Source organism: Acinetobacter pecorum (assembly GCF_014837015.1).
GTDB classification, from domain to species: Bacteria; Pseudomonadota; Gammaproteobacteria; order Pseudomonadales; family Moraxellaceae; genus Acinetobacter; species Acinetobacter pecorum.
Map to the genome: position 1 here is coordinate 1 of NZ_JACSPT010000016.1, position 57671 is coordinate 57671.

Sequence of the window (57671 nt, forward strand, 5' to 3'; positions counted from 1 at the left end):
GTTTTAGGTGCAGGCTTCTTCATCTGGAAATTATATTGCTAAAGAAGCCCTCAAGAATAGCTTTGTGCAACAAAGCCGGTTGAAATCGGGATGGTCAATAAAATGGGATGAAGGCCGCCCATTGAGCAGAGCACCCTTGAAACCTAATTCTTTGACCGTTCGCTCCAGCTCTTTTTCGGCCTCATCCGGCTGAGCCCAAGGGAGCGTTGCGAATGCCGCAAACCGGTCGGGATGAGCATTCACTGCTCGAGCAAGGCGGTCATTCGCGGCGTGGCTTAAATTTACCGCTTCAGCAGCAGGTGCCAAATGAGGAAATCCGCCAACAGAAAGAACCTGCATTGTAATCCCAGCTTGATCCATATCCGCCAGACGTCCGCTACCTAGGTCTGAACCTTTTAAATTTATTAGATCATTTTTCTCAATTTGAGGACGGCTTCGATCCGGAGAATTACCATCTGTAACCGTCTTTGCCCAGTCAAGCAGAAATGGAGCCTGTGCAAGCGCGACAGCCATGGACGCTTTAGCAAATGCCTTATCGAGATAGTGTTCTTCCAGACAAATTATTTTCATTTTTTTCTCGCAAGTGATACAGATGACGCCAACTTGTTTCTGCTGATGTCTTTCATACAAAGGGCCAACACAACCATCAACTGAATATGGTTAAAAGTCTACTCAAAGGGACCTCTTTGCTGGCATCAGACCTGTTAAATCATCGGTTTTTCCCAGGCACCTCGGGTATCCACGCCTGTTGCTTTAGCCAACTCCTCCAGAGTGACCATTTCGTCAGCGCTAAGCTGAATCTCTGCTGCTCTGGCAGCATCTGTAACATGATCAACTTTGGTTACGCCGATGATGGGGAGCGTTCCCTTTGCAATTGCCCAGGCAATGGCAATCTGGGCCACGCTGGCATTTCTTTTATCTCCCATTTCCTTCATTGCAGCAGTGAGTTTTTCCAGCTGCGGTAAAACATTGTTATAGGTTTCAGCGCGGTCACTACCTGCAGGCATAGGATGTTGCGAGTCATAACGACCACTGAGAGCACCTTGCTCGAGCACCATATAGGCAAAAAAGGTCATATTGTTTTGATGGCAATATTCGAGAATCCCGGCTTCTTCCGAGGAACGATAGAGCATACTGTAGTGATTCTGAACTGCACTGACCGAAAAACCGGCTGGCTTTAAAATCTCGTTTACACGACTTATTTGTTTCAAGCTGTGATTTGAAACACCGACCTGCTTTACCTTGCCACTCTGTAAAAGTGGAATCAGACCTGGCGTCCATCGCTCTACATCGGCAGGATTGTGTATCCAATAAATATCAATATCTTGCACACCCAGACGCTCAAGGCTGGCATTGAGCATCGCACTTACGGGTTCAGCTGACTGTTCATCTGCAATTTGCGGCGTAAACTTGGTTGATATAATGATATCTTCGCGCGGATATTGAGGAATCAGCCTACCCAGCGCCGTTTCGGAACTTCCCATCCCGTAAACGGAGGCCGTGTCCCATAAATTCAGCCCTTGCTGCATAGCCTTGCTGAAGATCTCGGCCATCTGGCTATCAGAAAGGTGATTGCCAAATACGGTATCTCCTCCTGCAAATCCTGTTCCCCAGGACCAGGTGCCCAATGCTACTTTCGGTAATTTTTTCATTTTCTACTCCTAAAACAGCCGGTGAAGTCATTCAGTATCCAGCCAAATGAGAGTCAATAAAGAAAAGAATCTGTTGAAGAATTAGATGTTTTTTACAAGATAAATGCCGTTGCAATATACTTAGTAAAGTACTCTCTCATAAAAAAGAAACTTACGATCCTGAACTTGCTCTCTCTTCTTTTTATAGATACATTTCACCTCTTTCCGACAAAAAATTATGCCCGGCCACATCCAGAGATTATGCGGATTTCAAGGCTATATGACTTCCCGAATCAGGCTAACTGCATATTTTTTCGGGTAATGTCTGAGTCCAAATAATCCAGATGCAAAATTGCCCTTTATCTTTTGAGGCTATAAGTCAAAAAAACCCGTCATGAACAGCAGACATAATCACATTAAACGCTTATAGGGCATGGATCTTAAGGCTAGAGTTGTTAATAATCTTGAGTTTTTGTAAAGCAAAAATAAGGGGAAATTAGATCAAATATATTTAACTATTTTTAATAAAGAATTAGACACGAAAGCTATATTGCAGAAGCTATAAGAAAGATTTTCGATTATTATTAATTATACGAGATCATGCTAATTTATACTGTGAATGTTTCCTTATCTGAGCAACCAAAAAGATGATTAAAAAAATGTTATGAAATATTCAAGTCTCAGTTATTTGGTAAGTTTTGCAGTTAAAAGGGATTCATAATAATTGTTATTATTCTGACTATATTCCAATTAGTACCACCCAGCATTTTATTAATAGAACTACAATTTAAAAAAGATAATATCATTTATCCAAAATTAAGAGACATTTCAAAAATGCATGCTGATTATATTTTAATTTTCGAGTTTTAAACCTTAGCTATAGAATAATGATTAAATATTGAGTTAAGCTCTAATTGCTAGAGATAAACCCAATATTTTAAATCTATCCCTGATATTTAGTTATACGTCGAAGTTGCTCTAATTCTTCGATTAAATCCAGCATCATGGCCACAGCAGTAAAACTTGCATCAAAATCACGCTGTAAACGATACGCTTTTTGTGCACGTGACACATCATCTACTAAAAAATATAAATCTGATGCATTTAAGCGATGTGGCAAAATATCGTATTCAATCAGTTGTAGAACCCATTCAGGACTTTGACCACAGACTTGAGCAAAACTATTTAAATCATAATGTTGTTGTTCATCTAAAACTTCTACCTGCTGGATATCTTCTAAGACCACCTCATAATATTTAACTGTTGTCATAATTTTACTCCTTATGATGATCTCGGCTTAAAGTTTGAAAATGCTGCTGCAAATGCTTCATAAGCCTGTTTTTGTTGCTCAGTTTGCGCATCTGGTTGCACAATATCGAGGATCAGGAATAAATGCCCTGGATCTTTCGCAGGAATACCCTGATTTTTTAAACGTAATTGTTGACCTGTTTTTGCATTTTTAGGAATCTGAATATTGAGTTGTTTGCCATTGGGTAAACTTGCCATAATGGATTGTCCAAGTGCTGCTTCCCATGGACTAATCTTCAGATGATGATAGACATCCGCGTTTTCAACATAAGTTGAATCTGTAGCTTTATATTGGATTTCAATATACAGATCGCCATTTTCACCACCATGAATACCCGGTTGTCCTTGTCCTGTTAAACGGATTTTTTGGCCTGCTTTCATGCCTTTTGGAATTTTAACTTTTAAGACTTTACGCTGTACTTCTGCTTGCCCATATGCATTGATAGTGGGAATCTGTAATGTGACATTTTGAGTTGCGCCATGGAATGCAACATCCAGATCTACTTCTAGAGTCGCATGTTGATCATCCCCTTTATAGGATGCTCGACCTTGATAACGCTGTTCATTAAAACCACCAAAACCACCGCCAAAGCGACCAAACAAGTCCTCAAACCCTGAAAAATCCTGCCCGCCCATATTGGAATAATATTGATGACTATTCCCACCTTGGCTACGGCTACTCTGTGGATGGTCTAATTCAAAATCATATTCTGCTTTTTTTTCTTCATTACTTAACACATCGTAGGCAACATTTACTTCTTGCATACGCTCTTGAGCATCAGCTTCTTTACTGACATCTGGATGATATTTTCTTGCAAGTTTACGATAAGCTTTTTTAATTTGCTCATCAGTTGCATCTCGAGATACACCTAATATTTCATAATAATTCTTGGCCATATCTACTCTATTTTATTGTTTATGTTTTAATCATTATTCAAATTTTTTAAAGATAAAAAAACCTTTTAAGGATTTTTCTTGTTATAAATTATTTCGTTGCACACAAAAAATAACACATTAAAATTATAGCATAATATAGTTTTTCTGATGACAGCTGCTATAGCTGATTACTTAATGGATTATCATAATAAAAAATATTATAAAATAGCCTCTTACCCATAGGTATATCTGTACTCATGATTTTAAAATCATGCTAGATTTCTGCACAAGTGGAAACAATACCCGATAAAAAAACTTCTGCAGCCGCTTCTTTAACCTGTTGGGCAGATCTGGTTACTCGCTAAGGCTTATTAAAATCGTGGAACATTCGATACAAAGTATCGTCCTCAGTCACGATCTATCCTATCCCGATAGATCGTTATATCTACTTTATACTTAAATGTAGATCTACCATCCGATTTCGTTGATACACAGACATATAGATCAGCTTAAGCCTGGATATATAAACTTCAATAAATTTTTGGCAGAGAAACTTATAGAATAAATACAGAACCTTATCTTTATAAAGCAGGATCTCCAAATAACTACCCATAAAAAAGAGTCCATATAAGACTCTTTTTTAATTCAGAAACAGATTTTAAATATTGATATGAATTTCGTAAGCGTCCGCTGAATCCCATGCCTATTTTTTAATTTTGGTCGGATTTCCAGCGGTGTGGCAGTAATTCTTCTATTTGGGTGACTTTATGCGTCGGCAGCCTTTTCAGCACATCACTTAAATAGGCATACGGATCCAGTCCATTCAGCTTTGCTGACTGGATTAAAGTCATAATATTGGCAGCTCGTTGGCCGCTGCGCAGCGAGCCAGCAAATAGCCAGTTCTTACGTCCCAACGCCCAGGGGCGCATCTGATTTTCAATCCCTTGCGCAGCAATGCTGCTCATATCTATAGGCAAATTGCCATCATCCAGATAGCGGCAGAGTGCCTGCCAACGTTTTAGGCTGTAATTGATCGCCTTGGCAGTTGGAGAACTCGATGGCACCGCCAGATAATGTTGGTTGAGCCATTCATACAGTTGTTGCATCACCGGTTGGCTATGCTGTTGCCGGTATTCGCGGCGATGTTCTGCTGTACCATCGGTCTTTTTCCTGAGTTCTGCTTCTATGGCATACAGTTTCTGAATCAGCACTAATGCCTGTTCAGCGATCTGACTTTTCCCGGTCACATGCAGTTCATGGAATTTACGACGTGCATGTGCCATGCAGCCCACCTCAATGACCTGGCCTGATTTAAAGCGTGCTTTATAACCACTGTAATCATCACAGACCAGATGACCCTGCCAGCCATTCAGGAACGCTTCAGCATGCTGACCTGAACGACTATCCTGAAAGTCATAGATCACTGCCTGAACTGGATTGTACTGTGTAGTGGCATAGGCCCAGACATAACCTTTCTTCGGTTTTTTCTCATCATCACCCATCCGCATGATGGTGACCGGCGTTTCATCGGCATGGATCACCCGCTGTTGCAGCACCACCTGTTTTAAGGCATTGGCCAGAGGTTCCAGTTCCACACCGCAGCGACCAATCCAGTCAGATAAAGTAGATCTGGACAGATCAATGCCCGCCCGCTGATAGATCAGGCGCTGACGGTACAGCGGCAAATGATCGGCATACTTCGATACCAGCACATGGCTGAGCAATTCAGGTGAAGCAATGCCTTTATCAATCACATAGGCAGGCATCGCTTGCTGAGTCAGAGTGTCGCACTGATCACAGACCCATTTGCCACGGACATGCTGTTCCTTGTAGAACTGTGCCGGTCTGAAATGCAGTTTTTCACTGATATCTTCGCCGATACGACGTAACTGGCAGCCACAACTGCATTGGGTTGATGCAGGTTCATGCTCAATACGGATGGTGTGTAGATGATCTGGCAGCAGTCGACGTTTAGGTTTGTTGACTGTGGCTTTCTGTGTCGCTGCATCAGTTTTATCTGCATTTAATCGTTCTAATTCTAGATCAACGGCTGCGATATCCTCTTCGACCGCTTCGTCCCATAGATGGATTTGTTTTGCGTTGAGATGTTCGTTTTTACTGCCGAATTTATGCTTTTTAAACAGCGCCAGTTCATGCTCGTATTTTTGATTGAGAATAGAAAGATGCTGAACTTTGGCATCCAATTGCTGGTTTAATTTTTCTAATTCTTGATTTGATTGTGCCAGAGACTGATGCTGCGTCGCCAACTGCCGGGTAAATTCCAGCAGTTGTTCATGGGTCAGTTGGCTTAAATCAGGCAGCATTTTCATGACCGCAGTATGCCTGAGGTCATGACGCAGAGGAAATAGAACGTTTGGAGAATAGCACAATGTAGCAGCCTAGTTTAGAGCATTGTTACCACTTGCTGTCGTCCAATGCGCTGCCAGGGCAAACCCTGAATGAGTGCCTGTAACTGTTCTGGACTGAGAGCTACGTTTTCACCCTGGTGAACTTTGGCCCAGTGGAATTTTCCCTGTTCCAGCCGCCTGGCACACAGCCAGATGCCCAGTCCATCATGTACCAGCACTTTCATACGATGGCCACGTTTATTACAGAACAGGTAGGCGCAATGCGGTTTGATTGAGCCAAAGGCTTTTATAATCTGCGCCATGGCCGTATCCATACCCGCACGCATGTCCATGGGCTGGGTAGACAACCAGATTTCATCGATACGGATCATTTGATCAAGCCCTGAAGTAAAAGCAGTAATTCAGTTGCAGACTCCACCGGCCATTCGATTTCGATCATCTGATCCCTTACGGAACCTTGTTCATCATGTAATGGAATCCTGATATGAGCGGTAGCTTTCTTCTCTGGCACAGGTGGCGGAGGTGCTTCTTGTTTGACTGGCGTCGGGTGAAGAATGACGGGAAGGAAGTCGGTCTGTGGAATGGATGAGATTGTTAATGATGGAACCATTGATCTGGACTGACGAATCCATTTATGCAACAGATTGGCATTGATCTGATGTTGCATTGCGACCTTAGCCACCGATGTATCTGGCTGCTGGCATTGCTGAATAAGTTGATGTTTAAATTCAGCCGTGAAGGTTCGACGGGGCTTTTTTAGCGTTGGTGCAGTGTCTATAACTGTCTTTAAATCCATAAATAGGTGTCCACTTAAATTTTAGTGGACACTATCGCGGTATTAATGAGTTAGAAAAAGTGGGGCTCAGCGGACGCTTACTGAATTTCTACAGATCGTGTTGAATAAACTCCAATTCAAACGAATATTCAAAATTAAGACTTATGCATAACTCCAGAATTAAGAAATGGCTTATAGGGCGTATCGAAGTCATTGCATCTGCTCAATAGTGCAGAAGTTATAAAGGTCAAAAAGAAAGTAGAGTCTAAGCAGCATCAGTTGAATCAACTGTATAACATACTAATTTTTAATATATTAAGAAAATTTTTACCTATTTTTACCTATACAAAGCAAAAATGGGGTCACACAGCGTAGGACAGAGTCGGACAATACAGCCAATAAAAAAGCCTTTAAACATTGAGTTTAAAGGCTTTTTTAGATTCCGATGGATTACTTCGGAAAGAATTTTGGTGGAGGTGGCGTCAATTGAACTCAAACACTAACTACTTAATTTCAAATATATTTTAATGAATAAAAAAATTCATTGACCCAATTTTGACCCAAATTAGATTTAGTGTATTGATTCACCTTCAAATCTTGTTCAAATCCAAATTCAGGATTTGAAATGGCACACTGAATTATACTAACATTGAGCGCACTATAAAATACTATGTTATAACATATTGTTTTTTTGATGTATTATTCTTTTAGACATATACAGGGACAAGGCAATGTTTGAAATCATTGATGATTTAAAAAATAAATTAAATCAATATCATTCAGTTTATTAAAAGGGTAATACAATTTAATGACGAGTAGAGTCCGTAGTATGAAGGGCTTTTTAAGTGGTATCTGTGCATCTCTATATGCTCTCACAATAAGCCAACCATTCAGATTAAGAAATCATTGGCTTAAATGGGTTTAGGGTTATATATCCTAGATACCGTTATTTTAGGCTGTTTATTACCAATATACGATGCATTAAAAATATTTTCTGTTACTTCCAATTTTTAAGCTTAGATGTCTGTCCAATACCGACATTAAAACTGTTGGTTGGATCAAGTTTTTCATAATGATTTTTCAGCGCAGGCTTAGCCACATATAAATGTCCAACGTTATGCTCTGCTGGATACTCAGCGCCACGGCTATCTAACAAACGCCACATTGCATGTTCCATAGCTAAAGGATCAACATCTTTTTTAACAATGTAATCTTGGTGGAATACATGACATAAAAAATGTCCATAATACAGTTTATGTAAAATCTGCTCATCCATTTCTTTAGGTAAAGTTTCTACCCATTCACGATCATTACGGCGAAGTGCAATATCCAATGCAACAATATCTTCAACTTCTGATCGGTGCGTATCTCGATAACGAATTGCAGCACCTGCGACCGCAAAACGATGTAAAAATGCTTTCCGCCCTTCATCTTCATCACAAAGGAAATAATCACCAGTTTCGTGATGATCAAAGTAGCTTTCTAAAAATGCCTCTACCGCAGCAACATCTTGATCTTCAATACGTAGTACCAAATGATGCTCATATAAATTTCGAAATGCATTCATACGCTTCGGCAAGTGTGACGGTAGAAATTTTGTCAGCAATTGCAGAAATTTATCAGAAAGACCTCGCATTTTCATTTTTTCAAGATAACCATCTATTTTATCTTTCATCGCAAACGCAGCAGGCACTTTGGCTGTACCGAACTTCTCGATAAACATAAAAGTATCCTTACCATATTCAGCACCAATGTCATAAGCAACACGATGAATATACTCACCAGCAATAGGAATACGCGGCAAATCTTTCAGTAAAAAACGACGGATTTTGGTTAAATCTTCTTGGTGATTACTCCCCACATAAAACACTTGGCTTGAAATTCTCTCAAACGTATCTAAACGCACTGCAAACACACAGACTTTACCCGCTGAGCCCGATGCTTCGAATAAACGGGATGGATCAGCATTAAAACGTGCCGGCGTGTTTTCATCAATTTTCGCCACATCTTTAATATAACCATGGTCTGATGCACAGCACTGACTCTCATTTTCGATGTCGGCAATTTGATATTTTTGTTGTTCCAAATTCGATAAGATTTCCTCAGAAGAATGACCCAAATTCACACCTAAATGATTGACTAATTCAAGCGAGCCTTGATCATTCACTCTCGCATATAATGCAAGTTCTGTGTACGCAGGCCCACGACGCACCAATGCTCCACCGGAATTATTACATACGCCGCCTAAAACTGAAGCACCGATACAAGATGAACCAATGACTGAATGAGGTTCACGATTAAAAACTGCTAATTCTTTTTCTAAACGATCCAAAGTCGCACCTGGTAAACAAATGACTTGCTTACCTTCATTGATTACTTGAATTCCCCTTAGACGACGGGTACTCATTAATAATACTGGACGATCATAATCATCGCCAAATGGAGTTGAGCCACCTGTGAGTCCTGTATTAGCGGCTTGCATGATTACGATACAACCAGCATCTACCGCTATTTCAAGCACTTTCCATTGTTCGACCAATGTCCCAGGAACAACGACAGCTAAGACGTTTCCTGTACCGTAACGGCGGCCTTGGCGATACAAACGAGTATCTTTCTCATGAGTCAGCACATTGTTTTTACCAACAATATCAATTAGTTTTTGAATAGTCTGTTGAGAAGAGGATTGAGTGTTTATCATTTTTAAGTCTTCTATTTTATAAATGCCCAAATAATATAATTTTCTCTCCCAGGTATCTTTTAAAACACGGCTTTAAAATTCAGCACAAGTGAAGATTAGAAGAGATTCTTTATAATCCATCGAAGCCCCTTTTTCAAAAGGAAGCTTTGTTTACCTGAATTATTCGGATAAGAATCTCTTTCTTTAAAGGAACGTTGGTAAAGATTTACTAATGTGAGTAATTAAATGGCTTATTCTTTCTCTAACTTGACCAAGCAATCCGATGTAATATCTGCAATGGTTCTTGCGCCAGTCAATGTCATTGCTACACGCATTTCTTTCTCAATCAAATCTAGTAAATTACTTACCCCAGCACCGCCGGCAGCACCAAGTGCGTATACAAATGCACGACCAAGCATGCAAATATCTGCACCCATAGCCAACATACGTACCACATCAAGACCGTTACGAATCCCTGAATCTGCTAAAATTTTGATATCACCTTTGACCGCACTTGCAATTGAAGGAAGCGCACGAGCAGAAGACAAAACACCATCAAGCTGGCGACCACCGTGATTGGAGACCACAATTCCATCTGCGCCAAAACGTACTGCATCCTTGGCATCTTCAGGGTCTAAAATCCCCTTAATAACCATGGGACCCTCCCAATAATCACGAATCCACTCAAGATCTTTCCACGAAATTGAAGGGTCAAAGTTATTGCCCAGCCAACCGATATAATCTTCCAGACCTGTCGGCTTACCTAAATATTTCGAAATGTTACCTAAATCATGCGGACGACCCAATAAACCGACATTCCAAGCCCAGTGTGGGTGCATACACGATTGCATATAACGACGCATTGCAGCATTTTTACCACTCATTCCTGAATGTGCATCACGGTAACGCGCACCTGGAACGGGCATATCGACTGTGAATACTAAGGTAGAACAGCCTGCGGCTTTAGCACGTTCCAAGGCATTTTTCATAAATCCACGGTCACGTAGTACATACAGTTGAAACCACATTGGACGTTGAATCGCAGGTGCCACTTCTTCAATCGGACAAACTGAAACTGTTGATAAGGTAAATGGAATGCCCTTTTTATCTGCGGCAACCGCGGCTTGAACTTCACCACGACACGCATACATACCCGTTAGACCTACAGGTGACAATGCAACTGGCAACGCCAAATTTTCACCAAACAATTGCGTTTCTAAGCTCAGCTCAGACATGTCATTTAACACACGTTGACGTAAAGCGATTTTTGATAAATCTTCTACATTACGCTTTAAGGTATATTCCGCATAGGCGCCACCATCAATGTATTCAAATAAAAATGGCGGTAAACGACGTTTCGCAGCTTCACGATAGTCATTTGCAGAAGAAATAATCATAACTTATGTCCTATTTAATCGACTCGAACGTTGACGACGAGCTTCTTCTTCATCGATCATACGTACGCGTTGAACAACAAATTCAATATGCCCACAAGCTGCCTTACGTGCAGTCTCTGAGTCTTGACGTTCAATTGCGTCCATCACCTCAAAGTGCTGGTCATGCAATTGTTCAAAATGTTGTGGTGTAGTGTAGACTTTACGTCGCCCTAACATCACGTTGTCTTGCAATAAATCAAACAAACTACGCATCATTTGGATCAGCACTAGATTGTGGGATGCTTCTGCAATCGCCAGATGAAACTTCGCATCCGCTATTGCTGCGTGGGCATCATCACCTAAAGCCTGAAAATGGCTAATCTGCTCAAAACATTGACGAATATTAATCAAATCACTGGGTGTGGCACGTTGTGCGGCATACCATGCTGTACCACCTTCAAGCACCATACGAGCTTCTTGTACATCAAAACGATATTCAGGATCTTGATCCATCAAACCGGATAATGGCTCAACGATTTGATGCTGTGACCAATGTGCAGGCAACTGCTTTAAATAGGTGCCTGCACCCGCTTTGCTCTGAATAATCCCTGCGGTAATCAGCTGTTGAATCGCCTCACGTAAAGAGCTACGAGACACACCCAACTGCTCACAGAGTTGGCGTTCAGCAGGCAATCGCTCTCCGACTTGCACATTATTTTTTTCAATCAATAGACGTAAACGCTGTACCACTTTGTCGGAGACTTTCATTTTTTTCCTTGACCCGTTTACGGAATCATCCACGGGAAAACATAAGCTTGTAAGGTCACAATAATACCAATCATCACCGTAAAGATAATGCTGTGTTTTACTGTAAATCTAAATAAATCAGATTCTTTACCAACTAAACCCACTGCCGCACAAGCAATCGCAATTGATTGAGGGGAAATCATCTTACCTGTTACCCCACCACTGGTATTGGCAGCAACTAACAAGACTTCAGGCACACCGATTTGCTGTGCTGTAGTTGCTTGTAACGCTGAAAACAATGCGTTAGCTGAAGTATCTGAACCTGTAAGAAACACCCCAACCCAACCCAAGAATGGTGAGAAGAAGGTGAAAGCCTGACCCGTATGTGCCAGTGCTAAAGCAAGCGTTGCTGACAGACCTGAATAGTTTGCAATGAAGGCAAAAGCCAGCACCATACCAATCGAATAAATTGGTGTTTTTAGTTCATTCACGGTTTCAAAGAATGTCGAAACTGCCTCTTTAGGTTTCATTTTTAAATAAATAATCGTGATCAATGCCGCCAACATAATCGCCGTACCCGTTGCTGATAACCAATCAAACTTATAAATCGCATCATAATCTTTAATTTCAGGCACGACAGGCGGTAGCTTTTGAATCAATTGATGCAAATACGGCACTTTAATTGAAACTACTAAATCACTTAGTGCGCCGTCCTTAACAAATAAATCTTTAAAAGGTTTGATGCTCCAGACCGTCACCATTGCTGTAAGTATCAAAAATGGAGACCAGGCTTTGGCTATCTGCCCCACACTGTATTGCTTACGAACTTGCTCAACAATGGTTTCATCTACTTGTAAATCCTTATCCTGAAAACGAAAAATATGTTTTGGCTTCCAGTACTTAAGTAAGATTGTCAAACTAACCAATGCTGCAATTGCAGCAGTAATATCGGGTAACTCAGGACCAACAAAATTTGATGTCAAATATTGCGCTAAAGAAAAAGATAAGCTGGCAACTAAAATAGCAGGCCAAGTTTCTTTAACCCCACGCCAGCCATCCATGATTGCCATGATCCAGATCAATACAATTGGCACCATAAAGGGTAACTGACGACCCACCATTTGACTGATTTCCATGGTGTCAACACCTGAAACCTGCCCAGCGACAATGATCGGAATTCCCATTGCACCAAAAGCAACAGGTGCAGTGTTAACTATCAGGCATAGCCCAGCCGCATATAAAGGCTTAAAACCGAGTCCCACCAACAGTGCCGCAGTAATTGCGACGGGTGCACCAAAACCTGCCGCACCTTCTAAAAACGTACCAAAAGCAAACCCAACTAATAGCATTTGCAGACGTTGATCTTCTGTGATTGAAAGAATAGAGGAACGAATAACATCAAACTGCCCTGTTTTTACTGAAATCTTATATATAAAAACTGCACCGATAATAATCCATGCAATTGGCCACAGTCCGTAGAAGAATCCATAGACCATTGATGCCAATGCCATTCCGATTGGCATTTTGTATAAAAATAATGAGACCAGAAAGGCTAAAAAAACGGTAATTGTCGCGGCTACACTACCCTTCATACGAAAAATAGCCAATGCCAAAAAAAAGAAAACAATTGGAACTAGCGCTATTGCACTCGAAATCCAGATATTGCCCATGGGATCATAAATTTGTTGCCACTGTTGAAGCATTGTCTACTCCTTGAAATGCTTAACTACTAGATTGAACAGTTTATTATACTTATACACCAAACTGGTATGACCAATTTAGTAATTAAGAGATAAAATGTATATTTTATATTAGAAATATTAGCCTAAAAACGCAATAGACAAGCTTTAATTTATTTTTTGGTATGACCAATTTTACAATCTATTAAAATCTTATACATTATTAAAAACTTAAGCAATACATGGTTTTGTTGCACAAACCTATTCTTGAAAGCTTATTCAGCAATATAATTCCCAAATGAATAAGCCTATACCTAAAATCTACCGGACAACGAAAGGCTAACCTACTACTTTTACAGTCAATACAAAATGTAATGTTATATCACTACATTTCTGATATTTCTTTTTTCATGTATTATCGACTAAGACAAATTCAGGGATAAGGTTATGTTTGAAAATATTGATGATTTAAAGAAAAAATTAGATCAACATCGCCCTCTTTCTCCATCAATTGTCAAAAATTTACAAGAAGATCTTATTGTCCGTTGGACCTATCATTCGAATGCAATTGAAGGCAATACACTCACCCTGCTAGAAACTAAAGTAGTACTCGAAGGTATTACTGTTGGTGGAAAGGCATTAAGAGAACACTTCGAAGCGATCAACCATAGAAATGCAATTTACTATGTTGAAGATATCATTCGGAAAGAGGAGCCTTTTTCTGAATGGCAAATTCGTAATATCCATCAGCTTATCTTAAAGAATATTGATGATGATAATGCTGGCCGCTATCGTCAACAAAATGTCCTAATCTCTGGTGCTACATCTACCCCACCTGATTACACATTATTAAATGAAAAGATGGCTCAGTTAGTTGATTGGTATAATTCAGAGGCACATAAGCTTCACCCCATTGAACGTGGAGCTAAAGTACATGCTGATTTTGTAGGTATCCATCCATTCATTGATGGCAATGGCCGTACATCACGTCTATTGATGAATCTCGAATTGCTTAAAGCTGGTTATCCACCTTGCGTCATCACAGTTGAAAACCGACTGGCCTACTATGAAGCCCTAGATCAATGGATGGCTTATGGAAAGACTGAAGCTTTTATCCAATTAGTTTCCGATGCTGTACTAGAAGGATTTAAACCATATCAAGTAGTTTTAGGAATTTAAAATTATATAATCGATTAATCATTCAAGTTGGTCCAACTGCTCACAAGCGATCAAATTAAGATGTACAAATTGTTCCCAAGAAATTTTTTGTTTAAAGTGTTGCTCATAATAGGTATCAACTCGACATACTTCCGGACGATTTTCATAGATTGTACATAAATGAGATGTTAGATCGTGGTAACGGCAAATGCCGTCACCACGATCTAAAAAATCAGTTTGGTTTGATAAATTAACATGCCTGCAACAGGCTCCGCACTGAGTGCATGGAAAAGCAATCAATTTTTAGCCAACCCTAATAACCAGCTTCGAGTACTTTCTGAATTTCCCATTTCAAATGGTAATTTAATTTCTTGCTTTTCTATTTCTTTCTTTAGAACTATATTGCGCTCTAATTCAGAATTAGCACTGTTTAGTTGTTCTGTAAATACAGAAATCTCATCAATATTTAAGCCAAATTCTAATTGCGTCAATTGTAGAATATATTGGTCTAACTCTTTATTGATCTCTCTAAAGTTATCTAGTATTTTTTCATATTTTGTTTTTACCTGATCTAAATATGACCAGAATTTTTGCATTATTTCACTTTGCTCAATGAAATAATTTAAAGCCAAAATTACAATACCACTTGTCAAAGCGCTAGCGAAGTCAACAACTAAATTTCCTAAAGGCATTGAGTTAAGAGCAGCTAAACCTTCATGCATAAGCATACCTACGATTATGCCAATACTTGCTGAAAGAATTTTAAAAGTGGCTTTAGTTAACTCACCAGTCGATAAGTTCTCTGGATTAAAGAATGCCATCTTCATGACTTTGATCAAATTTAACCAGGTCTCTCTTATAATTTTCCCCCAAAACTTTGTTGTTGTAAGAAAAATATTTAATACCGTTGTAGAAAGACTTGCAAAAACACCTGAAATTGTTGCATCCCGAAAACTAGAAACTACATCCTTAAACCGCTGCTTTACACGTTCAATAATATTTAAAACCGTATCTTTTAAATCATCTAAAAAGTTTTTAATTCTAAATTCAACTATTTTATACTTCACGTATATAGAAGGAATTACCGCTTTTATTTCAAACCAAATTTCAGCAAGTATAAGTCCTAATGTCTCCCTTAAACCCATTTTTAAACCAGCAATCCCTGCTGATGTTAAGCTTGCCTTAAAAAACTTAGTACTTTGATAATAACTATTTATCTGCTTCTCAGTTTCAGCTCTTGCCTTTTCATCAACTTTTTTCATGGATTCACTATCAACTTGTTTAAGCTCATCCAATGATTGCTGTTTTTTTCTAATTTTATCTTGAACTTGCTGAAACTCATGCCGTTCTTGAGGTGTAGATTGTGGCATTCCATGAAGCTTCTGATTTAACTTACTTAATTCAATTTCACGATTATTAATTGTTTCGGGTAAATTATTTAAAAATTTATCAACAGAATGCTGTTTTTTAGTTCTATTTATACTGCTAGCCGTTGACGATAAATTTGAGTCTTGATTAGCTAATGCTACTCCATCCAGTCCAGCTAGCATTCTTCCAGCATCATTATGAATCTCATGCGCCGATATAATATGATCCAAATCACGGTTTTGGCCTTTTGATAGATTTTTATCTTTACGATATTTATCTTTCAAAGTCCCATTTTCTTGCGCTTGTTTATCATTCCGCCCTTTCTGAATATAATTATGATGTTGATGATAAGCAGCCGAATCATATTTTTCACGATTTTCATACTTTATCTTTTCCGCTTCTGTTGCCCATATGTCTTGTCTGACATTTTGAATCGTATCAACATCTCCACCTTTTTTATCTTCAAATAATAAAAAATCAAGACCAAAGGTAGTCACTAAACTTTTAGTGACAACTTGGTTAATTTCATCTGACCAATCAAATGTTTTTGATGACATATCTGTTCCTAATATAAGAACTCCTCCTGTGTTGACAGGAGGAGTCCTTAATACTTTAAAATTATGTTATTAACGCTTAAAACCTTCATGGGTTTCTTTTAAAACTTTCTCAAGACCTTGATGATCAAGTACTTGCATACCATGCTCGTCTACAAGAATTTCTGCATTACCATCTTTGTCTAAAATAGGCTTACCTTTATTATCTTGTTTTACCTTGAATAGCGGCGTAGAAATCATTTTTGCCATAATTGCAGCTAAACTTGTACCATTTTCAATGCATGTAATCGTCTCTTCCGAAATGCTATGTATTTTTTCCTGATTACCCTCTTTTAGTATTTGATTAATCTCTTTTAGCTTTTCAAAATACAAATTGAAGACGCTATATATTTTAGTTAATTCATTATAAATTCGGTCTGCATAAGATTGGACTCGCAATAACTGCTCTTGTGCAATCTCCATTTTTGTAACAGCTTGGTCAACTTCGTAACGGATATCTCTTGCTTTATCTAGCGCTTTAGAACCATGAATCGCATAAGCAATACCAGCTACAGCTAATACAGGAGCAACAACTGCGCCTCCTAGCACCATAGCACCACCAGCCATTCCCCAACCGCCAGCAGCTAATGAACCACCACCAATAGCCGCCATAGTAGCATTATATGCAGCGACACCAGATAAAGATGCTATAGATGTCCCTGTAGATGCGGCTCCAAGAGCCATAACGCCACCGTATACAGCAAATCCCGCTGCTGCTCCCGAAACACCACCACCAACAACAGTTTTCAAATAGTCAGTTGCTGTAATAGCAACTTCCTTTATTTGATTTAATTTATGCTGGGGAATTTGAATTTTTGTATCGCTATATTTTTGAAAATTATTATTTTTTAAAATTTCTTCTACTAAACGATCAAACTTATCAAAATCTGAACCTATTTTGAGCTCTAACTCGCCTAAGCTTTCTAATGACTGACTGGTTTTATTATTTACTTCGTCAAGAGCTTCCTTATGCTTTTTATAAATATTTTTTGAGCGTTCAATAATATCATCTGCAAGACTTTTGTCTTGATGACCATCATAAGCTTTTTTAGCTCCAACCGCTGTCGCTGCAACGGCAGCCCCAATTAAAATTAATGGTAATGGCATGGTTTCCTCTCAATTACTACTAAGTAATTATTTTTAATAATGACTAAAAATATGAATTTATTTTAGAGCAGGATGATGCAACTTAATTAACTTTTAAATTCTCATAAATGAGTTCAAATTAATAAATGATTACCTACTCTAAAAAAGATAAAAATCTCAAACAAATTTAAATACTTTTAATATCTTCCATAGTTTCATAACCTCTATTTCTTAACTCTTTTCGAGCTGCTACCGCTTTAATAGGTGAACGCTGAGCTTCTGTAAGGCAAATTTTAGCTAGTTGACGATCACTGAGATCAGGCATTTCTTCCGCATATTGAGCAGATCTTTCTTTTGCTCCTTCATACTGAGTTTTAGCTTCTTTAGCTGCATATTCTCCTGCTACTTTTGCTACTTGTCCCACTTTATTCCAAAAACTCATTTTATACCCTCGCTTTTTTACACATTAAATTTGATAAAAATTACATTAATTTTTCTTGTCAAGAAAATGAATTCCCCACATTACAACTATTGCAAGCCACCCTAAAGGACCAAGAAACAATAAAATTATTGTAGCTACAATGCGTCCAACCGGATTACCAGATTTCCATAAAGCTGCAGCTTGACCAGCTGCCTTATCCCTATCTCTATTATTCATTAACCTACCCCCTCATTTACTTTTAAGTTAAAGTTCAAAAATCTTATTACCCATCATAAAGTCATCAAATTCATTTTCATTTTTAAATGGCAATTCATGTCCCAAATATTGGTATAACTCTTGATAAGCGATAACGATTTTATTTATTTCCACAGAATTCAAAGATGCTTTGATCTGAACAAAAGACTTATTAAAAATTTCTTTCCGTTCTTTATCTTCCTGCTCAATTAAACTATCTAGCTGAGCAACTTTTTCTTCAATAAGCGGCAATACTTCTTCACAAATCCGTTCAACTTCCTGACGACGGATTCGAGCAACATCTCGTGTGTAAAATACAGAACCCGTAATCTGTGCAGCTTTTTCAATTAAACGGAAAATTGTTACAGTTACTAAAGCTGAAACAAATGAAGTAATCACAACAGAAAATACTTCTGGAATACCAATGCTAATTAAATATTGATATAACCCCACAATGAAAGTAGTTACTGCTAAAGCAGCGATTGCTTTAGAAATATTCAAAATTGTTTGGAATAAGGATTTATTCTCACCTGTAATAAACAACCATATTTCATCGCAAACAACTTTGAAATACTTACCCCCTTTCTGAATCGCTTGGTAGATATTTTTATAAAAGCCTGAAATTAATCCAACCACATAATCAATTGCAGATTTTGATAGGTTTTTCAAAAGGCCTTCTTCAAATATTTCTTTAAATTTTTGCTTAGTGTCATTGATCACATTTTGAAATCGTGCAGAAAAATCTATATTCTGATCTTTCCATGCTTGGCGAATTTCAGCGACACAACGCCCAACCATATAGGCAATCGCTTGTTTTATACTAATATTAGTGTGTTGAATTACTTCATGAGTAACGAAATGACCCTTCTGATGAAGTTCTGATTCAGCAATCAAAAAATAATCTGCTAAGTTCTGTAAATTCTCTTTAGCTTTTTCTTCATCAGAAAAAGTTATAATCACACTCTCAGCCCAAGTTCCCTGTAAAGAAACTGAACGTCTAGAAATTTGTCCTGCTACTAGCTTTTCTAATACCGCTTGAGCAATTACATCGCCCAATTCTGCACGATCTAACCAATATGCTTTAGCTTTTTCAAAATCTTCTAAAGGTACAACCAATTTGTCAGTGTTTTCTAAATATCTCTCTGCTGCTAAATGAGTGAAGTTTTTTATAGATTTATATTGTGCCTTTTCACCATTTAGTATTTTACCTTTAGCAAATGCTACAACATCTGTCGCACTATCATTATAATTTTCTGCGCTTAAAATCGAGTCTGAAAGCTTTACACCTTGCTTTTTTAAGTTATAAAGATAATCAGCTGTTGCATACTTTTTGTCAGAGTTAGTAATAGCTTCATTTAAATTATTAATAAAAACATCCCGAACCTCAAACAAGTTTCCCTGTCTATTGGGATTTTGATTATGCTCACCTGATTTAGTTGTTAATATGCCTTGTAGCTCATCTCGATATTGTAAAGAAGCATCTAACAACTTTTCACTGCGTTGCTCCAAGGTCCAAGATAAATCTACATTTAGCTTTGTTGATATATCATCAACAAAGCTATGCAATACCTCTTCAAGATAAATCATAATCAAGTCCTGTAATAGCATTAAAGTCTAAAAGTCATCCGACGCATCTAACCCTGCAAACAGCTCCTCATTTAATTGTTTTTTACGTACTTCAAGGTCAGAAATTTGCTGTTTAAGATCTTGAATTTCTTGTGACTTTATACGATCAAATTCTACTGCTTTAAAATATATGGCATTTTGTCTATCATTAAAATCATCAAAAGATTCAAACATCTTTTTCTTAACAGAACTTTCCTCATCCCACTTTTCTTGGATTAAATCCTCAACTCTTTCAATACGCACTTCAATTTTAGAAATTTTATTTTCAATTTCTAGCAACTCTGCTGAAGCATCCTGACTCATGTCATTTCCCCCTTAAATACTATTTAAACGATCAACCAAGTCTTTAGCTTGGTCACGCACATCACGAATTGCCACATCCAAAGCACCATTTTCTTTAATTAATGGAGCTTTAACTAATGCAGAAATCCCCCCCATGCACAAAAAAGCATTTGCGAATATTGCTTTCTCTGCTTGAGTAAATGTTTGATAATCATCTTTATATTTACGTATTGTTTCTATCTCTGCGATTAACTCATCTGCAACTTCACTCAATTGCTCAATTAAACCTGCAATCGCATGAGCAGCATTGCCGATAGCACGTGTTGTTTTAGCTGCAATCATTTTTTCATTGTAAATTGCATGTGCTTTAGCTAAATTTCTTTTTGCATCATCCACAGCTGTTTCGGCACTTGCAGCTAACATTGCCCCTCCAACCGCTAAAATTGGACCAGCAACAACTCCCCCTAAAACAGCCATCCCTCCTGCCATCCCAAAACCACCAGCAGCCAAACTTCCACCACCTAACCACGCTAATGTGGCATTTGTTGCGGCTGCACCACTAAGTGTACTAATCGCTGTTCCAGTTGAAGCAGCAGCCAACATTTGTGTACCGCCATAGGCAGCTAAAGCTGTTAATGCCCCACTTGCTCCTGCGGCACCTACTCCGGACACTATTTCAGGTAATGAAACAGATAGTCTATCTAACTCTAATAACCTACTTTCTACATCAACACCTTGTAATTCAGATATTTGACTAATTTCAATATTTTTAATTCCCTCTAAAGCTTTCTTAAAAGGGATATAGCATTGCTCAATCACGGCAATACGTGTTGCCCCCAAAATAGTTAAGCGCTCATTAGTTCTCACTCTCATTTCTTCAAGAGTTTCATCAGCTTCATCTAATTTATTTTCAGCCTGACGAAAAATTCTTTTAGCTGTATCAAATCCAGCTTTAGCATCCGTTCCTTTTTTAACACCATAAGCCCCTGCTGCTGCTGCTCCAACACCGATTAATAACGGTACAAGTGGTAATACCATTTATATATTCCTCTTATTAAAGTTCTTTACACATTTTTTATATCTATATGTTTTAAAATCAATTAGTGCTTATATATTCCTTCAATCCCTTTTCCATCTCATTTTGTAATCTTCCTGGATTTACAATTTTAAGATGTGGAATCCAAAACCGGATTAGAGGCAACAGCTGCATATCATGATTAATTTTTGAGGAGACCAACAACCCACCATCCCCCAACTCTCTTACAATTTGCTGCTCGGGTAGTATTGATCTCTGTTTAAAATAAAAAGCAACCTGACTATCAATAGATAAAATGATTTCCTGTTTATCCTGTCCAAACCAGATGCTGTCATCATCTTCCACAAGTTTTACAATATTTTGATCTGGAATAAATTGAGGATATTCATGCGTAGCGTGCATAAGTTGAATATGTGAAATACGATAAGTCCGCAATTGATCTTTTCTAACTGCTGCTAAATACCAGCTACCATGATGATGAATCAAGCGATAAGGTTGAACCAGTCGAGGTTCTCCTTTATATATAAAACCAATTTGTCGCTGCTCTTGAATTGCTTTTCCAAGAACTTTGAATAGTTCTTTAAACTGACTAGCATCTTCAAAAGAATAACCCTTAGCACTATAAATCTGATGTGCTCGACTATCTAAAAGCTCACGCAGAAAAGACATATCCAATGAGGGATACAAATGACTAATTCCTGAGAGCTGTGCAAAATTACGGATATCCTTTGGAGCAATTTTTCCCAAATAATTTGAATCTAGGTAAAATCTTTTACTTTCATTATCCTGTAACAAAGGCAAATAAGTGTTAAGGCGATCAAAATCTCTCGAAATAGTACGTGTACTCACCCCAAACTCAAATGCCAGTTCTTTTATACTTAACTGATACCCCATATTTAACTTTGTTAAAATATTTGCTAGTCGGTCAGCTAAACGCTCATGAATAGAATCATCACGTTGCATAAATTTTCTCTAATTATTTAAAACATATACCAAACTTTTAAAGTTTTGATATGCTTGAAATATAACACATTAATAATACAAAAAATCACACCAAATCACATAAAAAAATTATTCAAGTTTAGTTGCCATATTATTTATTTTTTCTAAATAACGTTCTAGGTGTAACATTGCTGAATAAACCTTTTTTAATTCATCCCACTTTATCTTTCCAAGGATTAACGCTCTAAAAATACGCTTCAATGCTTTCATCTTTTGCTTAATAGTAAATGGATTAGGGCATATTTTCATGTGAGCTTCCTTTCAATATTTGCTTTTAATTTTGCTTGACTGCGGTAACTAATCAATTGAAAGACGAAGATAAGATATGAAAATGACAGGAGATGTCATAAAGTTTAAAAATTATTTAATTCTTTGAATATCTACTTTTCTTATTTGATTTTTTTTGCTGAGATGGTGACAGTTTAACTAAGTACTTAAACATCTAAATTATGTTTATTTTTTAAAAAATGATTTACCCCAATTTACCCATTAAATAAAAGAGACCATGGCAAATGCCATGGTCTCTTTTATTGTATTTTAAATCACTGATTACCCACTAGCTTAGATTGCTCTGGATCATAAATGACGTTTTCAATCGTTCCATTTTTGATATGTTCGATCACCTCATTGATTACATCAATTGGAACTAAGAACCATTCTTTAGGTTGAACGGGAATACCAAATCTATCGTCAATACTGATATCTAGCTGAGCAGCCTGGAAAACTTTATGTATAAGCTTTTCTAGCTTATGAGGCACTACATTTTCAGGCAATCCATAGGCAGCAACAAGCTCCACATCCGCAAGTAAATAAGTTGCATCATTCTTAGCATCAGTAATTCGCTTATTCACTTTCCCCGTAGTCACGCCAATTTTATGAATAATATCTTTGTGTTTCTTAATAAAGGGATTGTCTGACAAACTACGTAAAATATAGATTGTGCCACTTTTTATCTCAAGTTCATTTGAGTGATCATTAGACTTAAATGAAGAAAATAGAGGCCCTACATTGTTTGCAACTAAAATTCGACGACTTGCTTTATCGTTATTTAATGCCTTTTTAAGAGAACGCATCAATAAATCACTTTCCGTTCCATTGGAATAAATCACCCTTAGACGAGCATCATTTTCACCATTCGGAGCTTTAAAATATTCGCCTATTTCAGATACATATACTATTTGACCATCTAGAATGAACCAATCATGCAATTCAATACTAGCATCTTTTCCAAAAGGCTTAGTGATTCGAAGTCCTAACTCAAGCTCCTTAGCTATTTGCTCAAATAGTTCTTTAAATATTTCAAAGTCTTCACACACTTTTCTTGTAGCGGTTAATTCATTAGCTTCACGTTCTTTTTGCGTTCTTACATTCTGTAAGACAAAAATATTTTCTTCATCTTCCAGTTCAATCCCTAGTTCAGCAAGCAAATCATCATCTTCTAAACTAGCTAAATCGGCCTCTTCATTATCAGAGTCAGATAATAAATTAAGATGATCAAAAGCTGCTAAAAGCTTCTTTGCTTCATCCGATTGCTTTAGCTGACCTAATCTCACAGCGTAGATACGTTCAAAAATATCTGTATCAATAGAGTTTGATGGAACTCTTTTATGCTCTTCATAGAAATGAATGATTTCTTCAAAGCCAGAGATTAAACGTTCTTCTTTAGCTGTATAGGTCACTGATTTAACTGGTGCTAGATCAATTCCCAACTCTGACAATAACTCGTCATCAGAAAAATCAGCCATAAATTTACCTTGTTTAACCTAAGAGATTGAATTTATCTAAAAATAAAACAACAGATTTCATATCAGAATTCTGTTTGATTTTATCTAATCGAGATGCACATAATTTTTCAAAAATATCTGCATCAGCATGATGTGATGGAACTCGCTGATGAGTTTCAAAGAAGTGATTAATTTCTTCAAATCCAGAAATCACACGTTCCTGTAAAGGTGTTAAGATCTTTGAGGATTTTAACTCAAGTTGAATTTCGAGTTCATCTAGAATTTGATCATCTGTCAGTCTTTCCATCACTCATTTTCCTGATTAAGAACTAGCTTTTGCTTTTTCTTGTGCCTTGAATCGAGCAAAGGCTGCAACACCTTCAGCCATACGTTTTTCCCATGCATCTTGAGAGTTGATATCAGGCAAACGACCTCGCTCTTTTTTAAACTTCACAGCTCGGATTGCTAATTCTTTCGCTTCTTCAGGGCTAAAATTGATACGCTTAGCTGAAATATGTGCTTGAACTTGTCTTAAGATCGCTTCATCCATAGCCTTAGAAAGTACTGCATACGCTGATTCGAATGGATTGATGTGATCAATCAAATCAATATCCAAATCACGTACATTCATAAAGCGTTTTACACCCTGAATAAACGCCATGTTTGATTCAGGTTTATCGTCTGGATTTCCAGTTCCACTAGGACCAGCCGTTGTGCCTCCGAGCGTTTGTTGAGCTTGTTCAAGCTCTTTTTTCGCTTGCTGAATCAAGTTAAATGCTGCAATGGCATGTTGACGTACAGCTTCTTGATCTTCAGGCTCTAACTCCGGATATTTTTCCTGAACAATTTTGCCCAGTGCTAACTGCGTTAATTCTTCAGGTACGATATTTTCTTGGTCAAAGAGGCCACGTTCAATAGCAGATTTATTTTGAACAAAAGCCGTAATGATTTCGTTCAAATCTTCCTTACAAATACGATTGGCTTCTTCAGATTCTGGTTTTTTTAAGCCATTAATCTCGACATGGACTTGTCCTGTCTTACCATTAATACCAACATTCGTTTTGCCTTTTTGATAGCCATCTTCACCATAATCAAAGCCATCTAAGGCACCCTGATCTTTAGGCGTAAATTCAAAGCGAGGGGCTAATACTTGCTCCATCAACAAACTGGCAGCAATGGCTTTCAGCATATCATTGACTGCTTCCACAACCAGCTTTTCAGAAGCATCTGGTTCAGCAATTAAATTGGTAAATTTAGCACGGTGTTTACCTTCAGCATCTCGAGTAGCACGACCAATAATTTGTACAATCTCAGTTAAACTACTACGGTAACCAATCGTTAAGGCATGCTCACACCAAATCCAGTCAAAGCCCTCTTTCGCCATACCTAATGCAATGATGATATCGACATGATCACGGTTAAATCGTTGTTTTGGATCTTTCAGTGCTGAAAGTACTTTAGAGCGTTTTGCTGCATCACTATCATCAACAAGGTCAGCAACTTTTAAAATGCGCTTATTACCCATCTCTGTTGTGATTTCGATTAAATGGAAACCTGTTTCGTCATCTACCCCTTTCCAAGTCCCCATTGCATCCATGATATGTTCAACTTCAAGATGTTTACCAATTTGAGTACTTTCACGGGAATTTACATTTGGAATATGAATAATGGTCTTAAGCGAAGGATCTAAGACTTTCATCACAGCATCAGTATATTTCCCTGTATAGAAAAAATATCCGATATCTAATGCTTTTAAATAGGTATAGCCATTAAGCTGTTCGTAATAAGTATAAGTCACAGTCTCGAACTTATTTTCATCGGTTGGTGATAAAACTGCTTCAGAATCCCCACGGAAGTATGAACCTGTCATTGCGACAATGTGTGCTTTGTCTCGTTCCATAAACTGACTAAGTTGTGCGCCTAGTTTATTATCTGGATTACTACTCACATGGTGGAATTCATCAATCGCAATCAGCCGATTATCAAATGCTTCTACACCAAGCTCTTCAACAGCAAAGCGGAAGGTTGCATGTGTACACACTAATACTTTGTCTTCACCCGCTAAGAATTCACCGACTGCTTTTACTTTAGACTTTGCAACTTTTTCATCATCAGCATTGGGTGCATTACATAGATTCCAATGCGGTTGTACTTTCCAATCTGCCCAGAAGCCATGCTTAGTTAATTCCTCATCTGCAAAGCTACTGCCAATAGAGCGTTCAGGCACCACAATTAGTGCTTGCTGAATCCCTTGATTGGCTAATTTATCCAAAGCAACAAACATCAATGCACGTGATTTACCTGACGCTGGTGGTGATTTAATTAGTAGGTATTGTTCACCACGTTTATCATAGGCGCGCTCCTGCATTGGACGCATACCTAGTTCATTGGCTTTATTTGAGGCTCCTGTACAAGCTGTTTTGATGGAAACAGCAGGGACAGTTCGTTGGTTGGTTGGATTTTCTGAAGTTGTCATGCTTTTTTCTTCCCAGCTTGTTTTGAAGTCATTTCTGTATACATTGAAAATAGTTTTTCTAAGCGTTCTGTGTCATTTTTAAAGCGACGGCCTATATAGATACGCTCTAGTACCGCATCATTTTCTTCATGTGCTTGGCGTAGGTTCTCTGGCATTTTTTCTGGATCATAAAGATCCGCAATTGTTGCAGGGAAATGCGCTTCACGAGCTAATAGAATATTTTCAGCACACCGAGTTAAATCAGCTTTATTTTTTTCGGTGAGTTTTGGTATAGGAAAAGTATTCCAACCAAGTGTATTAGAGTAGGAAAACCGCATCTCTAATCTAGAACACACTGTTCCTATCCAAATCTGATGGACTTTAGAAACTAATAAGGCAAAATTCCATAATGGAGCATCATATAATGCAAAGGCTTTATTATGTACAATATAATCATTACCTTTTAAATCAACTGGTAAAAATTCTCTATTTTCTGAACTCACAATCGGAACTATGAGGAGGTTCTCTTTTGCCTCATATTGATCCCTGAACCTATACGGTAATTCAACTAATTTTTGAGCTTGCTTATCTTTAGTCTTTTCTAATCTGACTAATTTTACTTGATTGATTCTACTCGCAATTAAATCTATTGTTAAAGCTGCACTCAAATTCTCATCAGTAATCCAAATACATTTACGAGGACTCCCGTTAATTAACTCTTTAGAACCAACTAATGGACGTAAAAAACTTTTAATCGAATCATTTTTGTTAGCTATTTCATTAGCTTCTTGATTGGTCAGCATGAGTGCATTTGCATAATAAGGGTGATTGCCAAATTGCATTGGAGCTCTATCATCTGGTACAAATGACTTGGGTTGCACAAAAATATTTGGCCCTGCTACAAGATAGCCATTAATGAAATCCACCTCTCTGATAATAAGCTCATCATTACCATCCAAATCATAAATTCTATTTCGTTTGCTATTTTTCTTACTTGTTAACCCAATTATTGATACAGTAACCCCAGCATTATGACTTGCTAAATTTGCCCATTTAAAAGATGTATAACAAAAATCTATTTTTACGTTATCTTGTAATATAAACGACCAGAGAGCGGATACTTGTATTCCTTGGCAAATTGAATTTGTTGTCACAAATGCTGAACTAGCTTCTACATGATTTAAATAGTCTCGAGCTTTCATAAACCAGCCAGATACATAATCTAGAGAAAGAATATCCTTAACTCTCCCTTTCGATACCTTGTCTAAATCTTGTTTCTGCTCATCAGTTTGGTATTTTCGTCCAATGTATGGAGGATTACCGCAAATATAAGTTTCAGTTGCCTCAGAATCAAAATTAAATTCAGGTTGATCTAATGGTGTAGAAAAAAGATCATCACCCACAACTTTAATATTATTGTTCTCTGGTGAGCAAATTCCTAACCAATCAACTCTCAAAGCATTATCACAAATAATCCAGTTGTCTTTAGAAAGTGGCAATACTGTTTGTAAAGCTTCAATCTGACCACAGTACTGAACATTCGACTGATACTCAGCAATCACCAATGCTAAACGAGCAATCTCAGCTGGAAAGCTATTGATCTCAATACCACGGAAATTCGTTAATGGAATATCAGTCGCACGTCCACCTTCATTGCGAAGCTCATTAATTTGAGCCTCAATTTTACGTAGCTCTTTATACGCAATAACAAGGAAATTTCCCGAGCCACATGCAGGGTCAAAAACACGAATACGTGCAATACGTTTACGTAAATTGAGCAGTTTTAAAGGACTTTCCTTTGATGCTTCTAATTGTTCATTTAAATCATCTAAAAATAAAGGATTTAAAACCTTTAAGATGTTTGGCACACTGGTGTAATGCATGCCCAAAGAACCACGCTCGTCATCATTGGTAACAGCCTGAATCATTGAACCAAAAATATCGGGATTAATCTTTTGCCAATTCAACTCACCAGCATGTAGTAAATAAGTACGGGCAATCTTCGAAAATTTAGGAACCTCAGTACTACCAGAGAATAAACCGCCATTTACATACGGGAATTTTTTCGCCCATACAGGTAATTTAGTAGTATCACGCGCTGAATGATCTACATTCATTGCATGAAACAGAGTGCTGATGACTTCATGGGTATTACTTGAATCACGCTCTGACATTTGCTCAATTGTTTGCGTGAAGATACCACCTGGCTGAAATATTTCTGTATCTTCTGCAAAGAAACAAAAAATTAAACGTGCCATGAAATGATTCATGTCTTGGCGACGTTCTTCAGTTGCCCAATCGGGATTCTCTTTTAAAAGCTCAATATAAAGCTTATTTAATCGGCCTGTTGCACGTACATCAATCGGGTTATCTTTAATCTCTCGAATAGTAGCAATACCAGCCAGAGGTAAGAAAAAACCAAAATGTTCTGCAAAAGCATGGAATGCTGAACTAATAGTCTCACCAGAGATCAGGTCTTCAGCTTGTAAATTCAAACCATCAGTAGCAAGAATGAACTTGGCTTTTGCTTTCTCTGTTGCCTTACTTTCTCGTAAACTCTTGAAGACTTCAGATACTTTGTCTTGGTCGCATACGGCAATATGAATATGGTTACGCTGCAATACACCATTTTGAATATCTGATGAGTTGCTTTGACCTGCTCGAAGTTTTTTTATTGTTGTTTCTTTATTACCAAATGCTCTTAAAAAATCAAAAGCAAACTCTTGAGCATCAAAAGGTTTTGCTGCGAGCTCGGATACGGCTGCTTCAATTTCAACTGCGTTCATGATAATACAATTTAAATAAATTCAATATGAGATGCAGTCTATCAACCATCAGCAATAAAAAAAATCACACCTTGATAAATTATCCATTCCACATTAAATAATTGTTCGCTTTGCCCTGCTCATAAGCCCATTCCGCCACCTTATGCGACCTCTCTTTATCCGTCAAAAAACCTAGTACAGATATCTGATCCACAATAATCAAATTATGTTCTTCATTCCGTTCTTGCCACTTATGCAGGAACTCATTTGATGCAAGCAAATTACTTTTCTTAGAATTACAACTTGAATCTGCTAACACAAAGTTATGCCCTGTATCAGATGGGTATATTGACCAAGGAATAAAATGATCGACTGCATAATTGCCTTTTTTCATTACCTTATTACAGTAGAAGCATTTACATTCTTGCAATTCGACCAAGATATTTGCCACAGCATTCAATTGATTTCGAGTTGGCTCAAACATAAACTGTTCAAGGTTTGGGAGTTTATTTAAGATGGGTGCATTACTACTGTTTTTTCGAATGTAATCAATCCATCGCTTTTGACATAGCTCTTCAATAATCTCGCTAAACTGGCGTAAACAAAACATGGCTTGGGGTAGTAAAGTCAGCTGTTGCTTAGATTGCTCAAATTGATATAAAAACTCGAAATTTTGCCCATTGATGTTTTGCAGATAACGTACCGGCATCTCTTTTACGGTACGAGCCACATCTTTAACCAACTTGGACCAAACAACGGAATTTCGCCTCAATAATCCAAGAGATGAATAAATCTGTCTTAGCTCAATAATTTGATTGACGATTGCTGCTTGCTTACCATTATTTTGATTTAAGATCAGTTGCCCTTCGTCATTGAAAGTATATGGCACAGCCTGTTTCCAATACAACTCAATAAACTTTTCAGCAATCTCTGTATATTCAAGTGCTAGGCCTTCTCCTGAATCTTGTCCCTTTTCGATAGCTAATCGACTGAGACTAATCAGTAGCGCAAATTTATAAGTACTGCTAAAACTACCTGACTGTAGAATAAGCTGAACATTTTTAAGAAACTTAAGCTGTTCTTGTGCCGTGGGAATGGAACTAATCATTTTTCTTCCAAAGCAGGTTTAACCACTGCTCTTCTCGCTCAGGTCTTTTATCAACCATGATCCACTGATGAATCAAACTGACATGAGAAAATTTTTCGAGTAACTCTTCCGCTTGGCATTCATTCAAATCGGTAAACTCTCGACCACCTTTCTCTCGGTCTGAATCCCCATATTTAAATGACATATAGATCACGCCACCTGGCTTTAATGCTCGAAGCAACCTTTGCAGTACTTCAGCTAATCGATGACGCTGACAGTGCAATAATGAGGCACATGCCCAAATCCCATCATAAACAGCCACTTCACTCAGCTCATAAAAGCTTTGATACTTGACTTGAATGCCCGTCAGCTCCGTTGCCTTTTTAACAAGTTCTTCTGAATAGTCTATTGCATCGACCTGATAGCCTTTGTTTTTAAAAGCCAGAGTATCTCGTCCTGAGCCACAACCGACGTCAAGAATCCGAGCACCTTCGGGCAACTCAGCTAAAAATGGCTGATATAGGCTTTCCATATCAACTTCAAACGTTGAAGCTGTGAATTCTTCTGCATGTTTATTGTAGTAGTCTATTGTTTTCATTGCGGACACTTAGGCTAAAAGACATTTTCAGTCTACAAGAAAATAAAAAAATAAGGGAGCTAAGAGCATCCCTTATTCTCGACTCGCCAACTTACTTTCAATCCATTGATGGATCTCATAAGCTGACCAGCCGATACGATTTTGAGTAATTTTAACTTTCTTTGGAAAAGTTGGATCATAGTAGGGGGAGTCCTCATCCATCATCTCGTAGATGGTAGAACGCCCCACACCGACAAATTCTACGACCTGCTTAATGCTGATGAGTTGATTCATTTGAAATGTTTGACCGATAAACGCATTCATGAGGCTAGCTCCTAATCATTGATGCGAGCGGCTATTCGCTCAAATAATAGAGCTGGTCTGTAAAATTTAACGTTAGCTATCTTCTCTCCTCTCGCTTAATTCACAGCTCTTACACTTTGCTGTAACCCCTGCTGAATATCCTGTACAAACTCTTCAGGCGAAGCTTGTTGCTCCACCGCCCGGTTCTGTTCTTGTTCAGGATAGTATTCTTCCAGCACATCTAAGCCTTCCTCTATATCCGTTTCAAACCGTGCATTGGCAAAACCTCGTCTGGCAATATGATCTACAGCTTCTTGATAGAATCCGGCCTGCTTACTCTGTTCATCAATCTGCTTAGCTTGGGTAATCGCATCATTCAGACTAATGCCCTCCCGTAAAGTCAGATCCACGTAATACACCGGCTGACGATAGCTTTGTGTGGTGCTTTTGCCTCTTAAAGTCAGTTGCAAAGGCAAGCAAGATAATAAGCCTCCTGAAGCTGCATGGTAATAACTCAATCGTGCTGCCAAAGTCCGAATACTGTTAAAGCCGGTGGTTCTAAAGATGAAGGTGCCAAATTCATCCGAATCATCCAAATTCACATGTAAACGACCATAGGGCTTACAGTTGCCGCCTTGTGCCAGAGGACATAAATCAGGTGATGGGCATGGATGTTGCTCTACCCCTTGATTGGTTAAACGCTGGCAGGTTTCTCCATTGCCGACACAGACTGGCCGTCCAGTCTGGCGGTCAAATAAGCTGTATTCTGCACGTAGGTTTAAGTCAGGATCATTGAAGATCATTCTGACAGGAATTGAGCGTAGCTTTTGATTGGGAGTATTGGCTCGAAGCTGTTCATCCAGTGGATGTTTTACCCAGCCACTCTCCTTGCTTTGGATCTGGGAAGTAATGGTGAACTGATCATCTTTTTCAGGTAGGCGTTTTCCATTCTTTTCTACTACCCGACCAATACTAATACGCCCTAGAGCTGGTGGTGTAATCGCTAAACCTTTAATCATTCTATTTTCCTCAATTTGATTTTTTTACAGATCATCCAGCTTTATGTAGATCACCTGATTCAATAAATATGTATATAGCTCGCTACAAAAGCCGCGACCGTATTGCCCTCTATTCCTAGCGAATGGAGGGCGGAGAACGTTTTTTGTGCATCGCTATTTGAATGGGCTGAAACAGACTTAGTCGGTATAGATGTTGAATCGACGACTGCCTTGCTTCTGAAGTGGATAAAGCTCAATGAGTTCAGGCTGATGCTGAAGCAATGCTTTGGTATTCAGACTGATTGAGTCCTTGGCTTTCTTCCACACCACAGAACCATGAGCAAAGGTGGCTCGTTCAGCATCTTTCATCAGCATTTGGATGTGATGCTTCAGCTGGTCAAAGCGTTCCTGCTTGTGCTGAATCTCTTCCTTCATTTTGATGAGCTGATCGAACATCAAGTTGGCATTTTCATTTTGCGAGAGATCTTCAACGCTTAGTGGGATATGCGCTGGATAGAGTTGCTGAATCGCTTTGGCTGCGGATTCACTGGCATCTACAGATGGCGGAGTATCCGTTTCCACACATTCCCAGAAATAACCCTCTGCCTTAATAATGTGTTGAATCACTGATTCAGAACGGCTGACTTTAAAGATCTTGGTTTCATGCCCACAGATCAGGACACAGACATGCGCTGCCTGTTTACCTGTGACTGCAAGTTGATGCTGCACCTGACAGAGTACGTATAAAGGCACACCATCTCTCCAGAGTTTAGCGCCATGTTCTCCGGCTGTTTTACACTCCAGGATCTGCACGTCATCACTCCCCACCACCGCATAATCCAGATTTGCCAACATAAAGGCTTTGTCTGGATCGGGATGCTGAAGCACGGCATTCACTCGTCTCACTTTATTATTAGTGTGCAGACTGTAGTACTCAGCCACCAATGGCTCTAGCTGTTTGCCCCAATACAGCGGTGCAACGCCTGAGCTGTCATCATCAACATTCTGCTGAGTTCGACCAGTCTTGATCATCCACAGTTCCAACATCGACATATAGGGATTCAACCCACATGCGGTTGCGGCATCACTACTGCCAATACCTTGCTTACGTACTTCCAGCCATTCCTGGTAATCCATGTTTTTAGTATTGGCTAAACGCTTGGCTGTCGTTGTTCGTTTAGCGACTGTATTTGATTGATTGCTCTCATTCGGAATTGGAAAATGAGTTCGTTGAGGGATATTTATCGGTGCAATCTGATTCATGCTTTAATCCTTATAAATAGTGAGGTCTGTAAAAATTTTCGGCATAAAAAAAGCCACATCTGGAGATGTGGCAAAAGGGGGGTTTCACTGGAGAAGAATCATCTGCATGACCCTTGACCATTATTGTAATAGCACTGGCTTAAATGAAACTTAAACCACTAAGCCAAGCGCCTGTTCTAGTCCACGCTGCTTTAACGCAGCACCTGCACCAAACCAAGCAGAGTCCAGACGATGATCGGTACTCATGGCACGACGTTCATGATCGGCAAACTCTGTAATACTGCACAGTAAACCGTAGGCGGTATCTTTGGCTGAGCTGAGTTCTGCACCACGTCCTTGCCCATTAAACATGTCCATGACTTTAGTCATGGCGCGTCCATTCGGTTCAGGCTTTTCTTTGGCTGGATTTGCAGTGGCGATATTGCGATAGAACTGAATGATGTTCTCCTCCTGATCGGCAACACTCATGCTGGTATTGTTGAACACTGCATCAAAATAGGCAGCTGCTTCTCCTTGAGTGACTTTACGTTGAGTCAGCTGTTTCATCTCATACATATGCTCATCCCAGGCACGGACTGAGATACCCAATTGCTGCTTAACTTTGTCAGCATCAAACTTGGTACTGTGTGGCACTTTCACCACACCCGTACTGCTATTCTGTCCACGTAAGGCAATCGCTAAGGTGTTATTGCATACCACCCGAATATTGGTGAATTGTGCTGTAGTCGCAAGTGTACCGTCGCAGGCAGTTGCCAATAAGATATAGCCATTACTGACATCCTTGCCCTTGAGTGCTGTGCTTTGTCCGGTACGTGCTAAAGCCCAGAACTTTTTACCACCCTTGAGTACACCTGCGGTTTCCAGTTCAAAACCGGATTGCTCGGTCAGATCCCGATAGAACTCCAGAATTTCCATCGGCTGAACTTCCTGATAACGCTGACTGACCACAGACAAGGGTGCATGAGTATCAGAACGATACAGTACCCGCTGTTCTTCATACGGCATGATGATGCTTTGCCCACGTTCATTCTGTGCCATGTAGCTGACATTCGAGGATTCGATGCGCCAATCCATACCTGCTTGCTGGGCCCAGATTTCAATCGGCTGATTCTGTGTCAGTTGATTACCCAGGCCATGCCAAGGGGTATCACCGATATAGGCCATTTGTTCAAGTTGATGTGCCATAATTTTATTCCTTTTTAAAATAATGTTAAAAATTGGATCTGTTCTTAATTCAGATATTGAATGGGGAACTTTTGGTAGCAGTTATGACAGAAGCACAAACTTTGCTTTGGAGATGTATTTTGCTCTGTAAATGAATTAAACAAACCACCGAGTACAGTTCCTGCAATTCCTCCAACGATGGGAGGCAAGTTCAAAGACTTCGCAACGGTTGTGCCTAAAGCACCTAATGCTGCGGGTGATGCAAGATTTGATAATGTTGAATTTACTTGTTGTATGTTTGCTTCAACAATCATGATGTCAGTTGAATGACAAAAGGGGCAATTCAAGCTCATGACTCGACTCCTAAATTGAGGGCATAAAAAAGCCTGCACGATGGCAGGCTTGATATTAATTTTTCATGTGTACTCAAAAGAGCTTCATGATTCTCATTAGGATGTTATATATTTGAATTTTTTTAGAATATGATCAATAGCTTATCTCTTTAAGACCCCTACGCCACCCTACATTAAATTGACCTATACCGAATGTCTTCATCTGAGGAGATGTTTTGACACGCATGTGCTGACCTTTCTTATCGGGATTTGCCAAGTACATGGCTGTACGAATTGCATTATCAACTTCTAATTGTTGATCACGATGAATCATACCTATACCTAGTAATCCATTCCTTTCAAATTTCTCTTTATGCTCTTTTAGATTGCAATTGTAATACGTTCCTTGATCCATAGTAATTTGCTGCCAACATTGACCAACCAACATCGCTAATGCGGAATCCTGCTGATGTTCATTTCCATCATAAATAAGTAAAAGGTGGCAGTGATAACCTTTAGTACTACCCTGTTCTAAAGCCCATGCATATCCTTGCAGGTCCGCAAAGCAACCATCTTGATTAGCTATACGATTACGTAAAATAGCCAATGCCATAGAAAAGTCTTCAATATCCCAATTTTCCTGATGAGCTTGTAAGATACTCAGGTCTACTCTTACAAAGAGTAATCTTGAATAATGATTTAAGAGCTTCGCCACATAACCCTGTAGCTTTATAGCATTGCATTCCTCTCGACGTTGGAACTCCACTCTCTCATATAAAGCAGTTTTCATTTCATACTGAATCATGCTTTGAATATAAAAAATATGATGTTGTTCAAACTTTAAGATCTCTTCATACGAGCTTAATTCTAATTTTTCTAAGGTATAGTCTACTAGTATCAAGACTCTCTTCATTACTCTTATTACATGAGAGTAAGTAAAGCCTTCGCGATAGACTAGCTTAAATAAGCTAACAGCTTCCAACAGCTCATGTTTAAATTCTTCATCATCACTTAAGTAGTGTTCTAGATAGACACTCTCTAAAAAGTTTTCGATTGAAATTAATGATGCTGATTCATTGATTAATTGAAGATTTTGGAACATTTGGATTCTCACTTGGAACATAAGGTTCATATGTAAGTGAGAGTTGTATTTTTTTACCGATCCCGATTCATATCACTCAATCAACGTCATCCAGCTCATATATTGAAAAAGCATATACTACATAAAGCTTTGCCTTTATTGGCTAACTTCCAACCAATACCACTATATATATTCTTAATATAATAATATATTTTACCGGCTAAGTGATGGCGTTTAAAACCCACATAAAGCCTGAAATTGAGTTGAGTGTACCAACCATATTATGCAACTTCAGGTTAAGCTAAAGTTATGCCTCATCCTCACATGCAATCTCTTCAAAACCATCCAATGTTTTACAACATTCGGGCAATAGCCCCATCATCTTTAAATCCTCAATTGAAGGGATAAATTCTCTGCATTTTAAATTTTTATCTGGCTCATCAAGATCAATCTGTGTAAATAAATTTGCTCTCAGATTCTTTGAAGGCTGAAAAATACATAAAGTTTGTGGATCGCTATGAGGAACAATTGTAAAAGGTCTAAAATTTTCGGCCATGTGAAGAGCCCGACTAAAAATAAAAATCTTATTCTTAACAAACATAGCTACAAAAATTTCGATAAATTTTTGTAGCTGGTAAGTCATAAAAGAGGATTCGGCTTTCTGCTGATTCCGCACATCAACTAGCGAATTAATGAATGATTTTAACCTTGAAGCATTTCCAGCATTCCAAGAAATAAACCCGTCTTTTGATTTCTTCATTGCCTCGACATTACCAAAATTCTGAATACTCCATTGCTCAAAGATTGCTTGAATCCGAGCCATAATTGCCATGTTTGAGTTCATGTTACTGTTTCGTGCACGTATAGCTTTGTATTCAAAATAATATGAAAAGCCTTCAAAACCCTTATGGCTAGCCATTATTTCTAATGCCAAATCAATCAATTGACTAAGCAAATATTGATCCGCTTGATCATAGTGCTGGTAAGCATCTTTCTTATTGATGTTACTGACATTATTAGAAAGATTATACAGCTGTGATCGAATCTGTTCGTCTATGTATTCTGATATACCTATTACATCCTTTCTTTCGATCATAGGGAGCAGATAAGTATAGTTTGCTATGAAATATTTGATATATAGATAATTGTTGTAGATTTCAAAAGTATGCTGTTTTTTGCAATTTAGGATATAAAAATAACCATAGTTCCTTTTTTCCAACCACAACTCATGCGAAAGATTTAAGAAAAATATTGGATGTGTGCCAATTAAAAATCGGTTATTAGCGATTCCACCCAACCTATGACGAATGATTCCATATTTTTTTAAGCTTTCGATACACCTAAAAATACTTGGCTTAGACAAGCCTGTCTTATCCTTGAGTCTGGTTATTCCACAATTTTCAACCACACCGAATTCATTAGTATTTCTAATTAGACACAATAATACCAATGCATCTTTAAAATCCAATTTATCTTGTAAGCTCGTCTTATTAGCTTGCGTATGGCTGATATAAAAATCATTTAAACGCTCTTTGAGGATATAAAAAAATAGCTCATTAGGTTTATAGCGAGATCGGTTGTACCATTCATCTACTGCGTACCTCCTTCTAGTACTCACCTGCCAATAACGCCTAAACAGCTCCTCATTAAATCTGAGAAAATTTTGACTATCTACACATTCAATTGGCGCAATAAGAATTTGATAACTCACTAACTCCTTTAGAGCAACTGCAACTCTTCTCTCATACAACCCCAATCTAATAGCAAGGATTTTATTCGAAACCTCAAATGGAGTTCCTGCATAAGCTTCTAAAATTTTATATAGCACCCAACGACTGTACGGTTTCACAGTTGTTGGCAAAAAATCATGTACCAACAAAAATAAGACGTCAGAATTTTTATCATCCATAAGTCGTTTTATATCCATTTCTAGCTTCAATTAGCTTACTCAAAAAAACCGTTATGTGCAAAATGAAACTATTGAAATTATATTAACGTTTATTTAACATTAATTTAAACGTTAATGTGATTTAAATGAGGCTACTCTTATGGCTAGACCAAAAGAATCTTTAAAAAAATGGTTAGAAACAGATCAAGACTTAAAAGAAAAATGGATTAAAAGCAAATACAGCCATTTTTTAAACCACAATAACCCTACCAACACAAATCGACTTGTACCTACACTTTCAGCAGTACTATCAACACATGAAACATTGATCATTCCTATTTCTGAGTATGAAAAGTTACGACAAGGCTTTAGAGTTTTTAAATTCCAACAAGCACATAACAATGAGAATAAGATACAATTACGCGTAAGCAAAAAAACAAAAACAGAGTTAGAACGCCTGAGAAAAAAATTAGGAGTGGGAAGCTTGTCTCAAACCGTCAGCAGAATAACTGATAGCTTCGATACAAATTTACTCAAGCAAAAGGAACAAATTGAACAGCTAAAGACGACAGTTCAAGAATCAACAAACTATATAGCTTACCTAAAGAATAAGTATAATAGTGACCAAAACGAGCTTAAAAAAACTTACGAAACACTAGTGGATTTTCTATTAGACGAATGCGTATCAATCATTTCTGAAAATTCATCTAATGAAGCTCATAGTACAGATACTTCGGGCAAGCTGACAAAAGATATCCGTAAGCAGCTTAATGCAAAATTAAAACTTAAGCTTCAAGAGATCAACGCACTAAAAAATGATTCTAAGATTACACAAATACAAAATCACACAACATTGCCATTAAACTTAGTGCAAGAGCCCCTTTCTGAAAATCTACCTAAAACATCAAGCTTCACCCGCTACCATATGCAAGAGCAAGAGCAAGAGCAAGAGCAAGAGCAAGAGCAAGAGCAAGAGCAAGAGATAGTAGCTAAAAATGAATCATCTACTCAAATTTCTCAGAGACAAAACTCTGGTTTACCCTCTAAGTTGCTAGATGCAACAAAGCTGCTTTTATCCCATAAATCTAGTGCTGGAAAGGTCCATCCCTTCCCCCACAATGATGAGAAAGATGATTATCAATGATCCAACCAAAATTTCACTTTCTCCGCATACCACTCCATGATCTTCACACGTTCATCCCAGTACTGTGCTCGGTTATAAGCCGAACGAATTCTATTCTGAGGTACATGGGCAAGTTGGCGTTCAATAGCATCAGGATTAAATAAATTGGACTCGTTTGCGACAGTACTGAATAGAGATCTAAAACCATGTGTGGTCATTCGTCCCGTATAGCCTGAACGTTTGATCACAGCCAAAATAGACTCACTACGCATTGATTCTTTGTTATTTAAACGATGTGGAAATAACAGTTCCTGATTATGAGTAAGCCTCAAAGCCTTTAGCTCAGCAATCATCATGTCCGTCAACGGTACACGATGCGGAAGACGGTTCTTCATACGCTCTTCAGGGATATCCCACTTACGCCCTTCCAGATCAAATTCTTCCCAGCATGCTTGTAGCAGCTCACTAACCCGAACACCTGTCAGCATAATCAGAATAATCGCATGATGTGTCTGAGCATCACTTGGGTATGCTCTTATCTTTCTTAAAAATTCAGGCATTTCAGAGGCAGTAAGCGAAGCCAGGTTTTTGACTCTTTTATTCTTGAGAGCATAAACCAGATCACCTGCCGGATTATCATAACGATAGCCATGCGCAATTGCATATTTCATGACCATACCGCAACGAGATAAAGTACGTTTTGCAATTTCAAGCGAGCCTCTTGCCTCAATCTTCTTAATAATTTGCAAAATCTCCGGAGCCTGAATCTGATTAATACGCTTATTAGCAAGAGCAATATAAAGCTCATCCAATGAAGCTCGTACATTACTAATATGTTTGGATGACCAGGTTTCTTTTTGATTATTGAACCAATCTTCTGCAACTTCTTTGAAATAGGGCTTTAAGTCTTCATGCAATACTGAACGTGAGTATCGATGCTTAAGCTCGTATGCAAGTTCCCTTGCCTTTTTTAAACTTAAATCCGGATACGGGCCAAGCGATTCAGACTTACGTTCACCATGGACAGTGACGCGCACATTCCAATATTTTTGACCTTTGGTGGTAATGATTAGAGATAAACCATGTGAATCTGAAAGACGATACTGTTTGTCTTTCGGCTGTGCTTTTCTGCATTCAGTATCTGTAAGTGGCATGTCGATTACCCATAATTGATGTATTAATTTCTGGGTAAATTTTCCCAATATTTACCCACAAAGAGCAAATATGGGGTCAAATGAGATCAGACAATATCGGACAAACAGGCATAAAAAAAGCCTCTAAACGTTGATTTTAAAGGCTTTTTTATATTCCGACGGATTACTTCGGAAAGAATTTTGGTGGAGGTGGCGGGAGTTGAACCCGCGTCCGCCAGCATTACGCTCGAGAATACTACATGCTTAGATATCGTCTATTGTTTTAACTCTTTGTGACCCGACGAACAGGATACAAATCGCGATCCTCTTAATTTAGTACAAAGCCCCGAGGCTTGGCTTTATACGGACTTGTGTGCGTGCGCTTCAGTCGGACTCTCTAACCACAAGTATTCGGAGAGGCGGACAAGCTGCCCTTAGGCAGCTAGAGCGTATGATTCGTCGTTTGCGACTAAAAAATGCAAATTTGATTTACGAGAGAAAATGCGCTCTCGGCATGCATCTATGAGTTTCATCACCAGCGTCGAAGCCAGAAACACCCCCAAAGTACAAGGCAATCATAGCATAAATGTCAAAAATTACGATGCCTTTTCTGAACATTTACACAACTTGATGCGCTTAATTACATTATTGCGCTAATATTTTACTTTTCAAGCCGAATAACAGAAAAATTATGAGCTATTTACTGGCCCTGGACCAGGGAACCACTTCAAGCCGGGCCATTATTTTTAATGAACACGGGCAAGTTCAAGCCACAGCGCAGCATGAAACACAGATCCACACCCCTCACTCCGGTTGGATAGAACAGGATGCCCAAGAAATCTGGAGCTCACAGATTGCTGTGGTACAGCAAGCTTTAGCCACTGCAGGTATTCTGGCAAAAGACATTCAGGCCATTGGCCTGACTAACCAGCGCGAAACGACTGTAGTCTGGGATCGTCGAAATGGCAAACCGCTCGCCCCGGCAATCGTCTGGCAGGATCGTCGTACTTCTGACTGGTGTAACCGGCTGATTGATCAAGGCTTGATGTCCAAAATTCAGCAAAAAACAGGCTTACGGATTGACCCTTATTTTAGTGCGGGAAAATTGGTCTGGTTTTTAGAGCATGTCGAGGGAGTACGGGCACTCGCTGAACAAGGCCATGTGGCATTTGGTACGATCGATAGCTGGCTGATCTGGAATCTGACCCAAGGCGCAGAGCACGTCATTGAAGCCAGTAACGCTTCACGTACCATGTTAATGAATCTGCAGCAACAATCGTGGGATGAAGAGCTACTCGAGCTGTTTAATATCCCGGCTTCGGTCTTACCGAAAATTATCTCTTCTGATAGTTATGTCGCTGACACTGCTTCTGGCTTACTTGGGGCCAATATTCCCATTACCGGAATTTTGGGGGATCAGCAGTCTGCACTTTTTGGCCAGTCCTGTTTTGAGGTGGGCAGCGCTAAAAACACCTATGGTACTGGCTGCTTTATGCTATTCAATACCGGGCATAATATTCAGCTCAGCCAGAACAAGCTGCTTTCTACTCTTGCCTGGCAAGCCCAAGGCCAAACTACCTATGCGCTGGAAGGCAGCGTATTTATGGCTGGTGCTGTAGTGCAATGGTTACGCGATGGCCTCGGAATTATTCAAAAAAGCAGTGATGTGGAAAAACTGGCACACCAGGTCGAGCATAGTGACGGCGTGGTTCTGGTTCCGGCATTTACCGGTCTGGGCGCGCCGCATTGGGATAGTGAAGCACGTGCCTTACTCTGTGGCATGTCACGCGGTACGACCAAAGCGCATATCGCTCGTGCAGCATTAGAATCAATCGCCTTTCAGGTATCGGATGTGCTCAGTGCGATGCAATCTGATATTGCACATCCACTTAAAGAACTGCGGGTTGATGGTGGTGCCAGCAGCAATGACATGCTGATGCAATTTCAGGCCGATATTCTGAATGTACCGGTACTGCGTCCGAAAATGCTGGAAGCTACTGCTTGGGGTGCGGCCGCCATGGCCGGATTAAAAGCTGGCGTATTTTCAAACCTGGATGAAATTTCCCAGTCCTGGCAGCTGGACCGTGCTTTTGAACCCAAAATGCAAAATGACGAAAGAGAAATGCATTTAGCCAAATGGAAAAATGCCTTGAAACGGGCTAAATCTAATCTCTAAATCCTCTAGGTTCATATTTAATCATCATAAAAAAGCACTGTTAAACAGTGCTTTTTAACTTCCTCAGTTCCCGATTTCATTAATAGGCATAAGAAGCAATCGCTGTTGCAATTGCCTTATCTTCATCATTGACCATGGTCATGCGCATGGTGCAGCCCTTACGCCCCAAACGTAAGGTTTCTGCACGTGCAATAAAATATTTGCCACGTCCAGGCGCCAGATAATCCACCCGCATATCGACCGTCGCCAGACGCGACACTTTTTTAATGGTATCTGCAATCGTTTCCGGTTCAGCTTTTTTATACAGTTCGCCCATGGCCACAATACCACCGACGCTATCCAGTACAGTTGCAGCCAGACCGCCATGCAGAATCTGGAAAGCCACATTACCAATCATGAAATCCTGCATTTCTACATAGGCCTCAATCTGGCCCTCGACCACCCGCATGGTCATGCCGTTATGCTTAAAAAAAGGAGAGCTATTAAAAGCATGTACCAGCTGGTTCAGGACTACATCAATATCCACTTTCGAGCCTAGATGTATATTACCCGTCCAGTTTCTCTCTGTCTTACTCATCACTCTGCCCGAATCCACCACAATAAAAAACCGCTAATTTATGCCCAAAAATTTGAGTTAGGGCTACAATAGAGGCCTAGTTTAATACTGATTACTGAGATTTTTATGACTTATACGTTCAATCGTCCCGCGTTTCCTGCAACTCGCATGCGTCGTATTCGTAAAAATGAACATTTACGTTCGATGGTTCGTGAAACCCATCTTGCGGCAGATCATCTCATTTATCCAGTATTTGTCCTGCCAGGACAAAACCAGACCCAAGATATTCCAAGTATGCTGAATATCCAGCGTCTATCAGCAGACTTGCTGTTAAAAAAATCAGAACGTCTGCTGGAACTCGGTGTCAATAAACTGGCGCTATTTCCGGTCACCCCACAAGAAGATAAAAGCCTGACTGCAGAAGCCGCATGGCGTGAAGATGGTCTGGTGCAAAACACCTTACGTTTATTGAAAAAAGAACTGCCAGAAATGGTGTTGATTACTGACGGCGCATTAGACCCGTATACCACGCATGGACAGGATGGCATTATTGATGAGAACGGTTATGTCTTAAATGATGAAACGGTCGAGTGCCTGATTAAACAGGGCTTGAGCCATGCCGAAGCCGGTGCAGATGTGTTTGCTCCAAGTGACATGATGGATGGCCGGATCGGTGCGATTCGTCAGGCCTTTGAGCAAAATGGTCATATCTATACTTCGATCATGGCCTATTCAGCCAAATATGCATCAAGCTTCTATGGCCCGTTCCGTGATGCAGTCGGTTCTGCCAGCAATTTAAAAGGCGGCAATAAATACAATTACCAGATGGATGTCGGTAACCGTGCTGAAGCCTTGCATGAAATTGCGCTGGATATTCAGGAAGGTGCAGACATGGTGATTGTCAAACCAGGCATGCCTTATCTGGATATCGTCCGCGAAGTCAAAGACACTTTTGGCGTACCAACCTTTGTCTATCAGGTCAGTGGCGAATACGCGATGCTGGCTGCGGCAATTCAAAATGGCTGGTTATCTGATAGTGTCATTTTAGAATCATTGATGAGCTGTCGTCGTGCCGGTGCAGATGGTATCTGGACCTATTTTGCTGAAGAAGCTGCGCTTAAACTGAAAGACATGAAGTAAAAGGATTTCGGCGTAATGCATATTGCCATTATTGGCGCTGGCATCACCGGTCTGATGTCGGCGCTGGAACTGCTTGAACAGGGATGTTCTGTTACCCTTTTTGATCAGCAGGCCGCCGGACAGGCTGCATCCTGGGCTGGAGGAGGCATCCTCTCCCCGATGTATCCGTGGCGTTATCCCGCTGCTGTAAATGCTCTGGCCCGACATGCCAAACCGCTGTATCAGGACTGGAATCAAAAACTGCAACCTTTCACTGGCATCGATTTCCAGATTCATGAAACAGGTATGCTGATTTTTGATGAATCCGATTTTGAAATCGGTTTAAGTTATGCCAAAACACATCAAGAGCCGCAGCAACAGGCAAAATTACTTGATCAAGCTAAACTGCAACAGATCAATCCCAAAGTTGATAATAGCAAGTTCAAACAGGCGATTTATTTTTCTGAACTGGCCAATATCCGTAATCCACGGTTATTACAGTCGATCATTCGCTATTTGAAGCAGCATCCTCGTGTCACCTGGCATGAAGACTGTAAAATCACTCGGCTCAATATTCAGCAAGGCCGTGCAAACAGTATCTCAGATGAACATGGCCGGCTTTTTCAGGCAGATCAGTATGTGTTCACAACAGGAGCATGGTCACAATACTGGTCACAGCAACTTGGTTTGGAAATTCCGGTACAACCGGTGCAAGGTCAGATGCTGCTGTTTAAAACACCAGAAAACTGGCTGCCGACCATGTGCATGAATAAGGTGATGTACCTGATTCCACGACCAGACGGACATGTGTTATGTGGGTCCAGTATGCGTCAGGTCGGTTTTGACACCTCGCCTTCTAGCGAAATCCGGCAAGATATTTTGCAGGCGTGCATCGAGATGGTACCGGAACTGGCAGATTTTCCGCTGGTCAAGCAATGGGCCGGATTAAGACCCAGCTCACCCGATGGTATTCCCTATATTGGAAAAATTCCCAAGCTGCAAAATGCCTGGGCCAATTTCGGACATTTCCGTAATGGTTTATGTATGGGGCCGGCATCAGGCAAACTACTCGCTCAACTTATCCTTGAACAAACGCCAATCGTTGATCCAGTTCCTTATGATCCAGTCCGTTTATTAGAGTCCAGTCATTTAATGCTTTAGGATATTATCCAGTGCTTCTTTCAGGGTTGGATAATGAAACTGGAATCCAGCCTCCTGCAAGGCTTTGGGCTGTACATACTGACCGTTCAATACCAGTTGTGACTGTTCTCCCAGCATCATTTTCAGACTGCATGCGGGTAGTGGAAGTAAGGGTTTGCGTTTCAGAATCTGGGCCGTAGTTCGTGCGAACTGGGCCTGACTGCTTTTTTCTGGCGCGACCACATTAAAGATCTGCTCGGTTGTATCCTCGAGCATCAAGAATTCAATCGCACGCAGTACATCCTCTAGATGCACCCAGGTCACTGGCTGACGTCCATGACCAATTCGCCCGAACAGATTCAGCTTAATCGGCAATAGCATCTGCGGAAGAATCCCGCCACCTTTACCAAATACCACCGCAAAGCGAACAATCTTGGTGTTCTGGTTAGTATAGGACAAGGCCAGCTGTTCCCACTTCGCACAGAGTTCAGACATAAAAATATCTTGTGGCGGACTTTGCTCCGTGCAGACCTGTTCCCAACGCTCTGTCGGATCAATACCATAATAACCAACCGCTGATGTTGAAATAATCCGTTTCGGTTTAAGCTGATTTTTTTCTAAATAATCAAAAACCTGTTTGGTGGTGTCTAAACGGCTATCCAGCAATTTCTTTTTACGTGCTGCCGTCCAGCGGCCTTGACCAATGCTTTCGCCAGCCAGATTGACCACATAATCAAGCTGATGCTGTTTTAATTCATCCAACTGGTTAATCCAGTGAAAGTCCGGATGTGGTTCAGGTTTATTTTTCTGACGGGTCAGACCAGTCACCCGATAATCACGATCCAATAAAAACCGTACGAGATGACTGCCAATAAAACCACTCGCTCCCGTCACCAGCACTACAGGTTTATACATCAGTCATTCTTCGCCTTATTATTTTCTTGGTTTAAATTATACGCCACTCATCTTCAGCTTTTTTAAAGCAGGAATATTTTTGTAGTGGAGAATTTGTATCTTTCATCATTCAATCAATTTATGAAGATCGGCTGTCACACAATGATTCATCAATACTCACTGAGGCGAATGGCCAAACATTTTCTCTGCCATACGCTGGGCCTGCTTGCCATAAAACCAGTACGTCAGCAGATACAGCGGAATCGCAATCATCAAAAACATGATCAGCACTATGCTCATAAACTGTGGTTGCTGTAGATACAGCAGAAAGTCCTGCCAGGCATTCGGATTGGAACGGGTGGCGATCACAATACCGAGCAAGAGAAACAATAAATTATAGCCCCAATAAATCAGGCTAAAACCGAGCGTGAATTTTTTACGTTCTGCTTGGGTCGGCGCACGTTTTTGCTGTTTTAGAAATTTAAAAAGCACCCAAATCATGGCCACCAGATAGGGAACAATCGTCAAGATTGCGCCCATACCCATCGGTAATAGGGCTGCCACCACACCACAAATACAGGTAAAAATAAAACAGATAAAGAAAAACCAGGTAAAATAACGACTTAGTGGCAACATGTGCATGACTCGGTGATCTTCAACAGGTGAGTATAAAAAAAATTAATTTTTTTTTCATTTTATTGTCAACCATCCACTAGAGGGTGACGTTATATAGAGTACAAGGGGCAAAAATTTGGACTGGCATCCACGAATTTTTGCTGACCTTTAGAGCTAAAGCAATAAGTCTTAGTGTACAGGAAAATTTTGAATAGCAGCCAAAATCTTCCTGTAACACAAATTTGACCGACGATTTCATCATCACTCGAATCGTCGGTTTTTATTTTTTTAAATCCCTATTTTTAAAATCTCAGGGCTTGCAGAGCCTTTAAAATCTGATGACCTGGATACAACCGTCCAGTAATATCCATACTGATCAAAATAAATTCAGCTTCAACATCACTAACAATTCGCTGAAATATCGTTTTACAAGTAGATTTTTACCTGTGCTTTTTCCTATAGTAGCAAGGCAGATATCTTGGGGTTCATTACATGGCAGTTCATTTTCTTCACACTTCCGATTGGCATCTGGGACAATTTTTCCATAACCATGACCGTGAATTTGAACATGCGCAGTTTTTGACTTGGCTACTTGAGCAAATCCAAGCAAAGCAACCGCATGCCCTGCTGATTGCCGGTGATATTTTTGATGTGATCAATCCTGCATCCAGTGCGCAAAGACAGCTGTACCAGTTTCTGGCCGATGCCCACGACCTGGCGCCACATATGCAGACCCTGATGATTGCAGGCAATCATGATTCCGGTTACCGGATTGAGCAGGTTGAACCCTTACTGGCCAAATTCAATGCCAAAGCAGTGGGAATTGTAGGCCGCACGGCAGAAAATACCCTGAACCTAGATCGTCTGCTTATTCCTATTTATGATCAGGATAAAAATATCATCGCCTGGTGTCTGACCCTGCCCTATTTACGCAGTGCCGAAATTACCGGACTGAATGAACATACCAGCAATAACCAGAACGCGATCAGTTATCTGCATCAACAGCTCATTGCAGAAGCCGAAGTCCGCAAACAGCCACATCAGGCACTGATTTTAATGTCACATGCGCACATGCAAGGTGGTGAGACCTCGGACTCTGAACGTCCGATTATTGTTGGCAACGAAGAGGCCCTGTCGACGGCGCTGTTTGATGACGTGATTGATTATGTCGCGCTAGGGCATTTGCATAAACCGCAAAAAGTCGGTCAGCCGCATATTCGCTATAGTGGCTCTCCGATTCCGCTGTCATTTAGTGAAATCCATTACCAGCATCAGGTGGTTGAAGTCCGGATTGATCCCGAAAAAAACCTGGAAAACCGCTTTCAATACGATGCCTTAAGCATTCCGCGTACTGTCGAGCTGTTCCGCGTTCGTGAAAAGCTGGAAAATTTAATCACTACAATTCAGGCCTTGCCTGCCGGAGAAATCGAGCAGCTTTCTGCACGGCATTTTCTGGAAGTGGAATACACGACCGATGCGCCGCCTCCGGTAGACCTGCGTCAGCAAATAGAACAGGCCCTACCTGCTAACCGTTACCGACTGCTGCGCATCAGCCGGATTTATCAGCAACAGGTCGACCTTAGTTCAAGCCAGTCTAAAATTGATCTGGCACCCCCTACCCCGGAATCGCTATTTTTCAATATCTGGAAAAAAATGGGCTATGAGCAGGATCATTCGGTACAACGGGATTTTCAGGAATTACTGAATGAAGCCCAACATGAACTTGCACAAAAACAACAAGCCTAGGATCGGCCATGAAAATTTTACGTCTAAGTCTTAATAATCTGGCCTCCCTCACCGGCACCCATCATATTGATTTTGAATCGAGTCCTTTGGCTCATGCCGGGCTGATTGCCATCACCGGAAAAACTGGTGCCGGGAAATCCACCCTGCTCGATGCCATGTGCCTGGCGCTATATAATGAAATCCCCCGCCTAAAAGGTGCCACAGGCAGCCTGAAAGATACTGGCGGTCAGGATGTGTCCATCAAGGATTCCAAGAATATTCTGCGCCGTGGCTGCGTGCATGGTTTTGCCGAACTGGAATTTATTGCACTCGACAGCAAACGCTATATGGCACGCTGGGAAATTAAACGGGCACGCCAGAAAGTCGATGGCAATCTAAAAGTAGACCGATACGTCAAATGTCTGGATGATGACACGACACTGACGCAAAAAATATCGGAAGTCACCCCCCTCATTGAAAAACTGGTGGGCTTAAGTTTTGAGCAGTTTACTCGCGCAGTGTTGCTCGCACAGTCGGAAGTCGGTGCCTTTCTTAAAGCCAAAGACAACGAGCGTGCAGATTTGCTGGAATATCTGACCAATTCGCAGATTTTCAGTCTGGTCAGTCAGAAAGCCGCAGAGAAATTCAGCGAAGTCAAAAACAAGCGCAACGATCTGGAAAAACTGATCGGGCATATTGAAATTCTGTCTGAAGAAGACATCAGCGCTTTACAACAGCAGCAGAGCTCTTTGTCTTTGCAACTTCAGAATTTGCATCAATCAGAAAAACTGCTGGAAAATGAGAAACAATGGCATCTGGACCGACATAAACTTTATGCAGAAGTCCATGCCAAAAAAGAAGTCTACGAAGTACAACAGGATGCAGTAAATAAGTCTGCAGGACAGCAACAGCTACTGGAGCAGCTGGATGAATTCCAGTCGATCCGGGATCAGTTTGTGAGTCGTACCCGTCTAGCCCCTCAAAAAGAGCAGATTCAGCACCAGCACACCCAATTTACGCTGGAATTTGAAACGCTCAAACAGAGCTTTGTAGCAGAAGAAGCCAAACTTACAGCCTTACAACAAAAGCAGCAACAGTTTCAGCAACACTTGGCAGGCCTGAAACCGCATCTGGAAGCAGGTTTAAGACTGGATCATGCAATTGATACGGTATCAGAGCAGTACAAAAAACTGCATGCAGAACAAAGCCAGTTTCAAATCCTTCGTCTACAGCCTTTAGAAGAACAACTTCGACAGCAACAGCAGACTTTGAATCAGCTACAAGCTCGGCAAGAAAAGGTTGCACAACAATTGGCTGAATCTGGCTTTTTAAATGTGTTCGATCTGGAACCGCAAAGTACCTTGCAACGTATACAAGACTTTATGCGTCAGTATCAGCAACTGCAGCAACAGAATCCGGACAGCCTGAAGCAGCCTTTGCCTGAACTGGAAAAAACCGTTACAGCACTTTCAGAAAATCTGAACCAGTGGATACAACAGCATCATAGTCTGGAACAGCTGGAAGAGCAGCTCAAAACCATTCAGGAAATGCATCAGCAACGCCAAGCGGAACAGCGTCAGCTCGACCTGCTGCAACAGCAGGTACAACAGATCGTTCAACAATCACAAGAATTTGAACAACTGCAATCTGCTGTACATAGCCAACAGCAGCAACTGAAAATGCAGCAAGAGGCCGAACAGGCACTGCATCAGCAGATTCAGACTGAACAACAGGCATATGAACACCTGGAACAAATACTTGCCCAGCAACGTTTATTGCATGCGCAAAGTGTGCAGGATCTTCGTACCCAGTTAAAACCGGATGAGCCATGCATGGTCTGTGGGAGTATGATCCATCCTTTTGTCGATGCCGCCCATGAACGTCTGGAACAGAGCCTGAGCCAGTTACAGGAGCAACAGTTACGGCAGGCAAAACAGCAGCTCGATCAGCAACTGCAATCTCAGCAGCAGCAACGCATTGAAATATCCAAAGCACAAACAGTAATTGAGCAACAGCAACAGCGTTGCCAGGTCCTGCAAAACCAGATTCAACAATCCTCTGCTGACTGTAAATCTCAACTACTCAAACTGGAAGTGGTTACCGAGCAGCACAATGATCTTCCTACATTCATCCAGTTACTGGCAAATCACACTCAAAGTCTGGTCCAGCAGCTAGAACTGTCCCAACAGCAGGAACAACAGCTCCAGCAACAATTACAACAATGGCGTCAACAACAACGGCAATTGCACCAATTACAACTGGCTCTACAGCAACGTCAGCAACTCGACCAGCTGATACATCCAGTTTTAAGCGTACTGCCCGAGCAGTACCAGTCACAGCCACCTATGCTCTGCTTACCTCAGTTGCAACGACAATTAGAGCAGCGCATGCAGCACTTGGCAGTACACAAGCAGCTGGAATCTGACCTGCATCAACAGCAGCAGATATTGGAAAAGAGCCAGTATCAACTACAATTGGAACAGCAAAATTTTGCTCAATTGAGCCAGTCTGTAGAGCAGTTGATTCAGCAAGGCAAAGATCTGCGTCAACAACTGGCTGAACTGACCAAAGAGCATGCAGGACAAGTCTACCGTGTCGCTGCAGAATGGCGTGATGCACTGGATCAGCAAGCCAAAACCTTAGAGCAGGATTTGGAACAACAGCGTCAATGCACGGCCCAGGCTGAAAAAAAGTGGCATCAAACCCACTTGAAATTGCAAGAATTTATCAGCCAACTTCAGCAGATCGATCGGCAATTGGCTCAATATCAGCAAGATATTCAGGCATGGCAAGCATCACATCCGCAAGTGACGGCAGCTCAAATTGAACAATGGCTCAGTATTGATCTGAGCAACCATCAACGGATTCGTCAGAATTTGGCTAACCAGAAACAGGCACTCGAAAATGCCAGAACAGCCTGGCAATTACTGGAAGAACAATATCAGGCCCATTTAAAACTACAGCCAGAACATGAATTTGAGGAAATTGAACAAAAGCTTGACAGGCTGCATCAGGAAAAAACAATGCAGCAGGAAGTGCTCAATGAAACTGATGCCAAACTGCGTATGAATGCCAACAATCAAAACACCTATGCCAAATATCAGCAGCAAATTGAGCAGATCAAAGCCGAAGAATACCGTTGGGGACGTATTTACGATCTGATCGGACATAAGGAAGGCACCAAATTCCAGAAAATTGCCCAGGAACATCATCTGGATATTCTGGTGGAATATGCAAATCAGCAGTTGCAACCGTTGGCACCCCGCTATCAGTTACACCGTATTCCGGACAGCCTGAGTCTGGCGATTATTGATCTGGACATGAATAGTGAAGTCCGCCCTGTGCTGTCCCTATCGGGGGGTGAAACCTTCCTGGTTTCATTGGCTTTGGCTTTGGCGATTGCCAATATGGCCTCCGGCTCCATGAAACTGGAATCACTGTTTATTGATGAAGGTTTCGGAACACTAGATCCAGCATCCTTACATATGGTCATGAATGCGCTGGATCATTTGCAAAGCCAGGGCCGTAAAGTCGTCTTGATCTCACATATACAGGAAATGCATGAACGGATTCCGGTACAAATTCAGGTCAAGCCTGTCGGTGCAGGCGCCAGTACCATTCAGATTATAGGTTAACGATGAGTCACCCAGCCCCGAACACGCTCTCGCACTATTTCAGCCTACAGCTTGAGAGCCTACGGGGTATCAGTGCCATTGTGGTGCTGTTCAGTCACTGCTTTCAGGCATTTATTGCGCCTTTCGATACCAGCATTTATTCATGGATACGCCTGCTTGGGCAGGCTGCAGTCATGATTTTCTTTGCCCTAAGTGGCTATCTGATCGGCTATTCGATTCAGCACAACATTCATCAGCATGGTCAGTTCAATCTGCACCGATATGCCCGACAGCGTTGCCGCAGAATTTTACCACCCTTTCTGTTTGCCATGGGGATGACCCTGGTTCTCTATCTACTCGCTCCACTATTATTTGCCAGCCATACTCATGCTTTTCAACACAGTTTTGGCATGATGATACGGACTGACTATAGTGTAGACATGATGGAATTTGTTGGTTCGCTGCTATTTTTGAATGGCTTTGTAACACCAACGGTTTCAGCCAATGCCGCGCTCTGGAGCCTGAGCTATGAAGTGTGGTTTTATGTGCTGGCCGGATTCCTACCTTTTTTAAAAAATTCGGAAATAGCCAAAATCGGATTTTTTATGGTTCTGGCTATACTGTCATTACTGAACATCCAGTTTTTTATTTATTTTCTGGTCTGGCTTAGTGCCTTTGCTTGTTCATTTCGATATATCCAGCTACGTTTTTTAAACCGCTTACAATCGGTCAAATTAGCCCTATTCGGCTTGGCATTTTTAATCGCCTGTTTTGATGCTTACCAGTTTCAGGTGATGGATGAGGCCCAGCAATACCGTGCTGTGAATTTTGTCCCTTTTAATTTCTGTCTGGGTCTGGCATTTAGTTGCTGGCTGGTACAACTCCAGCATCACCGCAGTCACTATCATCCGGTTTGGGTTCAATCTGCAGACTTTTCCTATACTTTGTATGTCACCCATTTTCCTTTACTTTTATTTATTTTGGGGTGTATCCCGGCAACTTTGGCCTATGGTCTGGGCGGAGCAATTTTAGCCTTGCTTGCGAGCATGTGCAGCTTAATAGTTTTTGCCTGGCTGATGGCTAAATGGCTCGAACCAGCCAGAAAAAAAGCGTTATCCAATACCCTGCGATAACGCTTTGCTGCAAAAAACTGACATTAGTAGTTTATACATCTTTTTTAGGCCGAGCACCAAATAGGGCTGTGCCAACACGAACCAAGGTAGAACCCGCAGCAATCGCTTCGGTCATATCCCCAGACATGCCCATACTTAAAGTATCCCAGTCTTCAGGATGAGCATGTTGTGTTTTTACTACATCAAATAAAACTTTGGCATCAGCAAAGGCTTGAGGATTATTCGGTGCTGGAATCACCATCAAACCACGTAAACGTACATTCGGCAGTTGGCTGATCTGTGCCACCAGAGCTGCAACTTCTGCCGGCTGGCAACCATCTTTGGTATCCTGACCATCAATATTCACCTGAATACAGATATTCAGTGCGGACTGATTATCTCCACGCTGATTTGATAAACGCTCGGCAATAATCAGGCGATCGACTCCATGTACCCAGGCAAAATTTTCTGCCAGATGCTTGGTCTTGTTACGCTGTACATGTCCAATAAAATGCCACTCAATCTCCAGGTTTTTCAGTTCGGTGATTTTTTCCAATGCTTCCTGCAAATAATTTTCACCAAAGGCCCGCTGGCCTGTCTGATACATCTCTGCCAGCACACTACTTGGCTGGGTTTTGGACACGGCCAATAGTTGTACCGAATCGGGCTCACGCCCGGCCTGAGTGCACGCGGCCTGGATCTGAGCTAAAACCTGATTTCGTGACTGTTGCAGCATATTCATTGATGGGGTTCTCATTTCGTCCGGATTTTTTTCCCTTGCTCGTGAACTAAGTGTTGGTTAAGCTGTGGGAAAGCCTTATTATTCTATCAAAATAAATAACATTTTAATGAACTCGGGGACCTTATGGATATTACAGAACTGTTAGCCTTTTCTGCTAAAAATGGTGCGTCGGATTTACACTTATCAGCAGGTTTACCACCAATGATCCGTGTAGACGGGGAAGTCCGTCGCATCAACCTGCCTGCACTGGAACATAAAGAAGTACACAAACTGGTGTACGACATTATGAACGACAAGCAACGCCGCGATTATGAGGAAAATCTGGAAACTGACTTTTCCTTTGAAGTTCCCGGCGTGGCCCGTTTCCGTGTCAACGCATTTAACCAGAACCGCGGTGCAGGTGCAGTCTTCCGTACCATTCCATCTAAAGTCTTGACCATTGAAGACCTTGGCATGGGCCAAATCTTTAAAGATCTTTGCGAATACCCACGTGGCCTGGTCCTCGTCACAGGACCTACCGGCTCAGGTAAATCGACCACGCTTGCAGCGATGCTAGACTATATCAATGACAACCGCTATGACCATATTTTAACAGTTGAAGATCCAATTGAATTTGTACACCAATCCAAAAAATGCCTGATCAACCAGCGTGAAGTGCATCGTGATACTCATGGATTTAATGAAGCATTACGTTCTGCATTACGTGAAGACCCGGATATTATTCTGGTCGGTGAGATGCGTGACCTTGAAACGATTCGTCTGGCATTAACTGCAGCAGAAACCGGTCACCTGGTGTTCGGGACCCTGCATACCACCTCAGCGGCAAAAACTATTGACCGTGTGATCGATGTATTCCCGGCCGAAGAAAAAGACATGGTTCGTGCCATGTTGTCTGAATCGCTGCAAGCGGTGATTTCCCAAACCCTGCTCAAGAAAAATGGTGGCGGTCGTGTGGCTGCACATGAAATCATGATTGGTATTCCGGCGATCCGTAACCTGATCCGTGAAAACAAAGTGGCTCAAATGTATTCTGCAATCCAGACTGGTGCCAATTATGGTATGACTACCATGGATCAAAGCCTGAAAACACTCGTGTCTAAAGGTATTATCAGCCCGCAAGTCGCCCGTACTGCAGCAAAACAGCCTGAATCATTCTTATAAAAAAATTCATTTTATTGGGGTTTTATCATGGACTTTAACGGCTTACTCAATTACATGGTAGAGAAAAAGGCCTCGGATCTGTTCATCACAGCCGATGTCGAACCCTCTATCAAAATTAACGGTCAAATTCTACCCATCGGTTCGGTGAAATTGCCGGGGCCGGCTGTGGGGCAACTGCTGAACTCGATCATGAGCGAAAAGCAGCGTAAGGAATTTGCCGAAACGCGTGAATGTAACTTCGCGATCAGCAATCCGGACAAGTCCGCGCGTTTCCGTGTCAGTGCTTTCCAGCAGCGTGATGAACCGGGGATGGTGCTGCGCCGGATTGAAACTGTTATTCCCACGATGGATGAACTCAAGTTACCGCCAATTCTGAAAGAACTGGCGATGACCAAACGCGGCATCATCATTTTTGTCGGGGCAACCGGTACCGGTAAATCAACCTCGCTGGCCTCTTTGGTCGGTTATCGCAATGAAAATTCCAAAGGTCATATCATTACCATTGAAGATCCGATCGAGTTTGTGCATCAGCATAAAGGCTGTATTATTACTCAACGCGAAGTCGGCATCGATACTGACTCGTTTGAAATCGCATTGAAGAATACTTTACGGCAGGCACCGGATGTGATTCTGATTGGTGAGATTCGTTCCCGCGAGACCATGGACTATGCCATTGCCTTTGCTGAAACCGGCCATCTGGTATTTGCCACGCTACACGCCAACAATGCCAACCAGGCGATTGACCGGATTATTCACTTCTTTGAAGCAGACCGGCATAACCAGCTGTTTATGGATCTGTCTTTGAATATGAAAGCCATTGTGGCGCAGCAACTGATCCCAACCATCGATGGCAATGGCCGCCGTGCTGCGATTGAGATTCTGATTAACTCACCACTGATTGCCGACCTGATCCGTAAAGGTGATGTGCATGAGATCAAGGACCTGATGAAGCGTTCCCGTGAACTGGGCATGCAGACTTTCGATCAGGCGCTGTATGATCTGTATAAAGCAAAACAGATCAGCTATAAAGATGCGCTGAAACATGCGGACTCACCTAACGACCTGCGTCTGCAAATCAAGCTCTCAGAAGAAGGTGGCAGCCACTTATTACGTGCGCATTCCAATATTACTTTTGATGGTCAGAGCTAATGATCGTAAAGGCATAAAAAAACAGGCTTCCCATGAAGCCTGTTTTTTGTTTGAACCAGCGCTCAAATTATTTTTTACGGAAAACTTCCTGACAGGCAGGCGCATCGCAGTAGCCATACAGATTCAGTGAGTGACCAGTTAATTCAAAACCAAATTTCTCGGCAACATCATGCTGCTCTTTTTCAATCGTATCATTAATAAATTCAACAACTTTGCTACAATTTAAACACACCAGGTGATCGTGGTGATCTTCCTGCATAATTTCAAAAACTGAATGATTATTTTCAAAATTATGGCGTTCGATGATGCCCGCGGCTTCAAACTGCGTTAACACACGATACACAGTTGCTAAACCTACATCTTCACCCTGATCGAGTAAAGTCTTGTAAATATCTTCCGCACTTAAATGATGTTGTCTTGAATTTTCTAGTAATTCTAATATTTTAATTCGTGGAAGGGTAACTTTCAGTCCAGCTTTTCGTAAATCTTGGTTTGAAATAGTCATGTAAAAAGGTCTCTCAACAAAATCAAAGTTGGAATATGCAACAAAGTTTAGATGCAGTATGATCTATCCTTGGATCAAATGCATCATAATTAATTTGGGATAGTTTAGCAAAATGCAAAAAATCATGCTGACGTTATTCGTCACTTCATTGCTCGTCGGCTGTTCGACATTAGGTGTTTATAAAGTAGATATTCCACAAGGAACTCCCTTAACCAAGGCACAAGCCGCTAAAATTCAGGTGGGAATGAGTCATCAACAGGTGCGTTTCTTACTGGGCAGTCCAACAGTAAGCGATCCCCTGAATCCTTTACGTTGGGACTACATCTATAACTATACCCCAGGGACCTATGCTAAAAAAGCCAAGATCCCGGCGGCCCAAGGCCAGCATTTGAAAATCTACTTTAACCAGTCTGGGATCGTGGAACGCATTGAAGGTCTGGAAACGATTCCGGAATCTCAACCCGGTTTACCAGGATCAAAAGAAGCCATTTTAAATGCTCCGCCACTATAACCGGTCCCTCATAAAAAAGCCCCTGAATCATCAGGGGCTTTTTTGATTAAGTTGATTGATTGAGCAGATCATGGAGCACACTGTTCTTTCCAACAGCTTTTCACTCGGAAGACGGTTTCAGCTTTCTTAAAAGATTGCCTCTGGCATAACGTCCTACCGGATTTCTCTCGGCACGTTTACGCCTGATATCTTTGGGATTAATGGTCAGTGGCCGGTATATTTCCACCCGGTCCCCTACTGCTAGTGGTTGCTGATGATCCTGCAAACGCACGCCAAAGATGCCCAAAGATAACGGTTCAGGCAAGTCGACCTGCTCACGGATTCCACTTTGCTCAATCGCATCCAGTGCCGTCATGCCGGGCTGAAATGGCACAGCCAGATGAAACTGCTGTTGCGGCGTCGCATATGCCACCCAGATCATCGCCTCATTCATCAGACGAACTGCCCTAGAACAGCGGCTATTGCCAGAATAATCCCAACTGGTAACACTACAC

The 57671-nt window shown here is 40.6% G+C and carries 53 protein-coding genes and 1 other RNA gene (1 of these 54 running past the window's edge); 11 read left to right on the forward strand and 43 right to left on the reverse strand.

Features of this window, described 5'->3' with window-relative positions:
- Nucleotides 1-30: 30 nt before the first annotated feature.
- The 11 genes from H9629_RS11610 to lldP all read right to left on the reverse strand — a co-directional run bounded on the left by H9629_RS11610 (nucleotide 31) and on the right by lldP (nucleotide 13462).
- Nucleotides 31-570: an amidohydrolase family protein gene (locus H9629_RS11610; RefSeq protein ID WP_191731126.1), complete on the reverse strand. Its 540-nt coding sequence runs from the start codon at nucleotides 568-570 to the stop codon at nucleotides 31-33.
- Between the two features lie 134 nt (nucleotides 571-704).
- Nucleotides 705-1652 (reverse strand): aldo/keto reductase, encoded by a 948-nt coding sequence (locus tag H9629_RS11615; protein ID WP_191731127.1) that lies wholly within the window; start codon nucleotides 1650-1652, stop codon nucleotides 705-707.
- A gap of 922 nt (nucleotides 1653-2574) precedes the next feature.
- Nucleotides 2575-2901 carry a chaperone modulator CbpM gene (locus tag H9629_RS11620; RefSeq protein ID WP_191731128.1) on the reverse strand — a complete coding sequence of 109 codons (327 nt, stop codon included), beginning with the start codon at nucleotides 2899-2901 and terminating at the stop codon, nucleotides 2575-2577.
- A gap of 11 nt (nucleotides 2902-2912) precedes the next feature.
- A complete protein-coding gene (locus tag H9629_RS11625; protein WP_064101623.1) occupies nucleotides 2913-3836 on the reverse strand; it encodes a DnaJ C-terminal domain-containing protein in 924 nt (307 codons plus the stop codon).
- A gap of 689 nt (nucleotides 3837-4525) precedes the next feature.
- Nucleotides 4526-6145: an IS66 family transposase gene (gene tnpC / locus H9629_RS11630; RefSeq protein WP_191731129.1), complete on the reverse strand. Its 1620-nt coding sequence runs from the start codon at nucleotides 6143-6145 to the stop codon at nucleotides 4526-4528.
- Nucleotides 6146-6219: 74 nt separating this feature from the next.
- Nucleotides 6220-6555, reverse strand: a complete 336-nt coding sequence (gene tnpB / locus H9629_RS11635; RefSeq protein ID WP_064101869.1) for an IS66 family insertion sequence element accessory protein TnpB — start codon at nucleotides 6553-6555, stop codon at nucleotides 6220-6222.
- On the reverse strand, nucleotides 6552-6980 hold the full coding sequence (gene tnpA / locus H9629_RS11640) for an IS66-like element accessory protein TnpA (RefSeq protein WP_004783683.1): 429 nt from the start codon (nucleotides 6978-6980) through the stop codon (nucleotides 6552-6554). Before tnpA ends, tnpB begins: the two co-directional genes overlap by 4 nt.
- Nucleotides 6981-7956: 976 nt before the next feature.
- Nucleotides 7957-9657, reverse strand: a complete 1701-nt coding sequence (gene dld, locus H9629_RS11645; RefSeq protein WP_191731130.1) for a D-lactate dehydrogenase — start codon at nucleotides 9655-9657, stop codon at nucleotides 7957-7959.
- Between the two features lie 230 nt (nucleotides 9658-9887).
- Nucleotides 9888-11033 carry an FMN-dependent L-lactate dehydrogenase LldD gene (lldD, locus tag H9629_RS11650; RefSeq protein ID WP_131270936.1) on the reverse strand — a complete coding sequence of 382 codons (1146 nt, stop codon included), beginning with the start codon at nucleotides 11031-11033 and terminating at the stop codon, nucleotides 9888-9890.
- Between the two features lie 3 nt (nucleotides 11034-11036).
- Nucleotides 11037-11780 carry a transcriptional regulator LldR gene (gene lldR / locus H9629_RS11655; RefSeq protein WP_131270937.1) on the reverse strand — a complete coding sequence of 248 codons (744 nt, stop codon included), beginning with the start codon at nucleotides 11778-11780 and terminating at the stop codon, nucleotides 11037-11039.
- Nucleotides 11781-11797: 17 nt separating this feature from the next.
- Entirely contained in the window at nucleotides 11798-13462 is a 1665-nt protein-coding gene (gene lldP, locus H9629_RS11660; RefSeq protein ID WP_191731131.1) for an L-lactate permease, read from the reverse strand.
- 423 nt (nucleotides 13463-13885) lie between these two features.
- Here lldP and H9629_RS11665 point away from each other — a divergent pair, with 423 nt between their 5' ends.
- A complete protein-coding gene (locus H9629_RS11665) occupies nucleotides 13886-14617 on the forward strand; it encodes a Fic family protein (RefSeq protein WP_191731132.1) in 732 nt (243 codons plus the stop codon).
- An 18-nt stretch (nucleotides 14618-14635) separates the two neighbouring features.
- On the opposite strand, the gene H9629_RS11670 is transcribed toward H9629_RS11665, so the two are convergent.
- The 23 genes from H9629_RS11670 to H9629_RS11780 form a co-directional block, all read right to left on the reverse strand.
- Nucleotides 14636-14896 carry a YkgJ family cysteine cluster protein gene (locus tag H9629_RS11670; protein ID WP_180026869.1) on the reverse strand — a complete coding sequence of 87 codons (261 nt, stop codon included), beginning with the start codon at nucleotides 14894-14896 and terminating at the stop codon, nucleotides 14636-14638.
- Complete coding sequence (locus H9629_RS11675; RefSeq protein ID WP_191731133.1) at nucleotides 14893-16521, reverse strand: DNA repair protein; 1629 nt, start codon at nucleotides 16519-16521, stop codon at nucleotides 14893-14895. Before H9629_RS11675 ends, H9629_RS11670 begins: the two co-directional genes overlap by 4 nt.
- A gap of 69 nt (nucleotides 16522-16590) precedes the next feature.
- Nucleotides 16591-17664, reverse strand: a complete 1074-nt coding sequence (locus H9629_RS11680) for a chemotaxis protein (protein ID WP_114392420.1) — start codon at nucleotides 17662-17664, stop codon at nucleotides 16591-16593.
- Between the two features lie 166 nt (nucleotides 17665-17830).
- Complete coding sequence (locus tag H9629_RS11685; RefSeq protein ID WP_114392422.1) at nucleotides 17831-18085, reverse strand: hypothetical protein; 255 nt, start codon at nucleotides 18083-18085, stop codon at nucleotides 17831-17833.
- A gap of 45 nt (nucleotides 18086-18130) precedes the next feature.
- Complete coding sequence (locus H9629_RS11690) at nucleotides 18131-18301, reverse strand: hypothetical protein (RefSeq protein WP_191731134.1); 171 nt, start codon at nucleotides 18299-18301, stop codon at nucleotides 18131-18133.
- A gap of 27 nt (nucleotides 18302-18328) precedes the next feature.
- Nucleotides 18329-19906 (reverse strand): hypothetical protein, encoded by a 1578-nt coding sequence (locus H9629_RS11695; protein ID WP_191731135.1) that lies wholly within the window; start codon nucleotides 19904-19906, stop codon nucleotides 18329-18331.
- A 27-nt stretch (nucleotides 19907-19933) separates the two neighbouring features.
- Nucleotides 19934-20248 (reverse strand): hypothetical protein, encoded by a 315-nt coding sequence (locus H9629_RS11700; RefSeq protein ID WP_191731136.1) that lies wholly within the window; start codon nucleotides 20246-20248, stop codon nucleotides 19934-19936.
- Between the two features lie 12 nt (nucleotides 20249-20260).
- Entirely contained in the window at nucleotides 20261-21265 is a 1005-nt protein-coding gene (locus tag H9629_RS11705) for a hypothetical protein (RefSeq protein ID WP_191731137.1), read from the reverse strand.
- 58 nt (nucleotides 21266-21323) lie between these two features.
- Nucleotides 21324-22226: a helix-turn-helix transcriptional regulator gene (locus H9629_RS11710; protein WP_191731138.1), complete on the reverse strand. Its 903-nt coding sequence runs from the start codon at nucleotides 22224-22226 to the stop codon at nucleotides 21324-21326.
- A 108-nt stretch (nucleotides 22227-22334) separates the two neighbouring features.
- The gene (locus tag H9629_RS11715) at nucleotides 22335-22514 is read right to left on the reverse strand and encodes a hypothetical protein (RefSeq protein ID WP_191731139.1); all 180 of its coding nucleotides are present in this window, start codon (nucleotides 22512-22514) and stop codon (nucleotides 22335-22337) included.
- A 293-nt stretch (nucleotides 22515-22807) separates the two neighbouring features.
- Nucleotides 22808-24010: a GIY-YIG nuclease family protein gene (locus tag H9629_RS11720; protein ID WP_127801797.1), complete on the reverse strand. Its 1203-nt coding sequence runs from the start codon at nucleotides 24008-24010 to the stop codon at nucleotides 22808-22810.
- A 13-nt stretch (nucleotides 24011-24023) separates the two neighbouring features.
- Nucleotides 24024-24296: a hypothetical protein gene (locus H9629_RS11725; RefSeq protein WP_005027423.1), complete on the reverse strand. Its 273-nt coding sequence runs from the start codon at nucleotides 24294-24296 to the stop codon at nucleotides 24024-24026.
- A 15-nt stretch (nucleotides 24297-24311) separates the two neighbouring features.
- On the reverse strand, nucleotides 24312-26465 hold the full coding sequence (locus H9629_RS11730; protein ID WP_191731140.1) for a DEAD/DEAH box helicase: 2154 nt from the start codon (nucleotides 26463-26465) through the stop codon (nucleotides 24312-24314).
- Nucleotides 26462-29230 carry a class I SAM-dependent DNA methyltransferase gene (locus H9629_RS11735; protein WP_191731141.1) on the reverse strand — a complete coding sequence of 923 codons (2769 nt, stop codon included), beginning with the start codon at nucleotides 29228-29230 and terminating at the stop codon, nucleotides 26462-26464. The genes H9629_RS11730 and H9629_RS11735 overlap by 4 nt, the downstream gene beginning before the upstream one ends.
- Before the next feature lie 79 nt (nucleotides 29231-29309).
- A complete protein-coding gene (locus tag H9629_RS11740; RefSeq protein ID WP_191731142.1) occupies nucleotides 29310-30317 on the reverse strand; it encodes an HNH endonuclease in 1008 nt (335 codons plus the stop codon).
- Nucleotides 30310-30894: a class I SAM-dependent methyltransferase gene (locus H9629_RS11745; protein ID WP_191731143.1), complete on the reverse strand. Its 585-nt coding sequence runs from the start codon at nucleotides 30892-30894 to the stop codon at nucleotides 30310-30312. Before H9629_RS11745 ends, H9629_RS11740 begins: the two co-directional genes overlap by 8 nt.
- A gap of 72 nt (nucleotides 30895-30966) precedes the next feature.
- Nucleotides 30967-31197, reverse strand: a complete 231-nt coding sequence (locus tag H9629_RS11750) for a helix-turn-helix transcriptional regulator (RefSeq protein ID WP_005096077.1) — start codon at nucleotides 31195-31197, stop codon at nucleotides 30967-30969.
- Between the two features lie 95 nt (nucleotides 31198-31292).
- Nucleotides 31293-32195, reverse strand: coding sequence for a recombination directionality factor (locus H9629_RS11755; RefSeq protein ID WP_071850204.1), 903 nt, complete (start codon nucleotides 32193-32195; stop codon nucleotides 31293-31295).
- A 177-nt stretch (nucleotides 32196-32372) separates the two neighbouring features.
- Nucleotides 32373-33437 carry a YqaJ viral recombinase family nuclease gene (locus H9629_RS11760; RefSeq protein WP_191731144.1) on the reverse strand — a complete coding sequence of 355 codons (1065 nt, stop codon included), beginning with the start codon at nucleotides 33435-33437 and terminating at the stop codon, nucleotides 32373-32375.
- A 150-nt stretch (nucleotides 33438-33587) separates the two neighbouring features.
- Nucleotides 33588-34622, reverse strand: a complete 1035-nt coding sequence (locus tag H9629_RS11765) for a DUF932 domain-containing protein (RefSeq protein WP_191731145.1) — start codon at nucleotides 34620-34622, stop codon at nucleotides 33588-33590.
- Nucleotides 34623-34666: 44 nt separating this feature from the next.
- On the reverse strand, nucleotides 34667-34954 hold the full coding sequence (locus H9629_RS11770; protein ID WP_188199434.1) for a hypothetical protein: 288 nt from the start codon (nucleotides 34952-34954) through the stop codon (nucleotides 34667-34669).
- Between the two features lie 133 nt (nucleotides 34955-35087).
- Nucleotides 35088-36035, reverse strand: a complete 948-nt coding sequence (locus H9629_RS11775; protein WP_191731146.1) for a YagK/YfjJ domain-containing protein — start codon at nucleotides 36033-36035, stop codon at nucleotides 35088-35090.
- 286 nt (nucleotides 36036-36321) lie between these two features.
- On the reverse strand, nucleotides 36322-37923 hold the full coding sequence (locus H9629_RS11780) for a hypothetical protein (RefSeq protein WP_191731147.1): 1602 nt from the start codon (nucleotides 37921-37923) through the stop codon (nucleotides 36322-36324).
- A 139-nt stretch (nucleotides 37924-38062) separates the two neighbouring features.
- Here H9629_RS11780 and H9629_RS11785 point away from each other — a divergent pair, with 139 nt between their 5' ends.
- A complete protein-coding gene (locus H9629_RS11785; RefSeq protein ID WP_191731148.1) occupies nucleotides 38063-39046 on the forward strand; it encodes a hypothetical protein in 984 nt (327 codons plus the stop codon).
- Here the strand turns inward: H9629_RS11785 and H9629_RS11790 are convergent.
- Nucleotides 39040-40179, reverse strand: a complete 1140-nt coding sequence (locus H9629_RS11790) for a tyrosine-type recombinase/integrase (RefSeq protein ID WP_191731149.1) — start codon at nucleotides 40177-40179, stop codon at nucleotides 39040-39042. The genes H9629_RS11785 and H9629_RS11790 overlap by 7 nt on opposite strands.
- A gap of 181 nt (nucleotides 40180-40360) precedes the next feature.
- Nucleotides 40361-40719: a transfer-messenger RNA gene (gene ssrA / locus H9629_RS11795) on the reverse strand.
- Nucleotides 40720-40849: 130 nt separating this feature from the next.
- Here ssrA and glpK point away from each other — a divergent pair.
- Complete coding sequence (gene glpK, locus H9629_RS11800) at nucleotides 40850-42334, forward strand: glycerol kinase GlpK (RefSeq protein WP_191731150.1); 1485 nt, start codon at nucleotides 40850-40852, stop codon at nucleotides 42332-42334.
- Nucleotides 42335-42413: 79 nt separating this feature from the next.
- Here the strand turns inward: glpK and H9629_RS11805 are convergent, their stop codons facing one another.
- Nucleotides 42414-42911 carry a thioesterase family protein gene (locus tag H9629_RS11805; protein WP_004646146.1) on the reverse strand — a complete coding sequence of 166 codons (498 nt, stop codon included), beginning with the start codon at nucleotides 42909-42911 and terminating at the stop codon, nucleotides 42414-42416.
- A gap of 105 nt (nucleotides 42912-43016) precedes the next feature.
- On the opposite strand from H9629_RS11805, the gene hemB reads away from it, so the two are divergent.
- Both hemB and thiO read left to right on the forward strand, forming a co-directional pair.
- A complete protein-coding gene (gene hemB, locus H9629_RS11810; protein ID WP_191731151.1) occupies nucleotides 43017-44030 on the forward strand; it encodes a porphobilinogen synthase in 1014 nt (337 codons plus the stop codon).
- 15 nt (nucleotides 44031-44045) lie between these two features.
- Nucleotides 44046-45170: a glycine oxidase ThiO gene (gene thiO / locus H9629_RS11815; protein ID WP_191731152.1), complete on the forward strand. Its 1125-nt coding sequence runs from the start codon at nucleotides 44046-44048 to the stop codon at nucleotides 45168-45170.
- On the opposite strand, the gene H9629_RS11820 is transcribed toward thiO, so the two are convergent.
- Both H9629_RS11820 and H9629_RS11825 read right to left on the reverse strand, forming a co-directional pair.
- The gene (locus H9629_RS11820; protein WP_191731153.1) at nucleotides 45159-46064 is read right to left on the reverse strand and encodes a TIGR01777 family oxidoreductase; all 906 of its coding nucleotides are present in this window, start codon (nucleotides 46062-46064) and stop codon (nucleotides 45159-45161) included. The genes thiO and H9629_RS11820 overlap by 12 nt on opposite strands.
- Before the next feature lie 156 nt (nucleotides 46065-46220).
- Entirely contained in the window at nucleotides 46221-46679 is a 459-nt protein-coding gene (locus tag H9629_RS11825) for an ABZJ_00895 family protein (RefSeq protein WP_064095778.1), read from the reverse strand.
- Nucleotides 46680-47150: 471 nt separating this feature from the next.
- Here H9629_RS11825 and H9629_RS11830 point away from each other — a divergent pair, with 471 nt between their 5' ends.
- The 3 genes from H9629_RS11830 to H9629_RS11840 are packed head-to-tail and all read left to right on the forward strand — an operon-like array spanning nucleotide 47151 to nucleotide 53130.
- Nucleotides 47151-48404 carry an exonuclease SbcCD subunit D gene (locus H9629_RS11830; RefSeq protein WP_191731154.1) on the forward strand — a complete coding sequence of 418 codons (1254 nt, stop codon included), beginning with the start codon at nucleotides 47151-47153 and terminating at the stop codon, nucleotides 48402-48404.
- Nucleotides 48405-48412: 8 nt separating this feature from the next.
- Nucleotides 48413-52018, forward strand: coding sequence for an AAA family ATPase (locus H9629_RS11835; protein WP_191731155.1), 3606 nt, complete (start codon nucleotides 48413-48415; stop codon nucleotides 52016-52018).
- 2 nt (nucleotides 52019-52020) lie between these two features.
- Entirely contained in the window at nucleotides 52021-53130 is a 1110-nt protein-coding gene (locus tag H9629_RS11840) for an acyltransferase family protein (RefSeq protein ID WP_064095781.1), read from the forward strand.
- Between the two features lie 31 nt (nucleotides 53131-53161).
- Here the strand turns inward: H9629_RS11840 and H9629_RS11845 are convergent, their stop codons facing one another.
- Complete coding sequence (locus H9629_RS11845) at nucleotides 53162-53851, reverse strand: YggS family pyridoxal phosphate-dependent enzyme (RefSeq protein ID WP_064095782.1); 690 nt, start codon at nucleotides 53849-53851, stop codon at nucleotides 53162-53164.
- Between the two features lie 123 nt (nucleotides 53852-53974).
- On the opposite strand from H9629_RS11845, the gene H9629_RS11850 reads away from it, so the two are divergent.
- Entirely contained in the window at nucleotides 53975-55012 is a 1038-nt protein-coding gene (locus H9629_RS11850) for a type IV pilus twitching motility protein PilT (protein WP_064095783.1), read from the forward strand.
- A gap of 27 nt (nucleotides 55013-55039) precedes the next feature.
- Nucleotides 55040-56161, forward strand: a complete 1122-nt coding sequence (locus H9629_RS11855) for a PilT/PilU family type 4a pilus ATPase (RefSeq protein WP_064095784.1) — start codon at nucleotides 55040-55042, stop codon at nucleotides 56159-56161.
- A gap of 67 nt (nucleotides 56162-56228) precedes the next feature.
- On the opposite strand, the gene fur is transcribed toward H9629_RS11855, so the two are convergent.
- Complete coding sequence (gene fur, locus H9629_RS11860) at nucleotides 56229-56666, reverse strand: ferric iron uptake transcriptional regulator (RefSeq protein WP_005096051.1); 438 nt, start codon at nucleotides 56664-56666, stop codon at nucleotides 56229-56231.
- A gap of 112 nt (nucleotides 56667-56778) precedes the next feature.
- Here fur and H9629_RS11865 point away from each other — a divergent pair, with 112 nt between their 5' ends.
- Entirely contained in the window at nucleotides 56779-57177 is a 399-nt protein-coding gene (locus tag H9629_RS11865) for an outer membrane protein assembly factor BamE (protein WP_064095785.1), read from the forward strand.
- Nucleotides 57178-57277: 100 nt separating this feature from the next.
- On the opposite strand, the gene H9629_RS11870 is transcribed toward H9629_RS11865, so the two are convergent.
- A complete protein-coding gene (locus H9629_RS11870; RefSeq protein WP_064095786.1) occupies nucleotides 57278-57610 on the reverse strand; it encodes an RnfH family protein in 333 nt (110 codons plus the stop codon).
- Nucleotides 57610-57671, reverse strand: the final stretch of a protein-coding gene (locus H9629_RS11875) for a hypothetical protein (protein WP_191731156.1). 1018 nt of this gene lie beyond the right edge of the window; the window shows 62 of its 1080 coding nt (coding positions 1019-1080); its start codon lies off the right edge, out of view; its stop codon occupies nucleotides 57610-57612. Before H9629_RS11875 ends, H9629_RS11870 begins: the two co-directional genes overlap by 1 nt.

Bases quoted from the DNA above. Each gene is read 5' to 3' on its own strand.
- H9629_RS11610 (WP_191731126.1), bottom strand. From the start codon at position 570: ATGAAAATAATTTGTCTGGAAGAACACTATCTCGATAAGGCATTTGCT.
- H9629_RS11615 (WP_191731127.1), bottom strand. From the start codon at position 1,652: ATGAAAAAATTACCGAAAGTAGCATTGGGCACCTGGTCCTGGGGAACA.
- H9629_RS11620 (WP_191731128.1), bottom strand. From the start codon at position 2,901: ATGACAACAGTTAAATATTATGAGGTGGTCTTAGAAGATATCCAGCAG.
- H9629_RS11625 (WP_064101623.1), bottom strand. From the start codon at position 3,836: ATGGCCAAGAATTATTATGAAATATTAGGTGTATCTCGAGATGCAACT.
- tnpC (WP_191731129.1), bottom strand. From the start codon at position 6,145: ATGAAAATGCTGCCTGATTTAAGCCAACTGACCCATGAACAACTGCTG.
- tnpB (WP_064101869.1), bottom strand. From the start codon at position 6,555: ATGATCCGTATCGATGAAATCTGGTTGTCTACCCAGCCCATGGACATG.
- tnpA (WP_004783683.1), bottom strand. From the start codon at position 6,980: ATGGATTTAAAGACAGTTATAGACACTGCACCAACGCTAAAAAAGCCC.
- dld (WP_191731130.1), bottom strand. From the start codon at position 9,657: ATGATAAACACTCAATCCTCTTCTCAACAGACTATTCAAAAACTAATT.
- lldD (WP_131270936.1), bottom strand. From the start codon at position 11,033: ATGATTATTTCTTCTGCAAATGACTATCGTGAAGCTGCGAAACGTCGT.
- lldR (WP_131270937.1), bottom strand. From the start codon at position 11,780: ATGAAAGTCTCCGACAAAGTGGTACAGCGTTTACGTCTATTGATTGAA.
- lldP (WP_191731131.1), bottom strand. From the start codon at position 13,462: ATGCTTCAACAGTGGCAACAAATTTATGATCCCATGGGCAATATCTGG.
- H9629_RS11665 (WP_191731132.1), top strand. From the start codon at position 13,886: ATGTTTGAAAATATTGATGATTTAAAGAAAAAATTAGATCAACATCGC.
- H9629_RS11675 (WP_191731133.1), bottom strand. From the start codon at position 16,521: ATGTCATCAAAAACATTTGATTGGTCAGATGAAATTAACCAAGTTGTC.
- H9629_RS11680 (WP_114392420.1), bottom strand. From the start codon at position 17,664: ATGCCATTACCATTAATTTTAATTGGGGCTGCCGTTGCAGCGACAGCG.
- H9629_RS11685 (WP_114392422.1), bottom strand. From the start codon at position 18,085: ATGAGTTTTTGGAATAAAGTGGGACAAGTAGCAAAAGTAGCAGGAGAA.
- H9629_RS11690 (WP_191731134.1), bottom strand. From the start codon at position 18,301: ATGAATAATAGAGATAGGGATAAGGCAGCTGGTCAAGCTGCAGCTTTA.
- H9629_RS11695 (WP_191731135.1), bottom strand. From the start codon at position 19,906: ATGATTTATCTTGAAGAGGTATTGCATAGCTTTGTTGATGATATATCA.
- H9629_RS11700 (WP_191731136.1), bottom strand. From the start codon at position 20,248: ATGAGTCAGGATGCTTCAGCAGAGTTGCTAGAAATTGAAAATAAAATT.
- H9629_RS11705 (WP_191731137.1), bottom strand. From the start codon at position 21,265: ATGGTATTACCACTTGTACCGTTATTAATCGGTGTTGGAGCAGCAGCA.
- H9629_RS11710 (WP_191731138.1), bottom strand. From the start codon at position 22,226: ATGCAACGTGATGATTCTATTCATGAGCGTTTAGCTGACCGACTAGCA.
- H9629_RS11715 (WP_191731139.1), bottom strand. From the start codon at position 22,514: ATGAAAATATGCCCTAATCCATTTACTATTAAGCAAAAGATGAAAGCA.
- H9629_RS11720 (WP_127801797.1), bottom strand. From the start codon at position 24,010: ATGGCTGATTTTTCTGATGACGAGTTATTGTCAGAGTTGGGAATTGAT.
- H9629_RS11725 (WP_005027423.1), bottom strand. From the start codon at position 24,296: ATGGAAAGACTGACAGATGATCAAATTCTAGATGAACTCGAAATTCAA.
- H9629_RS11730 (WP_191731140.1), bottom strand. From the start codon at position 26,465: ATGACAACTTCAGAAAATCCAACCAACCAACGAACTGTCCCTGCTGTT.
- H9629_RS11735 (WP_191731141.1), bottom strand. From the start codon at position 29,230: ATGAACGCAGTTGAAATTGAAGCAGCCGTATCCGAGCTCGCAGCAAAA.
- H9629_RS11740 (WP_191731142.1), bottom strand. From the start codon at position 30,317: ATGATTAGTTCCATTCCCACGGCACAAGAACAGCTTAAGTTTCTTAAA.
- H9629_RS11745 (WP_191731143.1), bottom strand. From the start codon at position 30,894: ATGAAAACAATAGACTACTACAATAAACATGCAGAAGAATTCACAGCT.
- H9629_RS11750 (WP_005096077.1), bottom strand. From the start codon at position 31,197: ATGAATGCGTTTATCGGTCAAACATTTCAAATGAATCAACTCATCAGC.
- H9629_RS11755 (WP_071850204.1), bottom strand. From the start codon at position 32,195: ATGATTAAAGGTTTAGCGATTACACCACCAGCTCTAGGGCGTATTAGT.
- H9629_RS11760 (WP_191731144.1), bottom strand. From the start codon at position 33,437: ATGAATCAGATTGCACCGATAAATATCCCTCAACGAACTCATTTTCCA.
- H9629_RS11765 (WP_191731145.1), bottom strand. From the start codon at position 34,622: ATGGCACATCAACTTGAACAAATGGCCTATATCGGTGATACCCCTTGG.
- H9629_RS11770 (WP_188199434.1), bottom strand. From the start codon at position 34,954: ATGAGCTTGAATTGCCCCTTTTGTCATTCAACTGACATCATGATTGTT.
- H9629_RS11775 (WP_191731146.1), bottom strand. From the start codon at position 36,035: ATGTTCCAAAATCTTCAATTAATCAATGAATCAGCATCATTAATTTCA.
- H9629_RS11780 (WP_191731147.1), bottom strand. From the start codon at position 37,923: ATGGATGATAAAAATTCTGACGTCTTATTTTTGTTGGTACATGATTTT.
- H9629_RS11785 (WP_191731148.1), top strand. From the start codon at position 38,063: ATGGCTAGACCAAAAGAATCTTTAAAAAAATGGTTAGAAACAGATCAA.
- H9629_RS11790 (WP_191731149.1), bottom strand. From the start codon at position 40,179: ATGCCACTTACAGATACTGAATGCAGAAAAGCACAGCCGAAAGACAAA.
- glpK (WP_191731150.1), top strand. From the start codon at position 40,850: ATGAGCTATTTACTGGCCCTGGACCAGGGAACCACTTCAAGCCGGGCC.
- H9629_RS11805 (WP_004646146.1), bottom strand. From the start codon at position 42,911: ATGAGTAAGACAGAGAGAAACTGGACGGGTAATATACATCTAGGCTCG.
- hemB (WP_191731151.1), top strand. From the start codon at position 43,017: ATGACTTATACGTTCAATCGTCCCGCGTTTCCTGCAACTCGCATGCGT.
- thiO (WP_191731152.1), top strand. From the start codon at position 44,046: ATGCATATTGCCATTATTGGCGCTGGCATCACCGGTCTGATGTCGGCG.
- H9629_RS11820 (WP_191731153.1), bottom strand. From the start codon at position 46,064: ATGTATAAACCTGTAGTGCTGGTGACGGGAGCGAGTGGTTTTATTGGC.
- H9629_RS11825 (WP_064095778.1), bottom strand. From the start codon at position 46,679: ATGTTGCCACTAAGTCGTTATTTTACCTGGTTTTTCTTTATCTGTTTT.
- H9629_RS11830 (WP_191731154.1), top strand. From the start codon at position 47,151: ATGGCAGTTCATTTTCTTCACACTTCCGATTGGCATCTGGGACAATTT.
- H9629_RS11835 (WP_191731155.1), top strand. From the start codon at position 48,413: ATGAAAATTTTACGTCTAAGTCTTAATAATCTGGCCTCCCTCACCGGC.
- H9629_RS11840 (WP_064095781.1), top strand. From the start codon at position 52,021: ATGAGTCACCCAGCCCCGAACACGCTCTCGCACTATTTCAGCCTACAG.
- H9629_RS11845 (WP_064095782.1), bottom strand. From the start codon at position 53,851: ATGAATATGCTGCAACAGTCACGAAATCAGGTTTTAGCTCAGATCCAG.
- H9629_RS11850 (WP_064095783.1), top strand. From the start codon at position 53,975: ATGGATATTACAGAACTGTTAGCCTTTTCTGCTAAAAATGGTGCGTCG.
- H9629_RS11855 (WP_064095784.1), top strand. From the start codon at position 55,040: ATGGACTTTAACGGCTTACTCAATTACATGGTAGAGAAAAAGGCCTCG.
- fur (WP_005096051.1), bottom strand. From the start codon at position 56,666: ATGACTATTTCAAACCAAGATTTACGAAAAGCTGGACTGAAAGTTACC.
- H9629_RS11865 (WP_064095785.1), top strand. From the start codon at position 56,779: ATGCAAAAAATCATGCTGACGTTATTCGTCACTTCATTGCTCGTCGGC.
- H9629_RS11870 (WP_064095786.1), bottom strand. From the start codon at position 57,610: ATGAATGAGGCGATGATCTGGGTGGCATATGCGACGCCGCAACAGCAG.